This is a genomic window from Streptomyces sp. NPDC024632 (genome assembly GCF_055559175.1).
Genome location: NZ_JBVHLD010000004.1, coordinates 7,999 through 53,059 on the forward strand (window position 1 = coordinate 7,999; position 45,061 = coordinate 53,059).

General features: G+C 71.6%; 42 protein-coding genes. 23 read left to right on the forward strand and 19 right to left on the reverse strand.

The genetic code is table 11. From position 1 onward, the window contains the following. Positions 1-135: 135 nt before the first annotated feature. Together ACZ37P_RS09765 and ACZ37P_RS09770 are read right to left on the reverse strand one after the other, a co-directional pair. On the reverse strand, positions 136-339 hold the full coding sequence (locus ACZ37P_RS09765; protein ID WP_311297653.1) for a cold-shock protein: 204 nt from the start codon (positions 337-339) through the stop codon (positions 136-138). Between the two features lie 382 nt (positions 340-721). Further along, a complete protein-coding gene (locus ACZ37P_RS09770; protein WP_355342716.1) occupies positions 722-1,162 on the reverse strand; it encodes a hypothetical protein in 441 nt (146 codons plus the stop codon). 852 nt (positions 1,163-2,014) lie between these two features. Here ACZ37P_RS09770 and ACZ37P_RS09775 point away from each other — a divergent pair. From ACZ37P_RS09775 to ACZ37P_RS09790, 4 genes are all read left to right on the forward strand, one after another. Further along, positions 2,015-2,455 carry a hypothetical protein gene (locus ACZ37P_RS09775; protein ID WP_467345885.1) on the forward strand — a complete coding sequence of 147 codons (441 nt, stop codon included), beginning with the start codon at positions 2,015-2,017 and terminating at the stop codon, positions 2,453-2,455. Positions 2,456-2,697: 242 nt separating this feature from the next. Further along, a complete protein-coding gene (locus tag ACZ37P_RS09780) occupies positions 2,698-3,378 on the forward strand; it encodes a hypothetical protein (RefSeq protein WP_467345886.1) in 681 nt (226 codons plus the stop codon). A 24-nt stretch (positions 3,379-3,402) separates the two neighbouring features. Next, the gene (locus ACZ37P_RS09785; protein ID WP_467345888.1) at positions 3,403-3,540 is read left to right on the forward strand and encodes a hypothetical protein; all 138 of its coding nucleotides are present in this window, start codon (positions 3,403-3,405) and stop codon (positions 3,538-3,540) included. Positions 3,541-3,587: 47 nt separating this feature from the next. Then, positions 3,588-3,887 (forward strand): hypothetical protein, encoded by a 300-nt coding sequence (locus ACZ37P_RS09790; RefSeq protein WP_391046191.1) that lies wholly within the window; start codon positions 3,588-3,590, stop codon positions 3,885-3,887. A gap of 15 nt (positions 3,888-3,902) precedes the next feature. On the opposite strand, the gene ACZ37P_RS09795 is transcribed toward ACZ37P_RS09790, so the two are convergent. After that, positions 3,903-4,846, reverse strand: a protein-coding gene (locus ACZ37P_RS09795) for an IS5 family transposase (RefSeq protein ID WP_467345891.1) whose coding sequence is annotated in 2 segments (ribosomal slippage) — positions 3,903-4,588 and positions 4,588-4,846 — 945 coding nt in all. Because the reading frame shifts where the segments join, the coding sequence is not laid out codon by codon here. Positions 4,847-5,740: 894 nt separating this feature from the next. On the opposite strand from ACZ37P_RS09795, the gene ACZ37P_RS09800 reads away from it, so the two are divergent. Continuing rightward, positions 5,741-6,352, forward strand: a complete 612-nt coding sequence (locus ACZ37P_RS09800; protein ID WP_467345893.1) for a hypothetical protein — start codon at positions 5,741-5,743, stop codon at positions 6,350-6,352. Positions 6,353-6,547: 195 nt separating this feature from the next. Here the strand turns inward: ACZ37P_RS09800 and ACZ37P_RS09805 are convergent, their stop codons facing one another. Further along, on the reverse strand, positions 6,548-7,375 hold the full coding sequence (locus ACZ37P_RS09805) for a class I SAM-dependent methyltransferase (protein WP_467345894.1): 828 nt from the start codon (positions 7,373-7,375) through the stop codon (positions 6,548-6,550). Positions 7,376-7,664: 289 nt separating this feature from the next. On the opposite strand from ACZ37P_RS09805, the gene ACZ37P_RS09810 reads away from it, so the two are divergent. Continuing rightward, a complete protein-coding gene (locus ACZ37P_RS09810) occupies positions 7,665-9,191 on the forward strand; it encodes a multicopper oxidase family protein (RefSeq protein ID WP_467345895.1) in 1,527 nt (508 codons plus the stop codon). 1,042 nt (positions 9,192-10,233) lie between these two features. On the opposite strand, the gene ACZ37P_RS09815 is transcribed toward ACZ37P_RS09810, so the two are convergent. The 3 genes from ACZ37P_RS09815 to ACZ37P_RS09825 all read right to left on the reverse strand — a co-directional run bounded on the left by ACZ37P_RS09815 (position 10,234) and on the right by ACZ37P_RS09825 (position 12,865). Then, entirely contained in the window at positions 10,234-10,563 is a 330-nt protein-coding gene (locus ACZ37P_RS09815; RefSeq protein WP_391162957.1) for a hypothetical protein, read from the reverse strand. Positions 10,564-11,546: 983 nt separating this feature from the next. Beyond that, positions 11,547-11,714 carry a hypothetical protein gene (locus tag ACZ37P_RS09820; protein ID WP_391162959.1) on the reverse strand — a complete coding sequence of 56 codons (168 nt, stop codon included), beginning with the start codon at positions 11,712-11,714 and terminating at the stop codon, positions 11,547-11,549. Positions 11,715-12,598: 884 nt separating this feature from the next. Further along, entirely contained in the window at positions 12,599-12,865 is a 267-nt protein-coding gene (locus ACZ37P_RS09825) for a hypothetical protein (RefSeq protein ID WP_402711541.1), read from the reverse strand. A gap of 255 nt (positions 12,866-13,120) precedes the next feature. On the opposite strand from ACZ37P_RS09825, the gene ACZ37P_RS09830 reads away from it, so the two are divergent. From ACZ37P_RS09830 to ACZ37P_RS09855, 6 genes are all read left to right on the forward strand, one after another. Further along, complete coding sequence (locus ACZ37P_RS09830) at positions 13,121-13,975, forward strand: STAS domain-containing protein (RefSeq protein WP_355342695.1); 855 nt, start codon at positions 13,121-13,123, stop codon at positions 13,973-13,975. Next, complete coding sequence (locus tag ACZ37P_RS09835; protein WP_355342692.1) at positions 13,972-14,376, forward strand: STAS domain-containing protein; 405 nt, start codon at positions 13,972-13,974, stop codon at positions 14,374-14,376. The genes ACZ37P_RS09830 and ACZ37P_RS09835 overlap by 4 nt, the downstream gene beginning before the upstream one ends. Beyond that, the gene (locus tag ACZ37P_RS09840) at positions 14,373-14,786 is read left to right on the forward strand and encodes an anti-sigma regulatory factor (protein ID WP_355342689.1); all 414 of its coding nucleotides are present in this window, start codon (positions 14,373-14,375) and stop codon (positions 14,784-14,786) included. Before ACZ37P_RS09835 ends, ACZ37P_RS09840 begins: the two co-directional genes overlap by 4 nt. Beyond that, the gene (locus ACZ37P_RS09845; protein ID WP_467345898.1) at positions 14,783-16,123 is read left to right on the forward strand and encodes an ATP-binding protein; all 1,341 of its coding nucleotides are present in this window, start codon (positions 14,783-14,785) and stop codon (positions 16,121-16,123) included. The genes ACZ37P_RS09840 and ACZ37P_RS09845 overlap by 4 nt, the downstream gene beginning before the upstream one ends. Positions 16,124-16,131: 8 nt before the next feature. Further along, positions 16,132-17,511, forward strand: coding sequence for a PP2C family protein-serine/threonine phosphatase (locus ACZ37P_RS09850; RefSeq protein WP_355342683.1), 1,380 nt, complete (start codon positions 16,132-16,134; stop codon positions 17,509-17,511). A gap of 324 nt (positions 17,512-17,835) precedes the next feature. Further along, a complete protein-coding gene (locus tag ACZ37P_RS09855) occupies positions 17,836-19,797 on the forward strand; it encodes a hypothetical protein (RefSeq protein ID WP_467345900.1) in 1,962 nt (653 codons plus the stop codon). A gap of 254 nt (positions 19,798-20,051) precedes the next feature. On the opposite strand, the gene ACZ37P_RS09860 is transcribed toward ACZ37P_RS09855, so the two are convergent. Genes ACZ37P_RS09860 through ACZ37P_RS09895 form a run of 8 tightly spaced genes read right to left on the reverse strand, consistent with a single transcriptional unit; the run spans position 20,052 to position 29,421 of the window. Further along, positions 20,052-21,116 (reverse strand): hypothetical protein, encoded by a 1,065-nt coding sequence (locus ACZ37P_RS09860; protein WP_467345902.1) that lies wholly within the window; start codon positions 21,114-21,116, stop codon positions 20,052-20,054. Further along, positions 21,113-22,339: a ring-opening amidohydrolase gene (locus tag ACZ37P_RS09865; protein WP_467345904.1), complete on the reverse strand. Its 1,227-nt coding sequence runs from the start codon at positions 22,337-22,339 to the stop codon at positions 21,113-21,115. Before ACZ37P_RS09865 ends, ACZ37P_RS09860 begins: the two co-directional genes overlap by 4 nt. Further along, positions 22,336-23,775, reverse strand: a complete 1,440-nt coding sequence (locus tag ACZ37P_RS09870) for an amidase (RefSeq protein ID WP_467345906.1) — start codon at positions 23,773-23,775, stop codon at positions 22,336-22,338. Before ACZ37P_RS09870 ends, ACZ37P_RS09865 begins: the two co-directional genes overlap by 4 nt. Then, positions 23,772-25,424, reverse strand: a complete 1,653-nt coding sequence (locus ACZ37P_RS09875) for an ABC transporter substrate-binding protein (RefSeq protein WP_391046169.1) — start codon at positions 25,422-25,424, stop codon at positions 23,772-23,774. The genes ACZ37P_RS09870 and ACZ37P_RS09875 overlap by 4 nt, the downstream gene beginning before the upstream one ends. Further along, positions 25,414-26,502, reverse strand: a complete 1,089-nt coding sequence (locus tag ACZ37P_RS09880; protein WP_391046167.1) for an oligopeptide/dipeptide ABC transporter ATP-binding protein — start codon at positions 26,500-26,502, stop codon at positions 25,414-25,416. Before ACZ37P_RS09880 ends, ACZ37P_RS09875 begins: the two co-directional genes overlap by 11 nt. Then, positions 26,499-27,395, reverse strand: coding sequence for an ABC transporter ATP-binding protein (locus tag ACZ37P_RS09885; RefSeq protein WP_467345907.1), 897 nt, complete (start codon positions 27,393-27,395; stop codon positions 26,499-26,501). The genes ACZ37P_RS09880 and ACZ37P_RS09885 overlap by 4 nt, the downstream gene beginning before the upstream one ends. Continuing rightward, positions 27,392-28,327, reverse strand: a complete 936-nt coding sequence (locus tag ACZ37P_RS09890) for an ABC transporter permease (protein ID WP_355342659.1) — start codon at positions 28,325-28,327, stop codon at positions 27,392-27,394. Before ACZ37P_RS09890 ends, ACZ37P_RS09885 begins: the two co-directional genes overlap by 4 nt. Further along, positions 28,324-29,421, reverse strand: coding sequence for an ABC transporter permease (locus ACZ37P_RS09895; RefSeq protein ID WP_355342656.1), 1,098 nt, complete (start codon positions 29,419-29,421; stop codon positions 28,324-28,326). The genes ACZ37P_RS09890 and ACZ37P_RS09895 overlap by 4 nt, the downstream gene beginning before the upstream one ends. 355 nt (positions 29,422-29,776) lie before the next feature. On the opposite strand from ACZ37P_RS09895, the gene ACZ37P_RS09900 reads away from it, so the two are divergent. The 5 genes from ACZ37P_RS09900 (at position 29,777) to ACZ37P_RS09920 (ending at position 35,216) form a co-directional block, all read left to right on the forward strand. Further along, the gene (locus tag ACZ37P_RS09900; protein ID WP_391162971.1) at positions 29,777-30,742 is read left to right on the forward strand and encodes an IclR family transcriptional regulator; all 966 of its coding nucleotides are present in this window, start codon (positions 29,777-29,779) and stop codon (positions 30,740-30,742) included. Beyond that, the gene (locus ACZ37P_RS09905) at positions 30,739-32,019 is read left to right on the forward strand and encodes a hypothetical protein (RefSeq protein WP_467345911.1); all 1,281 of its coding nucleotides are present in this window, start codon (positions 30,739-30,741) and stop codon (positions 32,017-32,019) included. The genes ACZ37P_RS09900 and ACZ37P_RS09905 overlap by 4 nt, the downstream gene beginning before the upstream one ends. Further along, positions 32,016-33,311, forward strand: coding sequence for a Zn-dependent hydrolase (locus ACZ37P_RS09910; RefSeq protein ID WP_391046157.1), 1,296 nt, complete (start codon positions 32,016-32,018; stop codon positions 33,309-33,311). The genes ACZ37P_RS09905 and ACZ37P_RS09910 overlap by 4 nt, the downstream gene beginning before the upstream one ends. A gap of 29 nt (positions 33,312-33,340) precedes the next feature. Then, a complete protein-coding gene (locus ACZ37P_RS09915) occupies positions 33,341-34,654 on the forward strand; it encodes a dihydroorotase (RefSeq protein ID WP_467346208.1) in 1,314 nt (437 codons plus the stop codon). Positions 34,655-34,844: 190 nt separating this feature from the next. Beyond that, positions 34,845-35,216 carry a hypothetical protein gene (locus tag ACZ37P_RS09920; protein WP_391046153.1) on the forward strand — a complete coding sequence of 124 codons (372 nt, stop codon included), beginning with the start codon at positions 34,845-34,847 and terminating at the stop codon, positions 35,214-35,216. A 199-nt stretch (positions 35,217-35,415) separates the two neighbouring features. Here ACZ37P_RS09920 and ACZ37P_RS09925 read toward each other — a convergent pair whose 3' ends face one another. Together ACZ37P_RS09925 and ACZ37P_RS09930 are read right to left on the reverse strand one after the other, a co-directional pair. Further along, positions 35,416-36,495: a glycoside hydrolase family 25 protein gene (locus ACZ37P_RS09925; RefSeq protein ID WP_391162977.1), complete on the reverse strand. Its 1,080-nt coding sequence runs from the start codon at positions 36,493-36,495 to the stop codon at positions 35,416-35,418. A gap of 516 nt (positions 36,496-37,011) precedes the next feature. Beyond that, positions 37,012-37,752, reverse strand: coding sequence for a class I SAM-dependent methyltransferase (locus tag ACZ37P_RS09930; RefSeq protein ID WP_467345913.1), 741 nt, complete (start codon positions 37,750-37,752; stop codon positions 37,012-37,014). Positions 37,753-37,883: 131 nt separating this feature from the next. Between ACZ37P_RS09930 and ACZ37P_RS09935 the strand changes: the two genes are divergently transcribed. The 5 genes from ACZ37P_RS09935 to ACZ37P_RS09955 all read left to right on the forward strand — a co-directional run bounded on the left by ACZ37P_RS09935 (position 37,884) and on the right by ACZ37P_RS09955 (position 41,497). Further along, positions 37,884-39,014 carry a sensor histidine kinase gene (locus ACZ37P_RS09935; RefSeq protein WP_467345915.1) on the forward strand — a complete coding sequence of 377 codons (1,131 nt, stop codon included), beginning with the start codon at positions 37,884-37,886 and terminating at the stop codon, positions 39,012-39,014. Further along, positions 39,011-39,661 (forward strand): response regulator, encoded by a 651-nt coding sequence (locus ACZ37P_RS09940; protein ID WP_391046147.1) that lies wholly within the window; start codon positions 39,011-39,013, stop codon positions 39,659-39,661. Before ACZ37P_RS09935 ends, ACZ37P_RS09940 begins: the two co-directional genes overlap by 4 nt. A gap of 260 nt (positions 39,662-39,921) precedes the next feature. Continuing rightward, a complete protein-coding gene (locus tag ACZ37P_RS09945; RefSeq protein WP_391046146.1) occupies positions 39,922-40,488 on the forward strand; it encodes a type 1 glutamine amidotransferase domain-containing protein in 567 nt (188 codons plus the stop codon). A gap of 128 nt (positions 40,489-40,616) precedes the next feature. Beyond that, positions 40,617-41,174 (forward strand): DNA starvation/stationary phase protection protein Dps, encoded by a 558-nt coding sequence (gene dps / locus ACZ37P_RS09950; RefSeq protein WP_355342623.1) that lies wholly within the window; start codon positions 40,617-40,619, stop codon positions 41,172-41,174. A 44-nt stretch (positions 41,175-41,218) separates the two neighbouring features. Further along, positions 41,219-41,497 (forward strand): DUF6479 family protein, encoded by a 279-nt coding sequence (locus tag ACZ37P_RS09955; protein ID WP_355342620.1) that lies wholly within the window; start codon positions 41,219-41,221, stop codon positions 41,495-41,497. A 124-nt stretch (positions 41,498-41,621) separates the two neighbouring features. Here ACZ37P_RS09955 and tal read toward each other — a convergent pair whose 3' ends face one another. Both tal and ACZ37P_RS09965 read right to left on the reverse strand, forming a co-directional pair. Further along, on the reverse strand, positions 41,622-43,244 hold the full coding sequence (gene tal / locus ACZ37P_RS09960) for a transaldolase (RefSeq protein WP_467345917.1): 1,623 nt from the start codon (positions 43,242-43,244) through the stop codon (positions 41,622-41,624). 371 nt (positions 43,245-43,615) lie between these two features. Next, positions 43,616-44,290: an HSP18 transcriptional regulator gene (locus ACZ37P_RS09965; RefSeq protein ID WP_467345919.1), complete on the reverse strand. Its 675-nt coding sequence runs from the start codon at positions 44,288-44,290 to the stop codon at positions 43,616-43,618. Positions 44,291-44,431: 141 nt separating this feature from the next. Between ACZ37P_RS09965 and ACZ37P_RS09970 the strand changes: the two genes are divergently transcribed. Beyond that, positions 44,432-44,863, forward strand: a complete 432-nt coding sequence (locus ACZ37P_RS09970; RefSeq protein ID WP_355342611.1) for an Hsp20/alpha crystallin family protein — start codon at positions 44,432-44,434, stop codon at positions 44,861-44,863. Positions 44,864-45,061 lie beyond the last annotated feature (198 nt).

A 45,061-nucleotide genomic window follows, 5' to 3' on the forward strand; every position in this document is an offset into this window, starting at 1 on the left:
GGCCGCCCCAGCCGGACTGGTCGGAGCCGTCACCGGCGTAGGAGGCCGCCGCGGGGGGGGGGGGGGCCGGCCCCCCCCCCCCCCCCCCCCCCCCCCCCCCCCCCCCCCCCCCCGGCCTACTGCTACGCGTGAGCGTCAGGCGGGAACGATGTTCTCGGCCTGCGGGCCCTTCTGGCCCTGCGTGACGTCGAACGAAACCTTCTGGCCCTCCTGCAGCTCGCGGAAGCCGGAAGCGGAGATGTTCGAGTAGTGAGCGAACACGTCAGCGCCGCCACCGTCCTGCTCGATGAAGCCGAAACCCTTTTCCGCGTTGAACCACTTCACGGTGCCAGTAGCCATGTCATATCTCCTTCGGGGCAGTGCCCGGAGCCCGCACTGTGCGGCCTCCGCGTCGCCGCGAGGTTGCCCCATCCGGAATGCACCGGAAATACAAAAGTGCTTCCACCGCTTACAGCGGTGAAGGCACTTGAAGTCTTTGGGAACCACAACTGCAACTGGGGAAACCATAGCATGCCACCAGCGGTAATGCTGGATCTCCGATTACTGGCCGCTAAAGGCACGAAATGCTGCGGTCGGTCTGCTGGTATTTCTGTGCCGGCGGTGTCAGATATTCCACCTGGGCTTTGACAGGGTCGGCGGACAGGATGCCGGGGGAGGCGGTCACCGACCGGCCCCTCGCGCGCAGGCGGGCGACGCGTGCGGGGGCTGGCGAACTGCCCGGTCAGCGGCGGCCGGTGGCCAGGATGACGAGGAACTGGCCGCCGCCCGGCTCGATTTCGGCGGTCACCGGCAGTCCGGGAACCAGTCGGGAGAACCGGTCCACCAGCCAATCCGCGGCCTCCTGGGCGTCCCGCCGGGTCGGACAACGGCCCACCATCTCGCGGCCCCCCTTGCGCTCCAGTCTTCCGGCAACGGTAATCAGCGGCGCGGGTTCGACCACGTACAGGCGGTCCGGCCAAGCGATGACCACCTCGACCGCGCCCTTGCGGGTGTTGCAGCCGCGGTGCGCCAGTCGCTCGGCGACCTTGGCCTTCCGGTCGGCGGTCCGGCTGTCCACGCTGGGCCCCCGCGGGTCGTTCACCGACATCTCGGGGTCGACCGGTTCGTCGCACACCCAGCACCGCCAGCCGTCGCGCTCGGCCACATCATCAAGGAGGCTCACCCGGGTAAGCTACCGCGCCCAGCCGGTACCCCGCGCACCTGGGCCGCGGCGGGCGAGGGTCCAGCCGCCAGCCGGGCAAGGCGACTCTCCGTAGCCAGGAGACCGACGAAAACCCACCTGTAATCTCCAATCAGCCGCGATGTCAGGCTGCCAATAAACGACCGCGTTCATAGCCGGTCACACGGAGAATGTGAACGCAACAGGCATTGAGCCGTACGCGCGTATCGCCAGTTCATCCCGGTCGGTCTGGAATTCCCGGGCGCTGCCGGAGGCGTCGTGACGGTCGGCGCGCCCCCTCCGTTTCCTCCGCCTGTCATCCCTCCTCCACCACGTCCCCGAGCCGCCATCCCGAGACCGCCCCTGACCACCCGTCAGCCGGAACATCCGCAGGCCACACCCCGTGCCCGTGCTCCGCTGGGGGGCAGGGCAGGTGCATCGCCTGACTCGCCGCAGGTTCGGGCGCTCGAACCGTTACCACATCCGAGCCGGTACCACCTCGCGGCATCCGGGGGCGTGGGATCTTCCGTTGCTGATCTTCCGTTCACGCTCGCTCTGCGCGACGAAGAGGCCATCCGTCGGGAACTGGAAGCTTTCCCAGCCGCCGTAAGTCCGCGAGTTCTGTGGCGGTGTCCGGATTCGTGGTCACCTGTTTGACCGGTCCGGCAGGCGTGGGCACGGGAGGAGCCGCCTACTGGGGATGGGTGCGTGGTGCCGGGCCCGTTTTACGAGCCGGCTTCCGGGACCCGCGGAGATCTGTTCGCACGAAGGGATGTTCCTGTGCCAAGTCAACTCACGCGTGGCAAGCGGCTTGCACTGTGCGCTGCCGTAGGAGCGGTTGTGGCGGCGGGGGGTGTGGCTGCTCTGGGCTACGGTACGGCCGCAGCGGTTCCGCAGGCAGCGGCGCGGCACACCGCATCGCCGAACCCCTGCACAGCCCAGGACCATCTGCTCACCATCGCCGTTACCACGGATGCCAAGAACGTCGCTGTCGGCGACCGCCTGTGGGACAGCCATGCCCGCTTCGTCAGGAGCACTCATCAGTCCTTCCTGGTCGCCTATGGCCTTGCGAAGGGTCCGGAGCGGGCCGACCCGCTGGACCCGGCCTCGGCGCTGACGGGTCGGACGGTGTACGTCCTCAACGAGTGCTACCGGACCAGCGCCGACATCAGCAGGCACTGGAAGATCACCTCCACGCGGTGGCCCGAGTTCCAGGCAGTCCTCAACTGGATGCACACCCCGGGCACGCAGGTGGTGACCCTGCACGACGGGCAGGTCAGAAACTCCCTCTGGTAGTCCGCAGCCCGACGGCAGTCGGGCGTGCAGGGCTGGTCGGCGCGGCGCCTGACTCTAGCTGTCGGCAGTCGACGGCCGGTTCGTCCACGTCAGCGATGCTGGGGCCTTCGGGCGGCGCCCGCTCCGGCGTCTCGCGGCCTTCGGCCGTGGCGGCGCGCAGCCCTGGGGGGCGGTATTCCTGAGGCTGCGGATTCTCGGCGACGGGGCCTCCGGGCAGGGTGAATGGGCCGTTTCCGTTGGTCGTGTCCCACGAAGATCAGGACGGCGGTCCAGTGGACCGGCGGTCGCCAGTTCTCGTATCGGGCGCATGCCAGTGGGGCGACCGGACCGGCGTCCACCACGTCCTCAGCCGCGCCGAGGAGCTCGCCGAACGGCACGATGTTCCCGACACCATGACGCCGTGCGTCTCGCTGTCCCCCTACGGCCTGACCCGTACCCGCGCCAGCGCCGCGACCGCCCACCTGGCCCTCGGCGACAGCTCGCAAGCCCTTTTCCGCGCCGGGCAATTCGCCGAGGTTCCGGCAGACCCGTGGAGCCGCGCACTCGTCAGCCTCGACGCCGCCACTGCCTACCTGGCCGTACGGGACGTAGAACGCGCGATGGAACTGTGGGCCGCCGCCATCCGGCAGCCCGCCGGACCGCCGATCCCGTCCGTCGTCACACGCGCCCACGAACTCGCAGCCCGCGCCACCGCCCGCTGGGCAGAACTGCCCTCGGTCCAGGACGACACCGAGATCCTCAGAGCCTGGTCCGCGACCCCTGCTGTCGCCGGCTTCGCAACACCTGCCACCATGATCGCAAAGCCGGTCGAGGGAGGGACATCGGCACGTGTGGACCGGCCCGGACAAGCGGCCGTTTCCCGCCGACCCGCCGACCCGCCGCCCGACCTCGACAGTACGGCATCGGTGACCGCACACGACTAGGCCGCGTTCACCGATGTGGAGGTCATGACCAACCACTGGGACGGGCCGGGCTGGACCGAAGCGACACGCGCCTACTACTGGCTCGTGCACTTCACCGATGCCCCGGACCTAGGAGCTGTCCGGCCGATCATTGATGGCGTGCGTGCGGCTGCTGCTGCATGAGATCGAAGTCGATTGCTGGGCGCCTGTTGCTGCGCGACCATCGTCGGATGAGTATGGATGAAGGTCGAAAGCTGACGCGGGTCGTGCAGACGTGTTCTGGCTGCCCATCGCAGTGGGATGCCTGGACGGCGGACGGCCACTACCTGTATCTCCGATACCGGCATGGCGAGGGCAGCGTCGAGTGGCACCCCGGCCCTGACTTTGATGACAGTCCGGAGTCTTGGAACGAGGGTCGCTCGGGGCTCCTGACCGAATGGGACGACGGCACCGGCAGCGGCGTCATCAGCCTTGAGGACTTCATGACGGCAGCCGGCCTAGTACTTGCGCCGGCAGCTTTGGTGGGTTGATGTCATGACACGCGGTCAGGTGCGGAGCCTGATGACAAGGGCGGCTGGCGTGACGGTGCCGAGGAAGACGTAGCCGCGCTTGTGGTAGCGGGTCGCGACAGCGCGGAAGTTCTTCAGCTTGTTGATGGCCCTCTCGACAGTGTTGCGGCTCTTGTACCGCTCCTTGTCGAAGCCGGGTGGCTGTCCGCCTCGCGATCCCCTGCACAGGCTGGCAGCCTGGCTGTCGGTCTTCTCCGGGATCGTGTGCCGGATGCCGCGCCGCCGCAGGTACTGACGGCAAGGACCGCTGCTGTAGGCCTTGTCGGCTGCGGCGCTGTCGGGCTTCTTGCGGTGTGGGCCCGACCCGAGCCGCGGAACCCGGATCTTCTCCAGCACTGGAATGAACGGGGTGCAGTCGGCCCGCTGCCCCGGCGTGACGATCAGGGACAACGGACGGCAGAAGCCGTCCGCGCTCAAGTGGATTTTGCTGGTGAAGCCGCCGCACGAGCGCCCCAAGCTCTCGCCTCCCGCACCACCTCCGCCGGGCGGCCGACGAGGCTCTGCCACGGAGTTTCGTCCTGGTGTTCCAGGGCCCCCGTCCCCCTTTGAGTCGGCAAGACCCGGCGGCGGGTCGGTGCGGGCGCCGGCCGCGTGCTGGTGCGCGCGCACGATGGTGGAGTCCACCGAGACGGCCCAGTCGATCTCGCCCACCGCGTCAGCTGCGGCTGGACCTGCCGCATCAGGCGTTCCCAGGTACCGTCGGCCGACCACAGCCGATGGCAGTCGTAGACGGTCTTCCACGGCTCGAACCGCTCCGGCAGATCGCGCCAGTGCACCCCGGTCCGCACCCGGTACAAAACCCCGTCGATCACTTGCCGGTGATCACGCCACCGCCAGCACCGACCGTTGCTCACCGGCAAGAACGGCCGCAGCCGTTCCCCCTCGGCATCCGACAGATCGCCGCGTTCTCCCCGCCCCATAGCGGGAACAACGAGCAGATCAGGAGACGGTCACATGATCGGCCGGACAGCTCCTAGCAGACCAGGCAGAGCGCAGCCGGACCGTCCTCACCGGTCTGGGGCTTCGACGCCATCGACCGTACCGGCTCTCGGCCGCATCGGACTGGCCCACGACGTCACCGAACACCAACTCGCCCGTCTCGTTGACCTGGCCGGACACCACCTGCCGTCGGCGGCTACCGTGCACGCCATCCCCATGACAGGCTCCCGCGGCGCCGTCCGATACAGCCTCGCACCTTGGACCCCCGTCCGTCGGCTCCACTCCCACCTCGACACGTCGACTCGCGCCGCGGGGCTGCCCGGCCTACACCCCACCCCGGCGCTGCGCCCCGACATCGGCATCGCCTACTCCAACCGAGTACAGCCCGCCGCTGCATGGAGTTCCACGCGGGCACGGCGGGCACGGACAGTGCCTACTACGTCCAGCCCCTTGGTGCTGGACCGAGTCTCGCGACCACCCTGAACAACGCATTGCGTGCTGGGCGTTGGAACACGGCGGCGACGTTCGACTGTCAGATGCCGCCGGGTGGGGCAGGCCGGAAAGAGGACGTCTTGTGAGGTGCGGGCCCAGGTTGCCGGGGAGCAACCAAAGTCCACACGCGGTGCGCGGTAGTGAGCGATGGAGGACTTCGCGATCTGGTGATCAAGGAGTCGCAGGTTCACATCCTGTCGTCCCGACGGTGCACGAAGGGCCCGCCGACCAGGTCAGCGCAACTTCACCCTGGACCAAGATCGTCTCAACCGGCGGTGAGCCCGCGCGGCCCGGGGCTGCCGGTGAACTACCAGCGCAATAAGGTGAGTTGAGCCTCCGGGCAGTACCCTGTGGTGCTTTGCGGCGACCACAGGGAGATCACGATGCACTACCGGAATCCCCGTTTCGAGCACTGGCCGGTCTACGAGGACATCACCGACACCTACTACCGGCACGGCCGCTTCTTCTACGGCGAGGACCGGGACGGCCACCTGCGGGTGGGGCGCGTCGTGGCCTTCTACCGGTACCTGCATCCCATCAACACCTCTGCCGTAGAGCCGGTCGTGCGCTTCGTCGGCACCGACGGGGTGGAGGGCGAGCCCGAGTACGTCTCGCTGGGTGAGGTGACCGAGCGCTGGTGGATCGGCCGGACCGCCGAGGACGTCGAACAGGCGTGGCGGGCGGCATCCACGACCGGGGAGTGGCCGCAGCCGCAGACCGGCGGGCCGGGACAGCACCCCGCGGCACCCTTCTACGTTGATCCGGCGCACTACCTGCTGTACTACGCGGCCCGTGACGACGACCGGTCCTACCTCGGCCGGGTCGTCGGGTGGGATCCGCCGCTGGATCCCAATGAGCTTCCCACGCCGATCGTGCGCCTCTACCAGCCGGACGGCAGCCTGGACGAGGAGGGCCAGTACGAGGGGCTGAACCTGCCGGTCGGCGGTTACGTCGCAGGGACGCTGGATGCAGCCCGGGACTACCTCGAAAAGTAGCGCTAACGGGTGCCCCATGCCCTGCCGCGCGAGGGGAGGCGCGGCGGGGCGCTGTCGAGCCGCTGTTCGCGGGAAACGCCTGGGCCCGCTGCCATTCGGGGGAGCGTGCCCAGTCGTGGCGATGCGGAATCTCCACGCCCACGGCCGAGTCCACGGCCGAGTCCACGGCCGATCCGCGCGCACGGCGCGGGTGGCTCACTCGGCGCGCTGGCCGACACGAAGGACGCTCAGATAGCGGCGTGCTGCTCGGTCGCCCATCCGCGTGCGGACGCGCTCGGCTACCGCGTCGAGCAGGGGCTCACGGATGTCGCGGTCGAGCCTCCGGTACAGCGACAACGAGCGGAGGTGATCGGCAAAGCCGTCTCCGTCGAACCATTGCACGGTCGGGTACCAGCGCACGATCGGTGGGCCGAACAGTCCTCCGGGATCGTCGACCAGGCCCCAGCCCTGGTCGGTGGCGCGCACGTCGTCCTCCAGGGGAGGACGACGCCAGTCGGGGTTCCCGGGGCAGAGCTGCTCGTGGAGATCGGCGGTCTCGGCGTAGAGCTCCTGCTCTCCCGGCCGGCGGACGACGACGTGGCCGAGCACCGCCATCCAGCCTCCGGGACGGAGCACGTCGTGCGCCCGTTGCCAGCCGATCGACGGGTCGACCCAGTGCCACGACGACGCGGCCACGAGAGCGTCGAAGCGTCGGCCGCGGTCGTCCCACTCCTCGAACGTCGACGTCTCGACTTCGACGTTGCCGAAGGACGCGATCCGTTGGCGAGCGAGCGCGGCCATGTCCGCGCCCGGCTCGACGGCGGTCACTGAGCCGCCGAGTGCTGCCAGCGAGCGCGTCGCCTGACCGGTGCCGCAGCCCACTTCCAGCACCGACGACCTGTCGTCCGTGCCGGTGACGGCGACAAGGTCCGCGAACAGTTCGTCGGGGTAGCCCGGCCGGACCCGGTCGTAGAGCTCCGGCACCTCGTTGAACACCCGGCCGAGGTCGCGCGGATTCGGGCGCATCTCCGGAGTATCGGTCATGGGCGTACAAGCTATGAGGTTCGTCCACGGGGACGCCACTGGTTTAACGGCGGCTCCTCGACAGCAGCCGTGTCGGTCCTCTCTGTCTGCCCTGCGCGACGGCCCCGCAGCGGTCGCGGCGGTGTGGGACAGGTGGAAGGCCGGGGCGAGGTGCGGCGGGTCGGCGCCGACGGCCAGAGCTTCCCGGAGTGACGCGGCGCATCAAGGGTCAGGCGTGTCGTGCTTGTAGGCATTTGCGCATTTCGCGATGCTTGACGCGACATTGGTCGGCATCGTGTGGAGGCGTTTCATGGGTTCATCACGTGGTGTCAGCCGGCGTGCGCTGCTGGCGTCGGCCCCGGCGCTGGCGACGGGGGCGCTGCTCGCGCCCCGGGCCGCAGCCGCGCCCGCGCCGTTCCCGCAGCCGCCGGTCATCCGCTCCAAGGGCGGCGTCCTGTCGACCTCTCTGCGGGTCGCGTTCACCCGCGGCGTGCTGCCCGGCGTCGGCAACGTCAACCTCCGGCTCTACAACGGGCATGTGAACGGGCCGACACTTCGGCTGCGCCCGGGCGACGTCCTCGACCTGGAGCACGTCAACGACCTGCCGCCCAACCCCGACCAGACCTCCCACGCCGACCACAACGTCCCGCACAAGTTCAACTCGATCAATGTTCACACTCATGGCCTGCACGTCTCGCCGACGGGGAACGCGGACAACGTCTTCCGCGAGTTCACCCCCTACGACCCGCGCAACGGCCTGAACACGCGCAGCTACCGCAGCCGGATCGAGATTCCCGCGGATCACGAGGGCGGCACGTTCTGGTACCACCCCCACGTACACGGAGCAGCCGCCGTCCAGTTGTCCAGCGGGCTGATGGGCGCCCTGATCGTCGAGGGGGCCATCGACCAGGTCCCACAGGTGGCCGCCGCGAGCGACCTGGTGATGTGCGTCGGCGAACTGAAGCTCGCCCGGGGCCAGGTACCCGACCTGCACGCCGAGGACGATCTCAGCTCGGTTCCCTCGACCTTCGTGGTGAACGGGAACTACCGGCCGCAGGTGCGGCTGCGCGTGGGCGAGGTACAGCGCTGGCGCCTGGTCAACGCCTCCGCGTTCACCGTCCTGCCGATCGAGGTGGAGGGGCACACCCTGCACCAGATCGCCATGGACGGCATCGCCTTCACCCGGCCCGTGGAGCGCGAGCGCGTCACCCTGGCGATGGGCAACCGCGCGGACGTCATGATCCGCGCACAGCGCCCGGGCAACTACCGGATCATGGCCGGGGACACCCTGCTGGCCACCATGACCGTGCAGTCGGGACCCGGCGTACGGATGGATCTGCCCACCGAGCTGCCCGGCCCCGCGCCGTTCATCGACCCGGCCGAGGTGACCCGGCGCCGGGCCCTGACCTTCCACAGCGACATGGACGCCTTCCCCAGACAGGCGTTCACCCACGCCTTCCGCATCACCGGTGACGGCGCGACCCCCGCCACCCGCGACGCGGCTGACCCGTCGGATCCGACCTACGGGCGATTCGACCCCTCCTACGTCAACCACACGCTGCGGCTCGGCGACACCGAGGAATGGACGCTCACCAACGACTCCGCCAGCCACGCCAATCACCCCTTCCACCTGCACACCAACCACTTCCTGGTCACCGCCGTCGACGGCCGCGCACTCGACACACCCGTCTGGCAGGACACCGTCGCCATCAACAAGTCCGGCTCGGTGACCCTCCGCGTCCGCTTCAAGGACTTTCCCGGCCGGGCCCTGGTGCACTGCCATCACCTCCAGCACGAAGACCGCGGCATGATGCAACTCATCGAATACGTCTCCTGACCAGGGCGGGGACCAAGTCTGCTTCTCGACGCCCGGCCGGCCCTCCTCGGTCGTCCCTGCCCCGGAGACCGGCCGTCGAGCCGCTCTTCACCGCAGGCCAGCGGACCGAGGGCGATCCGGAGACCCTGACCGTGCTGGACGCCGCCTACGCCGCCCGTCGGTGCCCGCCACCAGCTGGTCGGGGCAGCGGGCAGCGGCGAGGACCGCGTCGTGCTGCCGTCCAGGGAGCTGGGGCAGACCCCCGGGACGCGGGATCCTCCACGGGCGGGCGGTGCTCGCTCTTCCACTGTTCGTACGCCTGCCTGCCCGCGTCAGTCATCTGATGGGAGCCGCTACCGGGTTGGCGTCCGGTGATCTGGTTGTCGGCCTGGAGCCAGGGCCAGGGCGGCGGGGTGTCCGGTGACGGTGCCGTTGTCATGGGCGGCGACGACCGGCGGAGTCGCAGTGGTTGGTGGTGCACGGCGTCGGGCGCGTATGCGGGTGAGGGGGCGAGGGCGCGGCGGCGGGTACCGATTTAGTGACCAACTGCGCGCCCTGACCGAGGCGATGACCGGCGCTGAGGACGACGACACCGCAGCCGCCCTGACCGACCAGGCTGTCCAGGGCATCCTGTCGGCCCTGGCCGGGTGCCTCCAGGCAGCCCACCGGCAGGCGCTCGCCCCCCAGTGCCCGACCAGGATCCGCGACTGCCTGCCCGGCAGGCAGTCGACGGTTCGTCGGGCACCGGCTACAACCCCGACGTTGGCGGCGGCGTGAACTACGCCAACGCCAGCCCCGCAGGGAGATGATGCCGCCCGCCCGAACGTGCGCCTCCGGGGCCGGACCCCCGTGTCCGGCCCCGTGTTTCTGCCGGGCGGCGCCTTCCTCAACTGACGGCGTCAACCTCTGCCCGGCTATTCACCGACGTTGTGAGGACTTCCGGACCACGGCACATCAGCCCTATCCCGCAGACACCGCTTGGACCTTCCGCAGCCTCGACATCCCGCATGAAGGCAGCGTTCCCCTCTCCTTGCGCCGAGAGACCAACGGCGATCGCGGCGGCTCACGATGAGGGTGCGCCCGCCTGTTCAGGAGCGGGCCAGAAGTCGACGGTCCATTCCTCGGTGACGTCGGCGGGTGGACGGGTGGGCATGTCGCCGGTGTGGGACTTGCTGGGGTTTCCGCGTCGGTATGCCTTGATCTCGTACGGTCCGGTGGGTACCGGGATGCTGTCACCGGTGCTCCCTCCGAGGAGGTGCCTGACGGAGATGGTTCCGGTCGGGAATTGGACGGTGAAGGTGGGGGATTCGTCCCAGGTGCCTTCCGGCGGCTGTGGCGGAGAGTCCCAGTGGCGGAGCCGGACGAGGGGGTAGAAGTCGTTTCCGTCGGACATGAGGATGATGCCGTGGCGTCCGGCCTGGGCCCGGTCAGTCCCGTTCGCGGAGGGTGCGTCGCTGCCCGGTTGCGGGCACTCCGCGTCCGATACGACGACTGACCGGTACTGGACGAGAGGCCGTGTGTCGACGCTGGCTCGGGGTGTGTTCGTCATGAGTGGCGGTTGTCCTCGGCGGTGTTCCGGCGTATGCGCGGGCGGCCGGGCCGGCGCCGGGCTCCTGCGCCTTCGGTGTGGTCGTGGACGGTCAGCTCATCGAGGCCATTGCGTTCGAGCCGCCGTCCCCATGACGGTTGACGGCCCGTCAACGCGATGGCCAGAGGCATCGTATCCGCCGGGGGAGAAGAGGGGCTGGCCGTCGAGGGATCAGCGGCCGGTCCGAGGCCGTCCATCCACCGCCGCCGTAGACGGTTCGGGTCCCGATCGCGCCTGCGGTGTGGCCCTTGTTCGTGAGGTCGCCGACGCTGACGAGGGGGCGGTACGGCAGGGCGGGGTCGGGGACGGCCAGCAGATGCTTCGGGGTGACCCGGGGCACCGATCGTTCCGCAGCCCCTGCCCGGATAGACGTACACCTGATCGCTGGCTACCGCGAATAATGGGCGCTGGAACACGTTAGATCCGCCAGTATTCTTCACCCGGTCGTGCGCGGCCCGCCCGCGGCTGTCTCGGGCCCTGGCTGCGACGGGCGCCGCGCCGTGCTGGCCACGCAGCCACCACTCAGCACGCAGGGGTGGGCCGTCCGCCCACGGCCGACCTGCAGAACCGATCCGCTGGCCGGTGCGGCCGGGCGTCTGCGGCCTCGGCGCCGAGCGCCAGCAGGAACGGCAGATCCCGCCCCGCACTGACCGCCTTGCCAGTCGGCACCTTTCTGCTCCTTACGGATGCCCAGTGCGCCATGGCGGCGGCTTGACGAGATTCTCCCTAGTGAGATCGCACCTCTCACCGCCGAATACGTCCTGTCTCGCGCTGCCAGCCCAGCAGATTCATTCACGCCGCAGGCCGCGTAGGATGAGATAGGCCAGCGTTCCGGCGGCAGCGAGCGTAACGATTCCCATGCAGATGAATGCCGCTCCGCCTGCGCCCTTCTCGTTACTCCCCTGGATGATAAGAAATGCGGCGGCGATGAACGTGATGATGATGAAGATCACCATTCTCCGCGCCATATTCGGACCTGATTCACCCATTCCAAACCTCTCCTGTGCGGTGTATATCGAACGGTCTACCATGGATTAATCTGACGGCATCAGGTGAACCGAGTTCGAGTGTCGCGGTTAGCTCGCAGGGTGCAGTTACCGCCGACGAAACGATGGGGGGTTCTGGGCGGCGGCCCATCTGGTAGTTGTGGTCGTATCGTTCCCATGCCAGTTTCCGGTACCGACTTCAGGACGGGGGGCGGCCGCGTACGAGCACGGAGCGCGCTAGTGTTCACGTTTCCTGGCAGAGGTCGCCGAAGACATTCCGATGACCACGATCATGACACCGAGCGTGCAAAGGAGCTGCTCCCAACGCGCCCAGGGCGTCGTCCAAACGAGAATCATGGACATGGTGATCACTAGCGCAAGCACAAACCAGATAGCGAATCCGACGACACGGTTTCTGCTGATCGGAACTCTCCTCTCCGTGCTGCTCGGTGTTTCCTGCCGGTAGGAAGCACCGAGCAGGTGATGCCTTAGAAAGCGGGCAAGAACGGAGCGAGTAGGCCCCGGCGGCGCTGGCCTCCAGGTAGCCCTCGGGATTGAGTCCGAGGGAAGCGGCTGTTCCGCCACTACAGCTCCTGTCCACGGGCCAGCAGTGACCGAACCGGCCAGGACGGTGGTGGGGTCGTGGTCGATGTAGGCGGTGCAGGCGTGGAGTTGACCTGTTCGATGACGGGCTGGCCGTTGCCGTTGGGGCGGCCGTTGTCCCGGTGGCGGTGGTGCGGGTGCCGCGTATGCCGTAGCCGTACGTGGTCCCACCCCCCCCGAAGTCGCCACTGACGTCAGCCGGTTGCCCGGGTCGTATGCGTAGGTCGTCGCTTTCCCCGAGAGGTTGTCCCTTAGACCACTGGAGCAGGCTGCGGGTCGTCGGGGGTGGCGCTGGTGCTGTTGCCCGGGTCGGTGGAGGTGGCGACGGTGCCGTCGGTGTTGTAAGTGTCCTTGGCATTGGCGGCGGTGTTCTCGTCGCGCCCGCCGGTGCCGGTGTAGTGATAGGTGCTGGCGTTGGACCGGGAGTCGGTCGAGGAGGACGGCAGGTACTTGCTGGCGGAGGCGGTGTTGCCGTAGAGCGCAGACTGCGAGGCGCCGGTCGGCGAGGTCGTCTTCATCAGCGAGGGGAGTCGGCGACGCCGCCTCGTGCTCGGGGGGCGGGGCGTTTCGACTTCGGCGCCGTCGACCAGAAGGGTTTGACCCGGTTGGTGGGCTTGGCGTCTCTCGTGATCGTCGGTGGTACGGAGGGCGGAAGGGGCGTCGCTTCGCGGAGGAGCGGAGCGGCGGCGCCTCGGGGATCACCCGGCTGCCTCTCACCCGTATGGCTTAGAGTTCCGCGAGGATCGCTTGATCCCGTTGAGAGAGGATTCCCTGTGGCTGGCAAAGACATCGCTAAGCGCTTGATCGGTCTGCTGTCCGTCCGGGGTGAGGATCTGGCCGCCGAGTGGGCCGACAAGGTGACCGGTTCGCTCGGCGGACGAGTGAGCCGTTCCGAGGTCGAGCGGGAGCTCCGGGAGATCTACGCCGCGCTGCTGGCCGCGCTCGGCAGCGGGAGCGTGGACGGGCACGACGAGGCGTTCGGCGAGGTACGTGCGCTGCTGACCGAACTGTCGCGGAACCGGGCCATGCAGGGCTTCGCTCCCACCGAGACCGCCGTGAGCGTGTTCGCGCTCAGGGAGGTCCTGGCGCCGGCGCTGGAGGGCGAGGACAGCGACCCGCAGGCGTACCTGCAGTTCGCCGCGCTGCTGGACACGCTCGGGCTGTTCACCATCGAGGTCTACACCCGTACCCGCGAAGGGCTGATCGCGGCGCAGGCGGAGCAGTTGCTGGAGCTGTCCACCCCGGTCGTGAAGCTGTGGGACGGCGTGGTCGGCGTCCCCCTGGTCGGAACCCTGGACTCGGCGCGCACCATGGTGGTCATGGAGAAGATGCTCCAGGCACTGATCGACACCGGGTCGGAACAGGCGATCATCGACATCACCGGTGTGCCCGCCGTGGACACCGAGGTCGCCCAGCATCTGCTGAAGACCGTCGTGGCGGCCCGGCTCATGGGCGCCGAGTGCACGATCTCCGGCATCCGCCCGCAGATCGCCCAGACCATCGTGGCGCTGGGCATCGACTTCGGTGACATCGTCACCAAGGCCACGCTGGCTGACGCCCTGCGGCACGCGCTGCGCCGTTCCGGAGTCACGGTCTCCCGTACGGCACCGCAGGCCGGTGGCCGATGAGCGAGCAGGTACCCGTCCTGCGGATCGGGCAGGTACTTCTGGTCTCGATCCAGACCGACCTCGACGACCAGGCCGTGATGCGACTCCAGGACGACCTCGCCGCCGCGGTGGTGGACACCGGCGCGCACGGGGCGATCATCGACATCACCGCCGTGGAGATCGTCGACTCGTTCGTCGGCCGCATGCTGGCCACCATCGCCAACCTCGCCCGGCTGCTGGACGCCCAGACCGTCGTGGTGGGCATGCGCCCCGCCGTCGCGATCACCCTGGTCGAACTCGGCCTCTCGCTCGGCAACGTACGGACCGCGCTCACCTTGGACAAGGGCCTGCGCATGCTCGAACACGACCGCGTCGGGCACGGCTTCGAAAGCACCGTGCCGGACGCAGCGGCTGACGCATGAACGGCGCCTCCCGTACCCCGGAGGTACTGGAGATCACCGCCACCACCCAGGTCGTACAGGCCCGCCAGTTGGTGCGCGCGCTGGCACAGGAATGCCGGTTCTCCCTGGTGGAGCAGACCAAGCTGATCACCGCGGCCAGTGAACTGGCCCGCAACACCCTCATCCACGGCGGCGGGGGCACCATGACCGCACTGCTGGTGGAGCAGCACGGACGGCGCGGCGTGCGGCTCGTCTTCACCGACGACGGACCGGGCATCGCGGACATCGACCTGGCGATGACCGACGGCTGGACCTCGGACAGCGGAATGGGCCTGGGACTGCCCGGTTCCAAGCGGCTGGTCGACGACTTCGTACTGGAGACGACGCCCGGCGAAGGCACCACCGTCACCATCACCAAGTGGGTCCGATGACGACCCCCGGTTCCCCCGGGCTGGCCGACTGCGAGGACGTGGCCTGGTTCCGCGACCGGCTCGACGCCGCGCGTGGCGCGGCGGCGGCGCTCGGCCGCCGGATCGGCCTGGGCGATCAGCGCACCGCCGAGTTGGTCCTGGCCGTCTCGGAACTGGCGGCCAACATCACCAAGCACGCCGTCGACGGCTCCCTGCTGCTGCGGGTGCTGCGCAGCCACGCCGAGTCCGCGGGGAACGTGGTGGCAGGTGTGGAGGTGATCGCTGTCGACAGCGGTCCCGGCATGGCCGACGTCTCCGCCGCCCTGCGGGACGGGATGTCGACCGCGGGCACGCTGGGCATCGGCCTGGGCGCCGTACAGCGTCTCGCCGACACCTTCGACATCCACTCCCAACCGGGCGTCGGCACCGTCCAGTTGGCCCGCTTCTGGCCGCGCTCCGCGGCGCCCGCCACGGCCGGGGAACCCGCCGTCGGAGGCATCACCCGCCCGATCAGCGGCGAACAGTCCTGCGGCGACGCGTGGGCCGCGCGTATGGACGCGCGGACAACGGCGCCGCGCGGCCAAGCGCCGGCAGCCCCTGACCAGGCCGCCGGCGCACCGCCCAGTTGGTCGGACCTGACCAGCCCCCGTCCCACCGCGGTCAGCGCCGCGGACGCCGGCCTCCGGGCCGGTCCGTGGCCGGGTTCGGGCGGCCGACCGGCGTCGGCACACGGAGGCGACCGTCCGGCGTCGGCACACGGAGGCGGCCGTCCTGCGCCCGTGCACGGGGGCGGCCGTCCCGCGTCGGTGCGCGGAAGCGGACGTCCCGCGCCCGTGCGGGGCGCCGTGCCAGGGCCCGGCGAGGGCCTGCTCGTCATGTCCTGCGACGGACTGGGCCACGGCCCGCTGGCCGCGCTGGCCGCACAGGCGGCCGTCCAGGCGTTCCGCACCGGATCCGGTCATACGCCCGAGCAGGTGATGGAAGAAGTGCACCGCGCGCTACGCGGCACCCGCGGCGCCGCCGTGGCCATCGCCCGTCTCGAGCCCGACGGGCGGGTGCTGTTCTGCGGCGTCGGAAACATCACCGCGGTCCTGCTCACCCGGACCACCCGCACCACGTTGCTGTCCCACCCCGGCATCGTCGGCCACCAGACGCACCAACTGCGCACCCATGAATACCGCATGCCCGCACAGGGGGCGCTGGTGATGCACTCCGACGGGCTCAGCGAACGCTGGAAAGGCGCCGATCTGGCCGGGATGCTGCACCATCCGCCCGCGGTGATCGCCACGGGGCTGCTGCGCCTGGCCGCGACCCGCCGTGACGACGCCAGCGCAGTGATCGCCAAAGCGGCCCAGTGAGCCCGCCCGTGTCCGACCGCCTCAGCCCGACCCCGCTGCTGGTCACCCCCATCAGGACCGAGCGGGACGTGTTCGCGCTGCGCCGCCACGCCAAGACCATCACCGAGGCGGTCGGCCTGGACAGCCGCGACCAGGTACGTCTGGCCACCGCGGTGAGCGAACTGGGCCGGGACCTGCTCCGCCCCGCGGTGAGCGAACCGGGCCGGGACCTGCTCCGCCCGGCGCCGATGACCGCGGTCTTCAGCATGCGGCAGGAACCGCCCGTTCTCCTCACCGTGTTGCAGTGGGGCGACGACCGCGCCCCCAGCCGCGAGTCGCTGACGGCCGTCACCCGGCTGCTGCCCCAGACGCGTTACGAGACCGCCCCCGCCGCTCCCGCGCGGCCCCCGTCGGGCCCCGGCCGCGTCGAGATCGCCTGCCCGATCCCCGAACTCGCCGCCCGCGACCTGAGGATTGAGCAGGTCCGCTCGCTCCTCGCGTCCGCGAGCCCGGCCAGCGCGATCGACGACCTCCAGGCCCAGACCCGCGACCTGATCGCCTCACTCCAGGAAGCGCACGCCCAGCGCGACGAACTCGAACGGCTCAACGACGAACTGACCGAGACCAACGCCGGCGTCATGGCCATGTACGCGGAACTCTCCGTCGAGCACAAAGACGTCGTCGAGCGCTACAGCCAGGAACACGAGCTCGCCCTGGCTCTGCAGAGTACGTTCCTGCCCGCCACCCTCCCACAGGTCCCCGGCGCCGAACTCGCCGTGCGCTACCTGCCCTCCGCCACCACGGCCGAGATCGGCGGTGACTTCTACGAAGCCGTCGACACCTCCCGAGGGCTCCTCCTGGCAGTCGGTGACGTGGTCGGCCATTCCCTGCAAGCCGCCATGGTCATGGGCGAACTCCGCCACGCTCTACGCGCCTACGCCGCCCAGGACCACCCCCCGCACGTACTGCTGGAGCAGCTCGACCGCCTCCTGGGTCTTCATCGGCCCGGATGGACCGCCACCGTCTGCATCGCGCTGGTCGAGCCCGGCAACGCCTGCCTGCGTATCGCCAACGCGGGCCATCTCCCGCCGCTGCTCCTCCACCCCGACGGCACCTATCGCTACCTGACCGAACACGGCCCGCTGCTGGGCCTGGGCCTGCCCCATCCCCCCGCCACCGCGCACCCCGTCGAACCCGGCAGCCGACTCCTCATGATCACCGACGGGCTCATCGAGACCCGCGACAGCATCCTGGACAAACGCCTCGAACTCCTCGCCGCCACCGCCGCGGCCGGCCCCCAAGAACCCGACGCCCTGTGCTCGGAACTCCTCGACACCTTCGGCGCCGAGCCCGACGACGACATCATCGTCTTCACCACCCGCCTCACCCCGCCCCCAGCGGAGGGGTGAGTGTCGCCGTCGGCCGTGGTCCTGCCCGGGGCCGGGCCGGGCCGGGCCGCCGGGTGAGACCCGCCGCACCCCCGGCGATCGACGGTGTCGACGGCCCGTGCCGCCGACTTCGGCGATGACGTGGGGCGCCGTACAGGGTTGCCAGCACCCGGCATCGTGGTCCGTTGCTCCGTCCTGTCATCATGACCACGGCGCGGGAGTGGGGGCGTCGTGGTCCGCATGAGGGCATCCGCGCCATGTGCCTTCCACCGGTCCTGTGCCGCCTCGCTCCGATGTGCGCGAGCATGCCGGGCGCAAGAGCGCTCGCCTGAGACAGGAGCCGTAATGGCACTGAAGATACGCACACCGAAGACTGCCGCCGTGGCGCTCGCCGTCACCGTGGCCGCGGTCTCGTTGGGCACCGCCCTTCCCTCGGCCGCCGCCGGGTACACCGCTTCGGCGGGACCGTGGAGCGCGGCCGTCGCCCTGACCGGAGCGGACGGCCAGCAGACTCTCATCGATGTCCAGGTGGCCGGTGACGGCGCCGCGTTCGCGCTGTGGCGGGACAAGGCCGCCGGGGCCACCGGTTGGGACTTCCGGACCGCCGTACGGCCTGCCGGAACCACGACATGGAGTGCGCCGCACACCCTGGCGACCGGGCGTGCCGAGAATTCCGCGGCCGTCCTTGCCGTGAGCGCCGACGGACGGGCCGTGGTGTCCTGGCTGGACGGCAGTGGCGCGGACGGTTCGCTGGTCGCCCTGGCCGCGGGCTGGAACCCGGCCACGGCGGCCTGGTCCGCCCCGGCCACCCTCGCAGCCTGGGACGGCCTGGACATGTCCACGCCTCGCCTGGCCGCGGCGGCCGACGGCACCTTCACCGCCGTCTGGGACCAGGGCGACGGGTACCGTAACTACGATGTGAGAACCGCCGCCCTCGCCCCCGGCGACCAGGCGTGGTCCGCGCCCCGGACGCTGGCTTCCACCACGACCGGATCCCTCTGGAGCATCGACCTCGCGGTGGCCCCCGGCGGCGCCGCCACCGCGGTCTGGGATGAACTCAACCGTTTCACCGGCGAGCACACGGTCTCCACCGCCACCCGCACCTCGGCCCGGTCCAGTTGGAGCGGTGCCTCCGTGCTGCCCGGCACCGACGCCACGTCAAGCGACGTACAGGTGGCGATGGACGCCAAGAACGCCTCCACCGTGCTGTGGCGCAACGGCGCCAACGACCTCAAATCCGCCACCCGCACCGCTCCTTCGGGTAGTTGGAGCGCAGCTCAGACCGCCGTTTCCGCCATCAACTACAGCGACGGAAGCGAACCGTTGGCCGCGCCCAACGGTGACGTCACCTACGTGTGGACGGGCTGGAGCCCCACCGCCGGTGTCCCCATTGTGCAGACCGTGACCCGTACCGCGAGCACCGGGACCTGGTCGGCGCCGAAGACGCTGTCCACCGGCTACGTGAACTGGCGGGTGGACGCCTCCATCGGCGCTGACGGAACCGTGCAGGTCGTGTGGCCGCAGGTGCCGAGCATCGACAACGGCAACGACCACTACCTCGAGTGGGCGGTGCGCGCCGACGGCACCTGGAGCCAGGCCACCGCTTTGAACAGCACACCTGTCGTCGACGTCCCCAACACCGACGCCCTCGCAGGCGAGGTGGCTGCCGGACCGGACGGCCGGGCCACGGTGCTGTGGCGCAAGGCCGAGTACGTCGGCAGCGGCGGCTACACCTCCCAGGTGTGGTCCGAGGCGCAGACCCTGTTGATGGTCAAGCCACAGATCACCACCAACGCCGCGGTGAGCGGAACGGCCCGAACCGGCTCCACCCTCACCTGCTCCGCCGCCTGGAACGGCACCAACGCCAAGGCCGCCTTGGCCTGGCTGCGCGACGGCGCGGTCATCTCCGGTGCCACCGCCAAGACCCACGTCCTCACCTCTGCCGACTACGCCCACAAGGTGTCCTGCCGGGTCACGGTCAGCAACGGCGCGGGCTCCGTCGCTTCCACCTCGCCCGCGCGGAAGATCGAGGTCGGCCCCGCGCTGAAGACCACCACCGCGCCGTCGATCTCCGGCTCCGTCAAGGTCGGTCACAAGCTGACGGCTGCCCGCGGCACCTGGTCGCCGTCCGCCACTTCCTACACGTACCAGTGGAAGCGCAACGGCAAGACCATCAAGGGCGCGACCAAGTCCACCTACGCCCCGGTGAAGGCCGACCGCGGCCGGAAGATCACGGTCACGATCACGGCCCACCGCAGCGGCTGGACCAATGGCGCGGCCACCACAAAGCCCGTCACCGTGCGCTGACCCGACGCGGGCCGGTACCACCGGCCCGCGTCCGCCGGTCCGGAGCCCGGTCGACTCAGAGGTGGTGGGCCAGCCCCGAGTCGGCATGTCCAGGTGGGCGAACGCCGCGCGCGTCAGCGCCGGAGGCCGGGCGACGCCACGGCGGCGACCGGGACCGAAGGGTCGTTCTCCGCGCCCGGTCGCCTGCCTCGCTGACCCGCGGGGACGGTGTTCCGTGAGGCGCACCGCCCGCTGACGGGATCAGCGGGGGCGGTTCAGCCGATGCCGAGGCGGCGCATTGTCAGGCAGGCCAGGGCCACGTCGCAGGCGGCGACGCCCTGGACGATGCCGAGGACCCGCTCGTCGGGGTGCGTGCGGCCGGGGAGGGAGCCGGCGGCGACGGCGGGGAGGGAGCCGGTGAGCCGGGCGTCAAGGGTCCGCGGGGGCAGGCCCGCCGCGAGCCAGGAGGCGATCGAGCCGATCTCCCGGGCGTAGCCGAGATCGTCGACGAAGAAGCGGTCGGCCGTCCCGGTCCCATGCCCGGTGGCCTCCGGGGCGAGCACGGCTCCCGCGACGCCTCCGCACCCGGCTGCCTCGGCGGCATCGGGGGCGGGGGCCCGGGTGCCGTACGGCGTCGGCCCAGTCACGATCTCGGCCGCGATCTCCGCGCCGCCGCCGAGGCCGAGCAGCGTGACGCCGGGCCCGAAGTGCCGCGGGTGGACGACGGGTTGGCGGGCCGAGGTGAGGGCGACGACGATGTCCGAGCCCGGTGCGGCGGCGTCCAGGCCGTCGTACGGGGTGAGGGTGGCGCCCGGTGCGACGGGCTGCCGGGCGACGAAGTCGGCGGCGGAGCCGGCCGCGCGCGCCACCACCCGGATCTCCTCCAGCGCGAACGCCTCGGCGAACGCGGCCGGGACGAAGGCGGCGATCTGTCCGGCGCCGACCAGCGTCAGCACCTTGCTGTCGGGCCGGGCCAGCAGCCGCGCGGCGACGGCGGCGGAGGCCGCCGTCCGCAGCCGGTGCAGCCAGGTCTCCTCGACGGCGACCAACGGGCGGCCGGACTCGGTCTCCAGCACCAGGCACCAACTGTTGCGCCCGGCGGTGTGGGTCGGGGTGACCCGCACCCCGGCGACCCCGTACCGGTCGAGCAGCGCGCCCTTGAGGCCGAAGCCCCGCGTGCCGCCGCTCACGCCGAGCCGGGTGATGGTGGGGGCGGACAGGGAGAGCCGGTCGGCGCCGAAGTCGGCGTAGGTGGCCTCGACCACCTCCAGCGCGTCGGCGACGGTGATCACCGACCGTACGTCGGCGTCACCCACCATGGGCAGGGTCGGCAGGCTCATACGGCGCCACCCGCCGGGGAGGCCGCGACGGAAGCCGGTACGCCGCGCGGCGGCACGTCGGTGGCCGGCGCGCCGGAGACGGGCGGTCCGACGATCGCGACGCAAAGGCCGCCCCCGTCCGGTGCCTGGTGGACGGAGTTGGCGGAGATGAACATCCGCCCGGTGCCGAGCACCGCTCCCGCCACCCCGCTCATGATCGCCCGGACGTGCTTGTCCGGGTCCAACTGGCTGGTCAGCACGGTGGTCCGGGCGCCACGCAGAGTGCCGTCCCGCCGGTTGCCCGCCTTGATCAGCAGAGCCGCGACCTGTCCCGGCTCCCGTACCGTCCCGTCGGCGGTCAACTCCGTGCCCGCCGCGGCCAGGACGCGGCGGATGCCGGGCGCGTCCAGGACGTCGGCGAGCAGTCCGGAGACGATCCGGAGGTCGCCGCCCGCGCCGGGGCGGTTGCCGAACACCAGGACCTCGACACACGCGGCCTCCGAACTGGAGAAGACCATGGTGCGGCGCGAGTGCAGGGTCAGGTCACGGCCGAAGGCGGCCGGGACGACGTCGGCCCGCTCCACCTCGCCGAGCGCGAGCGCCGCGCCGAGGGCGCCGACCGCCTTGGCCTCGGCGGAGGTGACCCGCATGGGCTCGTCGTGTGCGGTCAGCGGCGTCTTGACGACGGCCAGCGCGACGTCGGCGGGGTCGAGACCCGCGTCCGCGACGGCCTCCGCGACGGCCTGCTCGGCCAGCGCGACGTGTTCGGCCGAGCCGATCTCGGAACCGCGGATCCGGCGGCTGCGCCCTATGCCCACGCAGAGCGTGCCCGCTGGGCCGGGCGCCCCGCGAGGAGCCGGGGCCGCCTCCCCGCCGGTGGACTCCGCGTCGTCCGTGACGGCAGCGATACCGGCGGTGTCCGTCACGGCAACGGCCTCTGCGTCGTCCGCGTCGTCCAGCTCGACGACGAGATAGCCGAACGGCGTCATCGCCCCCTCGGCGCCCGTGGAGTGCAGGAACACCGAGCGTTCCAGCAGGTCCCCGCCGCCGTGCGCGAGCACGGCCTCCCGGGCCCGCCAGGACGCGAGTTCGCGTGAGAAGTCGTTGGTCTCGGCGCTGCCCTCGGTCTTCACCAGCAGAGCGAGCCGCCGTATCCGTGCCGGGTCGTGGGCGCTGAGCACCGCCACCAGCCCGTCGGTGTCACCGGGCCCCGCGGTGTCGAAGGAGTCGATCCTGACTGTCATGCTCGGGCGCCTTTCGGAAGGGGGGCGGCGACAGCCGGCCAGCGGTCGGCCCAGCCGTACGCGGCCTCGTAGTCGGATGCGAGGTCCAGCAGCGCCCGGTCCGCGCCGTACGGGCCGACGAGCTGGAAACCGATCGGCAGGCCGGCCGGGGACGGCGGTCCCGGCAGGCTCAGAGCGGGCACACCGGTGGCGTTGGCGATGCCGGTGAACACCCGCTGGTAGGGCGGGGCGAGCTGGTCGGCGGCCCAGGGCATCGCCCCGGCGACCGGGGTGAGCAGCAGGTCGGTGCCGGTGAAGAAGTCGGCGAGCTGCGCGAACAGGTCACGGAAGGCGTCGAGCGCGTCCACGTAGTCCGCGGCGCTCAACGAGCGGCCGTGCTCGACCATCGGCGGGTAGATGTCGCCGACCGCCGCGCGCCAGTCCGGGTGACGGCGCATCAGCCAGGCCAGGCCGGTGGTGCCGATGGTCCGCCAGTGGGTGTCGAACCGGCCGAAGTCGAAGGGCACTTCGCCGGACTCCACCCGGTGGCCGAGCGCGCTGAGCCGGTCGGCCGCGGCCGTCAGCGACGCGGTGATCTCCGGTTCGACCGGATAGTCGCCGAACCGCCCCACCATCCTGATCCGCAGCGACCGGCCGCGGAAGGCGGGGCCGTCCGGCACACCGAGCGAACGGCGGTCCCGCGCGTCGGGCCCGGCCACCGCCCCGAGCAGCGCGGACAGGTCCGCCACCGTACGGGCGGCAGGTGCGATCACCTCCAGGTCGTGCAGCACGGTCGGCAGGCCGTCGAGCCGGGCGACCCGGCCCAGCGTCGGCTTGAGCGCGACCAGCCCGCAGTACCCGGCCGGCCAGCGGATCGAGCCGCCGCCGTCGGTGCCCAGCGCCACCGGCCCGACGCCCGCGGCCACCGCCGCCGCGCCGCCACCGGTGGACGCGCCGGTGGTGAGCGCGGGATTCCACGGGTTGCGGGTGGTGCCGTGCAGCAGGGTGCTGACATTGCCGAGACCGAGGGTGAACTCCGAGACATTGCTCTTGCCGAGGATCACCCAGCCGCCGGCCCGCAGCCGTCCGACGCACAGTTCGTCGCGCTCCGGGGTGCGGTCGGCGTAGAGCCGGCTGCCCCAGGCGCAGGGCATCGCGGCCACCGGGATGTTGTCCTTGACCGTGAGCGGCACGCCGTCGTACGCGCTCAACGGGGTTCCCGCGCGCCACCGTTCACCGCTGGCGGCGGCGGACCGCCGGGCGGCGTCGAAGGCGCGGTGGGCGAAGACGTTCAGACGCCGGTCGACCTGCTCGGCGTGCTCGACCACCGCTTCCAGCACTTCGGCGGGCGTGGCCGAGCCTTCGGCGTAGGAGGCGGCGAGTTGCCGCGCCGAGCGGCGCCACAACGGCTCGGAGCCGGACTCCCCGGTCGACGGCCCGGCCTGCCCGGCCGTCACTTCTTGGGCTCCAGCGTCCAGTAGAGGGTGACGGGCTCCGGGGTGAAGGTCAGGCCGGAGACCCCTGAGGCGCTGACCAGGGTGCGGCCGGTGACCACCAGCGGCAGGAACGCGGCGTCCTGCGCGGCGAGTTGCTGGATCTTCTCGTACGCCTGGTCACGCGCCGGGCTCGGCGCCGCCATGGCGAACTCGCCCTGGAGCCGGTCGATCTCCGGGATGCTGGTGCGGGAGAAGTTCACGACCCCGCCGGTCACGGTCCACAGCTTCACCGGGGTCTTGGCGTCCTCCACGTACGTCGACAGCGTGGTGAGCACCATGCCGTCGTCGGCGCTGCCGCCGGTCTTGGCGGTGGCGCGGCCGATGATCGAGGTGATCAGCGCGGCCGAGGTCTGCGGTTGCAGGGTGACGTCGACGCCGATCGGCTTGAGCGCGCTCTTGATGAGCTGGGCGGCGGTCGCGAAGTCGGTGTTCTCGCTGGGGTAGCGGAGCTTGGTGGAGACCGACGGGTTCCCGGCCTGCGCCATCAGGCTCTTGGCCTTCGCGGCGTCGCCGTAGTCCTTCCACGCGGCGCTGTAGCCGGGGGCGCCGGCGGAGACGTAGGAGTCGGCACGCTCGGCCTGGCCGTAGTAGACGTTCTTCACCAGCGCGTCGTACGGGAGTGCCTCGGCGACGGCTCGCCGCACCAGCGGGTCCTTGAACGGGCCCGCGTCGGAGGCGAGTTGGAGGTAGAGGTAGCTGGAGGTGTTGGCGTGCTGGACGTTGAAGCCGGCCGACTTCAGCGAGGTCGCGTCCCGGGGGCTCAGGCCGTACTGGGCGATGTTGACGCTGCCGCCGCGCAACAGGCCCGCCACATTGCCGTCGTTGACGACGCGCAGTGTCACGGCGGAGAACTTCGGCGCGTTCAGGGCCGCGCCGGGCACCGCCGCGAGGTTCAGCGACTGGCCGGTCTGCCGGCTCTTGACGTAGTACGGGCCGCTGCCCGCCACGTGGCTCTTCAGCCACTCGGCGGCGATCGGGTCGGACGGGCCCGCGTTCTTGAGGGCGGCGGCGGAGTCGATGACGCCGTACCAACAGGTGCGCAGCGTGGCGATGTTGACCTCGCTGGCCTTGATCGGTTTGCCCGCGCTGTCCTGGTAGCGAATGGCGACGTGGGTGGCGTCGGGGGCGGTGATCTGCGCGGCGTCGAAGACACCGCTGTTGTTCAACTCGACGGCGCCGTTGAGCTTCAGCGCCCGCTGGAGCGACCAGACGGCGTCCTTGGCGGTGACCGGGTTGCCGCTGGGGTAGAACTTCAGGCCGTCGCGGAGGGTGAAGGTGACGGTGTCCCCGGCGATGGTCCAGGAGGAGGCGAGGGCGGGTGCGGCGGCGAGGCCGTTGGAGGCGGAGTGGCCGCCCTGGGCCGTGGTCTTGTAGCCCACCAGGTTCTGGTAGACGTTCATCGCCAGCTCTTTGTCCTGGTCGGTGTTGACGTTGCCCGGGTCCATGGTGGAGATGTCGCTCGGCCAGGCGGCGACCAGCGCCGCGGGCGGTTTGGCGGCGCTCTGTCCGGTGGTGCCTGCCGAGGACGAACAGGCCGTCAGCACGGCGGCGACCGCGACCGCGGCCGTACCGGCCAACAGCCGGGCGCGCTGCGGAGATCTACTGGTCATCTGAGTCTTGCCTCTCTCTTCGCGCGGCCGAGAGGTCGGCGCTGACCTGTCGGTGGGTGATGGGGCAGGCGGCGTCGTGCGTGCCGCCGAAGGACAGTTGCGGGGGCCTTCCGGCCGTGCAGGACTCCTCCGCCAGCGGGCAGCGGGGGGCCAGCGCGCAGCCGGCGGACAGGTCGAAGGGGCCGGGGTTCTCGCCGCTGAGCCGGATGGCGCGGGTGTGGCCGCCGTACGCGGCGACCGGGGCGGCGTCCAGCAGCGCGCGGGTGTAGGGGTGAGCGGGACGGCGCAGCACCTCCTCGGTGGTGCCGGACTCCACGACCCGGCCCACGTACATCACCTGCACGCGGTGCGCGATCCGGCGTACGGCCTGGAGGTCGTGCGAGATCAGCAGGTAGGCGATGCCGGTCTCGCGCTGGAGGCGGGCCAGCAGGTCCAGCACGACGCCCCGGGTGGAGGCGTCGAGCGAGGCGGTGGGCTCGTCGAGGATGACGGCCCTGGGCTGGACGGCCAGCGCGCGGGCGATGCCGATCCGCTGCCGCTGGCCGCCGGAGAGCGCGGCCGGCCGCCGGTCCAGGAGGTCCTCGGACAGCTCAACTGAGGCCAGCAGCTCACGGATTCGGGCCTCGCGCCGCGGCGCGGGCATTCGCAGGTGCAGCCGTAGCGGCTCGTCCAGGATCGAGCGGATCTTCTGCCGGGGGTCGAGGGAGGAGCGGGGGTCCTGGAAGACCATCTGCACGTCCCGGTACACCTCGCGCCGGTCGCGGAAGGACGACAGCGGGCGCCCGGCGACGGTCACCCGGCCCGCGGCCGGTTCGACCAACCGCAGGATCGACCGGGCCAGCGTGGACTTGCCCGAGCCGCTCTCCCCGACGACGGCCAGCGTCTCGCCCGGCCGCAGCACCAGGTCCACGCCGTCCACGGCGCGCAGGGTGTGCCGCAGGCCCCGGCTGCGGACGGTGAACTCCGTCCGGAGGCCGTCCACTTGGAGGACCGGTTCGGACCCGGCCGGGGCGGACGCGCCGACGGCGGCCGAGTCGGCGGCGGAGGCGGAAGAAGCGGGTACGGCGGACGAGGTCATGACGGCCTCCCGGAGTCGTCGTCAACGCGGTTGGCGGCCAGCAGGAGTTGGGAGTAGTCGGCCTGCGGAGCCCGGAAGAAGTCCTCGGCGGCGGCCTGTTCGATCACCGTGCCGCCCCGCATCACCACCACCCGGTCGCAGGTCTCGCCGACGACGCCCAGGTCGTGGGTGACCAGGCACACGGTGAGCCCGTCCTGCCGGGCCAGCTCCACGACAAGTTCCATCACGTCGGCCTGGGTGGTGACGTCCAGCCCGGTGGTCGGCTCGTCCAGCAGCATCATCCGGGGGCGGCACAGCAGTGCCATCGCGATCATCGCCCGCTGCGCCATGCCGCCGGAGAACTGGTGCGGGTACTGCGCCATCCGCCGCACGGGATCGGGGATCCGGACGCGTGCCAGCGTCTCGGCCACCAGTGCGCGGCCCGCGCGTTTGCCGAGGCCGTGGTGGAGCCGGGCCACGTCGGTGAGCTGGCGGCCGACGGTGAGCACCGGGTTGAGCGAGGAGCGGGCGTCCTGGAAGACCATCGCGATCTGGCCGCCGCGCAGTTCGCGGTAACCGGCCTCGTCCAGGCCCAGCAGTTCCTTCCCGTCGAAGCGGATGGAGCCCTCGACGGCCAGCCGGGGCGGGCACAGTCCCATCACGGTGAGCGCGGTCAGCGACTTCCCGCTGCCGGTCTCGCCGACGATCGCGGTGATCTGCCCGCGCGGCAGCTCGAAGCTCACATCGCGCAGCACCTGGACGGCGCGCGCCCGGTCGCCGTGCCCGGAGCGGAAGGCGCCGGACAGGCCGGCCACGGTGAGCAGCGGGACGCCGGGGTCGGCGCCGGACGCGTTCCCGGCTCCGTCGGCCAGGGGCGCGGACGGCTGTACGGCCGCGCCGGAGGTGGCGCTCATCGGTCGTCCTCCCGTTCCAGCAGGCCGTCGCCGAGCAGGTAGAAGGCGGCGGCGAGCAGCAGAATGCAGACGCCGGGGAACAGCGAGATCCAGTACGCGTCCGGGGAGTCCTTGCCGCCCGCGATCATCGAGCCCCACTCCGGGCTGCCGGGTTCGATCCCGACGCCGACGAAGCCGAGACTGGAGACCACGATCGCCACCCAGGCGGCGTTGACCGCCGCGTAGGACACCAGCGGGGTGAGGCCGTTGGGCACCAGGTGCCGGGCCAGGACACGCCGTCCGCTGTTGCCCGCCAGCACGGCGGCCTCGGCGAACTCCCACGACTTGCGGCCCTTGACCTCCGCGCGCAGCAGCCGCAGATAGCCGGGCAGTCCGACGAAGGCGACCACGACGATCACATTGGCCAGGCCCGAGCCGAGCGTGGTGACCAGCAGCAACGCCAGCAGCAGCGCGGGGAAGGACTGGAGGATCTCGGTGACCCGCATGATCACCGCGTCCGCCCAGCCGCCCCAGTACCCGGCGACCGCGCCGAGCAGGCTGCCGATCACGAAGGCGATGGCGACCGCCACCAGGGTCAGCCACAGGTCGGTCCAGGTGGCGGCGAGCGTCTTGGAGAAGACGTCGGACCCCGCCTGGTCGGTGCCGAACCAGTGCTTCCCGCCCGGGGACTGGTACGGCAGCCCCACGCCGGGCTGCTCGGGGTCGTACGGCGTCCAGATCCTGCCGACCGCGGCGGCCACCAGCAGCACGGCCATCAGGCCGAGGCCCAGGCGTACGGTCAGCGAGTCGGCGCCGCCGGCGCCGGGCAGCAGGCGGGTCAGCCGACGGCCGGACGGGCGCCGGTCCTGGTCCGGGCCGCCGGGCCCCGCGGGCGGGCCCGCTGAGGGGGCGGCGGTCAGGTCGGCGGAGGGCACGGGGGCCGGGGCGGTCATGAGCGGATCCTCGGGTCGGCCAGCGAGTAGGCGAGATCGACCAGTGCGTACAGGGCGACGTATACGACGGCCGCGTAGAGCACGAAGCCCTGGAGCGCGGGGAAGTCGGACTGCTGGACGGCGGTCAGCGCGTACTGGCCGATGCCCGGCCAGCCGAAGACCCCCTCGACCAGCACCGCGCCGGTGAAGGCGAAGGCGACGCCGCCGGCGATCATGGTGATCACCGGGAGCAGCGCGTTGCGGAGCGCGTAGCTGCGGTAGATACGGGACCGGCTGAAACCGTAGGCGTGCGCGGTCCTGACGTACTCGCTGCGCAGCGCCTCGACCATGCCGGACCTGGCCACCCTGGTGATGGGGGCGAAGATGCCGCAGACCAGGACGACGCAGGGCAGCACCAGTTGGAGCAGGGCCTGCCGGACGGTGTCCCACTGCCCGGCCAGCAGCCCGTCGATGACGTAGCTGCCGGTGACGCCGGGCGGCGGCGCCAGGCCCGCGGGCAGTCGGCCGATGGGGCCCGGCAGGATGCCGAACCGGACGAAGAACAGCGACAACAGCACCAGGCCGAGCCAGAACTGCGGCATCGCGAGCGCCGCCACGGTGACCACCCGGATCGCGTGGTCGGCGGCCTTGCCCCGGCGGACCGCGCTGATCACGCCGAGCGCGGTGCCGAGCAGGACGCCGATGATCAGGGCGGGTACGGCCAACTCCAGCGTGGCGGGGAGCCTGCTGGTCAGGTCGGCGCTGACGGCGCGGCCGGTGCCGAAGGACGTACCGAGGTCGCCGTGCAGCAGATCGCGCAGGTAGATGAGGTACTGGCGAGGGATGCTGTGGTCCAGGCCGAGGGAGGACCGCACCTGGGCCCGGACCTCCTCGCTCGCCCCGGGCGGTACCAGCAGGCCCGTCGGGTCCGGCGCCACGACGCGGGCCACGACGAACGTGAAGGTGACCACGCCCCAGACGACCAGCACCGCGCCGCCCAGTTTGCGGGCGACCAGCAGCAGGGCGCCTCGTGGCAGCAGGCCACGGGACGGGGACCGGTTCGGCGGCCTGGCGGCGGCCGGAGGTACGGCCACCTCGATGTCGGAGACGGTCATCAACCCCCCTTCCCTTATTTCCGTGAGACGGAAACGAATATTCCGCACTGCGGATTCGACAGTATTGGAAGGCCCCGGTCCGGCTGTCAAGGGTTTCGTGCCCGATGACCTTGCGAATCGGCATTCCCGCTGCGCAGTCTGAGGAAGTGTCATTGACAGGGGGCCGGTGAGGCTCCGATACTCCAGTGGTGCGGAGCCGATATGTTGATTCCGTGTTACGGAATAACTCTCGCCGACACCTCAGCGGTAACGGCGGGGAAATCCAAGGGATCCAGCGGCGACCAGCGGGACGGACGCGACCTGCGCGACGATGCGATCCAGGCGATCTGCGGGATCAACGGGATGGGGACACCTCATGAAGAAGACCGGCGCCCAGCGACCACGGTCTGACAAGTCCGGTGCGGAGACGGCGGGTTCGGACAAGCCGGGTCCGGAGCGGTCGGGCGCAGACAAGCCGATGCACGTGGTGGTGCGGGCCCTGTCGGTGCTCACCCACCTGTCCGCGTACCGCCAGGGCCTCACCCTCCAGCAGCTCCACCAGCAACTGGAGATCCCCGTCGGCAGCATGCACCGGGTGATGAGCACCCTGGAGCACACCGGCTTCGTCAGCCGGTCGCCCACCACCAAGCGGTACGTGCTCGGCCCCAACGCGCTCGAACTCGGCCATGTCGAGGACTACGAGCCGTTCGTGATCCAGCCGCCCTCTGCGCTGGTGGAGGCCGAACGCCGGTGCGGGGAGAGCGTGGTGCTCACCCAGTTGATCGACGGCCGGGTGGTGGCGGTGTCCATCGCGGGCACCAAGCGCCCGCTGCGGCTGTTCGTCAGGCTCGGCCAGGAGGTGCCGCTGCACGCCGCCGCCTCGGCCCGCGCGATCCTCGCCTACCAGGACCCGGCCTTCGTCGAGACGCTGCTGTCGTCCTACCCCCGCGCGTCCTTCACCTCCGGCACCGTCCGGGAGATCAACCGGCTCATCGACCACCTCGCCGTGGTCCGCCAGCGGGGCTTCGACGTGTGCGACAACGAACTCGACGAGGGCGTCTGGGCGGTCTCCGCGCCGGTCCGCAGCGGTCCGTCCGGACGGGTCAGCTCGGCCGTCACCGTCTGCGCGGCCTGGTCGCGGGTCGCCGATCCGGCCGACCGTGCGGTCAAGGCACGGATCGTGCTGGACGCGGCGCAGGCGCTGTCGCGCGAGCAGGGGTACGAGCGGCCCTTCGCGCCGGACCCGACCCAGGAGCAGCTCGTCGCACTGATGCAGGCCGACAGCACGTCGCCGGACGTCTTCGTCCCGCGGCCCTCCTTCGCGGGAGGGGACCGGCCATGACGGCGGAAGCGGGAGCCGGGGCGGTCTCCGCGGCGCCGGTGGTCGCGGCGGCCGGGGCGGAGGCGGTCGCATCGCGCGGCGTGGCGGAAAGCCGGTCGCGGGTCGGAGCCCGGGTGCTTCCCGGTCTCGACCGGGCCCCGGGAGTGCTGGCGGACGAGCTGGCCGGGGACCTGGCCGCGGCCGGGTACGCCGCAGGTGACGCCGCCGCCGGTGACGCTGTCGGCGACCGGGGGAGTGGCTCGGGCTGGCTGGACCGGCCCGCGCTGCTGCGCCGGCTCGCCGCCGCCCTGGCCGCCGAAGTCCCCGCCACCGCCGACCGGTTGGTGGCGGCGGGGCCCGGCGCCCAGGCTCTGGGCGCGGCAGTGTCGCTGGAGACGGGACTGCCGTTCGCGGCCCTCGTCGCGGGCGCCCCGCCATTCGGCGTGATCCACCCGGGCGAGACGGTCGTCGTGATCGCCGTCGACGCCGCCTCGGCCGCCGGAGCGCTGCCGCTGCTGCGCGAGGCCGGAGCCCTGCCGCACAGCGCGGCCGTGGTGGTCGCGCCGTCCGGGGAACCGCCCGCCGGCCTCGGCCTCCACACCGCCCTCGTACGGCGGACGGCGACCGGTTACGCACCCGTCGGGTCTCTCGGCCCGCTCGAAGGGGTCACCCCCGCGGGCCCCGCAGCCCTCGCCGGACCCGCCGGCCCCGCCCCGAAACCCACCGCCCGGCAGGAGAACCGTACGACCCGACAGGAGAGCGCCATGCCCACCAGCCCCCTTCCGCATCCCCCCGCCCCGCCGACTCCGGCCGCCAAGTCCCCCGCGGAGCCCGCGGATTCGACGACGGGCGCCGGTGCCGCTCTGCTCGCCGACGACCCCGCCACCGTGGAACGGGCGGGCGCGGCGCTGGCCGAACTGGCCGCCCGCTACCACCCCGAGGCCGTCGTGAGCTGGAACGCGACCGCCGACGTACTGCTCGCCCACGTGGTCGCCCACACCCTCGGGCTGCCGCGCCGGGTCGTGGTCGAGGACCTCGGACGGCTGATCGTGGAGGACGTGCTGCCCGGCGAACGCACGGTCGTGGTCGCCCGGGGCGGCGTCGACAGCGGCGGCCCCGGAGCCGAACTCGCGCCGCTGGTAAGGGCGGTGACCGGTCACGGCGGCCGGGTCGTCGCCGTCTGCTCGCTCGCCCCGCTCCTCGGGGCGGCCCCCGACGGCGTGGACGTGGTCAGCCCCGGGAACGGCGGAGCCGACCGTGACAACGGCCGCACCGGCCACGACAGGGACGAAGCGTGAGCACCGGGACGGCCCAGCCGGCGACCGCCGACCTGCTCGACGGGGTCGACCTCGGGCGGATCGACGCTCATCTGGCGGGCTTCGCCGCGCTCACCGAACCGGGGCCCGGCTGCACGCGCCTGGCGTACAGCCCGCTGGAACGCCAGGCGCACGCGGTGTTCGCCGCCCACATGACGGCCCTCGGGCTGACGGTCACCACCGACCACGCGGGCAACACCGTGGCGGAACTGCCGCCCGCCGGGCCGAACACGGGCTCCGGCGACGCACGCGCGCTGGGCACCGGCTCGCATCTGGACACCGTGCCGCAGGGCGGCGGCTTCGACGGCATCGTGGGCGTCGTCGCGGCCATGGAGGTCGCCGAGATCGTGGTCCGGCAGGAGGCCGCGCACCGTCGACCGTGGCGGTTCGTGGCGTTCGCGGCCGAGGAGGGCGCGCGGTTCGGGCAGGCGTGCAACGGCAGCCGGATGGCCGCCGGGCTGACCGGCGCGGCGGATCTCGCGGGGCTCACCGACCGCGACGGGGTGACGATGGCCGACGCGATGGCCGCAGTCGGGCTGCGGCCGGACCTGGTGGACGCGTCGCGCTGGCGGCCCGAGGAGTGGTTCGCCTTCGTCGAACTCCACATCGAGCAGGGCGAGGTGCTGCGGTCGCAGGGGGTCGACCTCGGCGTGGTCGACGTGATCTCCGGCAGCACCCGGCTGCGGGTGCGGGCCGAGGGCCGCGCCACCCACTCCGGCGGCACCCCCATGCACCTGCGGCGCGACGCCCTGGTGGCCGCCGCCGAGTGCGTGGTGCTGGGCGACCGGCTCGCCCGCGACCCCCGGCACCACGGCGTACGGGTCACCGTCGGCCGGCTCCGCGTCGAGCCCGGCTCGATCACCACGGTCCCGGGGTCGGTCGAGTTCTTCGTCGACGTACGCGACGTGGACTCCGTCCGCCAGCGCGACACCGCCCGTACCCTGGCCGCCGAGTTCGCCGCGCTGGCCCGAGACCACGGGGTCGCGCTCACCACGGAGGTCATCGCCGATACCTCACCGGTCATCCTGCCGGGCTGGGTCGCCGACCACATCCGCCATGCCTGCGCCTCCCTGGGCCTCCCGTACCGCGTCCTGCCCAGCGGCGCCAGCCACGACGCGCAGCAGATCGCCCATGTCATCCCGACCGGCCTGCTCTTCGTCCCCAGCGACGACGGACTCAGCCACGTCCCCGCCGAGTTCACCCCTACGTCCCAGATCGCCTCGGGCGTCCGTACTCTCCTCGCCGCCCTCCACCGGCTCGACGGCACCTCGTGAACACGACGCCGGGGCACGGGACATGGCGGGTGGAGCGGGTCGGCGTCGCCGGGCGGACGGGGGTCTTCGACCTGACTGTCGAGGACGGGGTGATCCGGTCCGTGGACGCGGTGGCCGGGGAGCCGACAGGCGGGACGGTGCTGCCCGGGCTGGTCGATCTGCACACGCATCTGCGGGAGCCGGGCGGAGAGGAGGCGGAGACGCTGGCGTCCGGGGCCGCCGCGGCGGCGGCCGGAGGGTTCACCGACGTCTTCGCGATGGCGAACACCTCACCGGTGACGGACACCGTCGCGCGAGTACGGGAGGTACGGCGGCGGGCCCGGGGGCTCGGCGTACGCGTCCACCCGGTGGCGGCGGCGACGGCCGGGCTGGCCGGAGAGGCGATCGTGGACGTGGCGGCGTTGGCGGCGGCCGGGGTGACGGTCTTCTCCGACGACGGCAAGTGCGTGAACGACGACAATCTGGTCCTGGAACTGCTGACGGCGATGGCCCGGTACGGCACCGCGTTCGCCCAGCACGCGCAGAGCGCCGCCATCGTCCGCGACGGAGTCGTCAACGCGCCGGTCGCCGCCGGTCTCGGCGTGCCCGGCTGGCCGGGCGCGGGGGAGGAGACGGTGATCGGCCGGGACCTGGCGCTCGCCGCCGCCACCGGTGGACGGCTGCACATCTGTCATGTCTCCACGGCGGGTTCCGTCGCGCTGGTACGGGCCGCCAAACGCGAGGGCCTGTCAGTGACCGCCGAGGTGACGCCCCATCACCTGATGCTCACCGACACCCAAGCCGCCGAGCGGGGACCGGCGTTGAAGGTCAACCCGCCGCTGCGGTCGGCCACCGACGTGGCCGCGGTGCGCGCGGCGCTGCGCGACGGCACGATCGACGTCGTCGCCACCGACCACGCTCCGCACCCGGCTCGAACGAAGACCTGTTCCTGGCTCAGCGCCGCCTTCGGCCTGACCTCGTTGGAGACGGCGCTGCCGGTGGTGGCCGAGGTGTTCGCGGACCCGGCCACCGGGGCGGTGGACTGGACCGCGGTGGCGCGTGTGATGTCCACGGCCCCGGCCGCGATCGGCCGGATCGCCCACCTCGCGGGCCGCCCGGTCGCGGTCGGCGAACCGGCGACCTTCTGTGTCGTCCGGCCGCAGGCATGGCGGGCCGAGCCCGCCACCTGGCTGAGCCGGTCGGCCAACTCCCCTTTCCACGGTCGGGACTTCGCACACAGAGTCACCCTGACCGTCCTGGAAGGCCGCCCCACCCACGGCAGCCTCACCCCCGACCCCGTCACGCCCATGAGCCCGCCGCAACGCAGCAGCCCGCTCGCGGAGCCTCCTTCGTCTCCGCGGTGACCCGGATCCGGCCACTCCCGCGACATCAGCGCCTGGAGGACTCGGCCCACTGGCAGCGGCGTTGCCTCGCCGGGGACGGCGTTGTGCGGATGCCGTATTACGGTGCCCGTAGGTTCCACGAAGGGGCCCGTGTCGTGAGCGACCGGGCGGATGGAAGCGACGTAGCCGGAGCGGCGGAGATGGGGAGCGGATGACTCTGAAGGCGGGCCAGCGGGTGGTGCTGGCAGCGGACACCAGACTGACCGATTCGGCGGAGGTGTCGGGGGTCGTGATCGGGTTCCTGTCTTTGGCCGCGGGCACAGGCGGGGCCGTCGAGCAGGTGGTCGCCCACCGGGACGAGAGCGACGAGGTGCGCGAGTACGAGCGGCTCAAGTCGCTGCTCGACGCCTTCGGAGGCGAGATGCCGACGGAGAGCAGGAGGCAGCTCGAAGAGAAGGTCGGCTCTCTGGAACCCGCGTGGACCGCCTTCCAGGAACAGCCGCCTCTCGTGAGCGTGCGGGTCCGCTTCGACAACGGGTTCATCCTCGACGGGGCCCACGAGGCTCTCTTCGTCCCCGCCTGATGCGTCACCGATCCGGGTCATGCGCAGACCGGCACGGGCGGGACTCGGAGGGCGGGTTCCGCGACCGGCTCTGGCGTTCTTCGCTGACGCGCGGTCGGAGATCACCGTTCCCCGCCCGACATACCGGCCGCCCCAGTGGCGCTGGCCGGTACGTCGGGTCTTGAGGGGTCCGGGGGAGCCCCCCCCCCCGCGCGAGGGGTCAGTCCCAGGCGTTCTGGTTGAGGAAACGGGCCACGCCGCGCCAGGAGTTGGGGCCCATCACGCCGTCGATCGGGCCGGTGTAGCCCCACTGCGCGGCGAGCCGCTGCCAGGCGGCGTACGTGTTGACGCCGGGCACCCCGTCGACGGGACCGGCGTAGCCGAAGTGCGCCTTCAGGTACCGCTGGAGGGCCGCGTAGGTGTTGACGCCGGGCACGCCGTCGACCGGGCCGGTGTAACCCGAGGTGAGGGACAGCCACTTCTGCGCGCGGCTCCAGAACACCGGTCCCGGGATGCCGTCCTGCTCCGTCGTGGTCTTCGGCAGACCTCCGCCTCCGCCGCCCCCTCCTCCGCCCCCGCTGCCCGGAGCGACCAGATCGAACGCCGAGCCGCGAGCGAGATTGTGGTCCACGTTCCGGATGCCGCCGATGGAGCCCACGGAGGTGTACTGGTGGACCGCCCAGTCCGGGTACGCGCCGCCCAGCTCCGGTTCGCCTTGCCGCGTACCGTTGTTGGAGCCGTACGCGGCCACCCACAGCTTGGCCCCGGTGGCGATCGTCTGGCCCCAACTGCCGCCGCGCAGATTCGCGGCGCCGATGTAGAACCAGGGCACGCACGTACCGACCCTGGCCTGCACCTGCCGGAACCAGGCGGCGACCTGGCCGTCGTTCCACAACCCGGTGGAGTCGTCCAGCACTTCGTCGTCCAGGGCCAGTACGTCGCCCTGCCGGTAGTCGTGCAGGTGGTCGACGAAGTAGTTCGCCGCGTCCGTCGGCGCCTGGAAGTCGCCGGACAGCCAGTAGTGGCCGACCCGCAGTCCGGCAGCTCGCGCGCTGTCCACTTGGGCCGTGTAGTACGGGCTGACGTACGGTCCCTCGCTGAGCTGGCTGCCGCCGGTCTTGGCGATGGCGAACTGTTGGCCCTGGTTGCGGGCGAGCGCGAGGTCGATGCCGCCTTGGGTGGTCGCGACGTCGATTCCGTACGAATCGGCCGCGGCGGACGCGCTTCGTGCGCCCAGACCCAGACCTGCCGGGGCGAGCGTGCCTACGGCGAGGGCGCGTATCAGCGTTCTCCTGCGCATGTTTCCTCCGTGACGGTGGGGACGAGAGGGGCTGTCGAACTTTCGTTCCCTACCCACGATTGGGTCCGCGCAGTTCCTCGCGCCCCTGCGAAGACGGGGCTCGGGCAGAGTTCTGGATTTCCGAACTAGCGCGGGAGCGAGGCGAGTTGGCGATTCCTACGGTCACGGTGGAGGGCGAGGGCGAGGGCGGGGGCGGGGCGGAGCGGGCCGTGGAGCCCTCGAGTCCACGAAGGGCCGCAGGACGCGGTCGTAGTTCGCCAGCGCGGTCGGCAGGTCGTGCTGGAGGAGCAGGCGGACGCGGGGGCGCCGGACGTTGTCCCCGTCGTCACTCACGAGGAGGCGTTCGAGGCGGGCCTCGCGCTCATCCTCGGGTGCCTCGATCAACCGGCGGGAGACCCCTGTACGTTCGAGGGCCCCTTGCGGGGCCGGCTCCGGTCGCTTCCGCGGGCGGAACGGGCGTTGGCGGTCGCGGGATATGACGCGACGGTCCGGCGACGCGTCAACTGGGCTCTCCGGTCAGGGAGTTGGCCGAGACGTCACGGCGGCGACGGGCGACGCCGCCGCCGGGGCGGATACGTCGGCCGGTCGGCGCAGCCGCCAGACCTTCGCCGGGGGCAGGTTGCCCCACACGGTCCGGCAGCCGGTGGCGTACTGGTCCTGGTATCCCGCGAGGACCTCTTCGACGGCGCGGTGGCGGCGGGCTTCGCGGCGGGTGGCGGTCAGGGCGCGGGCGTAGCGGGTGCCGCGGTAGGCGAAGTACGTGAGCGTGCCGCCGGGCCGGAGCAGTTCGATGTACCGGTCCATGATCGTCGTGACGTGCGCCGGGGTGAAGTTGGTGAACGGCAGGCCTGAGACGATCACGTCGTAGCGCCGGTCGGTGTCGAGCTGTTCGACGAAGGCGTGATGGACGCGAATCCGTTCGCTCCCGTCCGCCGGAAGCGGATGGGAGCTGACGAGGCGTCGCAGTTGGGAGGCGAAGCGGGAGTTGGCCTCGACGATGTCCAGGCTGCTGCCCGGGGAGAGGCGGGGGAGGAGCGTGCGGGTGACGGAGCCGGTGCCCGCGCCCGCCTCCAGGACGTTCAGGGGCCGCGCTCCGTATTCGCCCGCGGGATCAGTGAGCAGACGGGCCAGAGCCTTGCTGCTGGGAGCGATGGCGCCGGTGGTGCGCAGATCGCGGGCCGCTTCGAGCAGGAACATCCAGCTCTCCGCTTTGCGCCGCGCGGGGGCACGGTGGTGTGAGGTGGTCCAGTCGTCCATGTCCGAGACGCTAGAGACGCCTTCAGCCGCGCATATCCTCCCTTGTGCGGCCGTCCTCCCCTACCAAAGGTGGAGGTCGGCGTAGCCGAACGTCGGACGACAGGCGTCCGGGCGCGTGCCACGCTCTGCGGGTGAACGGGGAACAGGGGCAGGGATGGGCGGTCTACGGCCGCTACGGCTTGGTGGCGTTGCTGGCTCTCGCGGCTTTCCGGAACGAGGCGTTGAGCGCTGAAGGCCGGTACGCGCCTGCCGGCGGTGCGGCGGCCGTGGTGTGCGGGCTGGCGCTGCTGCGCCGGGCGCCCTGGTGGCTCGCTCCGGTGGTGACCACAGCGGCGGCGGGGGTGTGGGGATGGCCGCTGCTGCCGCTGCTCCTGCTCGCCCTGTTCGACCTCGCCGCGCACCGGCACGTCGTGGCGGCTGTGACCTGTTCGGCTGTGGCGCTCTCGGTGAGCGCCGTGCTCCACCCGGCGGTTTCCCTGTGGCGCCCGCAGCAGTACGGCTCCACGGTGCTGGCGGTGGTGGGAGGGCTGTGGATGGGCAGTCGGCGACGCCTGGTGAAGGCGCTGAACACACAGGTGGAGCATCTGCGGACCGAGCGGGAACTGCGCGAGCAGGCCGTACGCATGGCCGAGCGTTCCGCCATCGCCGCCGAGATGCACGACGTACTCGCCCACCAGCTCAGCCTGATCGCCCTGCACACCGGCGTGCTCGCTGCCAGGAAGGACGTCCTGCCCGCCGCACTCGTCCACCGCCTCACCCTGTTGCGCACCGCCTCCACCCATGCCCTGACCGACCTGCGTGACGTGCTGGGCGCCTTGCGCACCACCGACGTCCCCCACGGTGCCGAACGGCCGGCGCCGGTCCTGCGTGATGTCGAGGAGATGATCGGGCAGGCGCGGACGGCCGAGCAGCACATCGACACCGTCATCGAGGGCAGGCCGGAACAGGCCCCGTCGGCCCACAGGCTGGCGGTCTTCCGCCTGGTCCAGGAAGCCCTGACCAACGCCCGCAAACACGCTGCCGACGCCCCCGTCCGCGTCCGTATCGACTACGGGCCGCCCGCCACCGTCGTCGAGGTCACCAACACTCCCGGCGGGCGCGGCGAGGCGACGGCGCCCTCGGGGTTCGGCCTTGTCGGGCTGCGCGAGAGGGTCGAAGCACTCGGCGGACACCTGAATGCCGGGCCCGGCGGCAGCGGGTCCTGGCGGCTGGCCGCCCGGATACCGCACCGCGCCGCCGCGCCGAACGGTCCCCGTGCATGATCCGCGTCATGGTCGTCGACGACGACGCACTCGTCCGCCTCGGACTGACCGACCTCCTCGACGGCGACGAGGCCATCGAGGTCGTCGCCCAGGCCGCTGACGGGCTCCACGCCATCGAGCAGGCCACCGCCCACCGCATCGACATCGCCCTGGTCGACATCCGGATGCCCCGCATGGACGGCATCGTCGCCACCAAGCGGTTGCGCGCCTTGCCCCACCCGCCCAAGGTCATCTCGCTGACCACCTTCGACCTCGACGAGTACGTCTACAACGCGCTGGCCGCGGGTGCCGACGGCTTCCTGCTCAAGGACACCGACCCCGCCGAGATCCTGCGCGCCGTCCACCTCGTCGCCGCCGGCTCCGCCTTGCTCCATCCCGCCGCCGCTCGCCGTCTCATCGACTGCTACCACCGCACCAACCGGCCTCGGGCCGCCCAGGCCCGGACGCGGATCGACCCTCTGACCCCGCGGGAGAAGGACGTGCTGGCCCTGCTCGCCGAGGGGGACACCAACGCCGACATCGCGAACGCGCTCGGCATGCGGGAGAGCACCGTCAAATCCCACGTCAGCCGCATCCTGACCACCTTGCGCGTGACCAACCGCGTGCAGGCCGCACTCCTGGCCCGCGACGCCGGCCTCGCGCCGTGAGCCGTGAGCCGTGAGGTCCAGCGCGGCCGTCCGGGGGAGGGGCCGCCGCGTCCCGCGCACCGGGCGTCGTTCTCCCTCCGCCCTCGGCCGCGTGCCCGCGAGGGGAGTCCCGGAGGACGTCCGACCACCCGGATCGCCGCAATATCGCGCCATTCGGGCAAATCGGTGAGCATTTCGAGGCATTAAAGCTGGTGAAGGGGTAGCCGCACATCGAGCCCGGGGGGCCACCAGCACAAGAAGCGCGTAAGGAAGGAACCGCCATGGCGGTCAGCAATCTCAAGGACCGGAGCGTTCTGGCGATCGTGACGAACTACGGCGTCGAGCAGGACGAACTCGTCGTCCCCGTGGAACACCTGCGGGCGGCGGGCGCAAGAGTCGACGTCGCGGCCGTGTCCGACGAGCCGATCCGGACGCTCGTCGGCGACAAGGACCCCGGCAAAACCGTGCAGCCGACGCTGACCCTGGAAAAGGCGGACGTCACGGCGTACGACCTGCTGCTCGTACCCGGCGGCACGCTGAACGCCGACAGCCTCCGGCAGGACGAAACGGCCGTGCGGGCCGTACGGGCCTTCGCGTCGGCCAAGCGCCCCGTCGCGGCGATCTGCCACGGCCCGTGGCTCGCGGTCGAGGCCGATCTCGTCCGCGGAAAGACGCTCACCTCCTACGCGTCCCTGCGCACCGACATCCGCAACGCCGGCGGCGCGTGGGTGGACAAGCCCGTGGTGAGCGACACCGCCGACGGCTGGACGCTGATCACCTCGCGCACGCCCGACGACTTGGACGACTTCCTCCGCGAGGTCGACGCAGCCCTCGTCCCGGCGCCCTGAGCCCGTCAAGCCCTGGGGCGACCCGCCCCCGCCGACCGCGCGGGGACCGCTCACCAAGCCCGGCTCGTGCCTGACACGTGCCCGAGCCGAAATTCACGACCTTCTCGACCGACGAAAGCGAGACAGCCATGCCCACGCGCAAGCTTCCGAAGTACACCGTCCCCGGCCTGACCACCAAGCAGGGCGGCGAGCTCATCGGGATTCTCCAGATGCGGCTGCACGCCCTCAACGACCTCCATCTGACGCTGAAGCACGTGCACTGGAACGTCGTCGGGCCGCACTTCATCGCCGTCCACGAGATGCTCGACCCGCAGGTCGAGCAGGTCCGCGCGATGGCCGATGACGTCGCCGAGCGCATCGCCGCGCTCGGTGGTGTCGCCCTGGGCACCCCGGGCGCCCTGGTCAGTGAGCGGACCTGGAACGACTACAGCATCGGCCGCCAGGACGCCATCGCCCACCTCGGCGCCCTCAACCTGGTCTACAACGGCGTCGTCGAGGACGTCCGCAAGGCGATCGAGGTGGCCGGCGAGATCGACCCGGCCACCGAGGACCTGCTGATCGGACAGCTCCGCGACCTGGAGCAGTTCCAGTGGTTCGTCCGGGCGCACCTGGAGACCACCGGCGGCACCCTCGTCACCGACGGCGCCGCCACCGAGAAGGGCGCGGCCGGCAAGGCCAAGGGCTGACCGCTCGTCACCGCCGGACAGCCCCAGAGCAGGAGACAACCCTCATGACATCCACCCACTACCTGGCAAGCTCCGGGGTTTCCGGCAGCCTGCTCATCCTCCTGGCCGCGATCGTGGTGGCCGCGGTCCTCCTGGGCGGCTTCTGGTACGGCAGCCGCCGTATGCGCTCCCGCCGGACCGCCGCCCCGGCCGTACGTCCCGATCCCGCCGCGCCGAACGGGCAGCCGGATCCCGCCGCCTCGGCCGACGCCCAGCGCGGCCGGACGTGGCAGACCATCGACGACGACCCCGAGCAAGGCGCCCCTCACCGTCAGACGCGGTGACGGGCGGCCTTCCCGGCCCGTACCCGCGCCCGCCGTCCCGGACGTCGGGACGTAGAACGCCGAACCCCGCATCCGCCTCACGGCAGGTGCGGGGTTCGGCGTTCTCGGCGATGACGGCCGGGGACTACGGGAGGGCGCGGGCGGCCGCGGCCAGACGCAACTCCTCGAGTACGGCGCTCTGGTGCTCGGCGCGCTCCAGCAAGGTGTCCAGGTGCTCGGGGTACAGCCGGGTCTCGGTCTCGGCCAGAGTGCGCAGGGTGCGCCAGCAGGCCGCCTTGCCCGCAACACCCAGGCACATGGATTCCAGCTCCAGCAGGTCGCTGAGCGGGGATCGCGTGAAGAGGTGTCCGTTGGGCTTGAGGCGGCCGACCTTCTCCGCCACCCATCCGATGGCGACCTTCGAGCGGTCGGGGGACACGTCCAGATCGGTCATGATCTGGATCAGCGAGTCACGGTCCTGTTCGATCTGGCGGGCCAGCTCCGCCAGTTCCGGGCCGCCGTCGCGGTCCTTCTGGGTCTGCGCCGCCCGGCGGAAGAGCTCCAGCCCGCCGGTCGCGCCGGACAGGTGGTCGTTGAGATAGATCGCCAGCAGACCGGCTCCGCCGGAGGCGGACGCGGCGGCGGCGGTGGCGCCGCGCATCTCGTTGTCCACGGAGGCGCCCAGTTCGGTCCAGCTGTCCTCGAACTTGGTCAGCCCTTCGCGCTCCAGGGTGTCGGTGACATCCGCGAAGTCCACGCCGACCCGCGCCAGCGCCTCGAAGTGGGCGGTCGCCGCGGTGTACTCCTCGCCGGTCGGCGGGTGGGCCGGAAGGGCGCCGTGGTCGGCGAACGCTTCAAGGGTCGTGCCGGGCATGGTGTTGACGGTGCCCGCGATGACGAGTTCGCCGACGTACATCGTGTCGGGGTAATCCGGGTTCTTGACCCCGGTGGACGCCCACAGGGGGCGCTGCGGGCGGGCTCCGGCGGCGGCGAGCGCCTGCCAGCGCGGCGCGGCGGTCATCTCTTCGTAGGCCCGGTACGCCAGCCGGGCGTTGGCGACGGCGGCGGCGCCCCTGAGGTCGCGCGCCTCGGGGGTGCCGAGCGCGTCGAGCCGGGCGTCCACCTCGGTGTCCACGCGCGAGACGAAGAACGAGGCGACCGAGTCGATGGCCGCCAGATCGAGACCCGCCTCACGGGCCTGTTCGAGGCCGCTCTGGTAGGCGTCCATCACCGCGCGGTAGCGGTCGAGGGAGAAGATCAGCGTGACGTTGACGCTGATGCCCCGGGCGACGGCGGCGGTGATCGCGGCGAGACCCTCGCGGGTGGCCGGGATCTTCACCAGGAGATTCGGCCGGTCCACGGCCTCCCACAGCTTGCGTGCCTGCTCGATCGTGGCGTCGGTGTCCCGCGCCAGCCGGGGATCCACCTCGATCGAGACCCGCCCGTCGGTACCACCGGTGCGCTCGTGCACCGGGGCGAAGAGGTCGCAGCCGGTCCGGACGTCATCGGTGGTCAGGGCGAAGACGGCCTCGTCCACGCTCGCGCCCTCGGCGCCCAGGCGCCGCAGTTGCTCGCTGTAGCGGTCCCCCTTGGACAGCGCGGAGGCGAAGATCGTGGGGTTCGTCGTGACCCCCACCACGTGCCGGTCCGCGATCAGCCGCTTCAGCTCACCACCGGCGAGCAGCTCGCGGGACAGGTCGTCCAGCCAGACCGAGACTCCGGCCGCGGAGAGTTCGGCGAGCGGATCGGATGCGACGGGAACAGACATTGCGGGACCTCCATAGGGGCGCTGCGCCGAACGACGCGCGGTGTACGCGGTGCGCGTACCGGCCCGACGCCCGGGGACGCGGGGTTCGTACGTGTACGAGGGGCAGGCAGAGCGCCGTGCGCCGGGCGTACGGAGCGCCCAGCGGATCAGCGCGTGCCGTGCCGGGGAACGGCCGGCTGAAGCTCGACGGATTCCTCGGCCTACGGCATGACTGGGCACCTCAGAAGAGACCGGCCCCCGTTATGCGGCTGCCCAGCCAGCGAATTCAAAACCTCGAACGCCGCCGGGTCCGCGCGCTGCCCGATCGGAGCACGTCCGGCGGCCGGCCGGGCCGGAACGCGGCGGGCGGGACCACCTGACCGGAGGTGTGACTACGGGGTGTGCGGCGGTCGCCCCGCGGGGTTGCGGAGCTGGTGGGTGTGTTCGGTGACGGTGTGGACGCGGTCGGCGAGGTCGGGGTGGCCCGCTTGGAGGTGGGCGTGAGTGGCGGTGAGCGGGGTGATGAGCGCGGCGGCGTCGTCGGCGGCCAGGGCGGTGTCGAGGTGGCCGAGGGCGGTGTCGGCGGCGGTCGGCAGGTCGGTGAGCTGAGTGATCTGGCCGGCGAGTCTGCGCAGGTCGGCGGCGTTGGTGCGGGCCCAGGCATCGACGGTTCTGTCGGCGGCGCGGCGGTTGCGGGTGGCGTTGACCCTTTCCTCGCCGGTGGAGCCGGCCGGGCCGGGGCGCAGGCGCAGGTAGCGGCGCTCGGCGGCCTGGCGGCTGGAGACGCCGAGGGGCGCGGCGAGGTCGGCCCAGCTGGCACCGGCCGCCCGCGCGGTCTCGATCAGGCCGGTTTCCCAGCCGGCGAGTTGTTCGCGGATCTCGCGCAGGAGCAGGAGCGAGGCGAGTACGTGCCGGGGGTCGGCCGCAGGGACCGACGGCTGGTCGGGTGCCGGGCCGCGGGCGTCGCGGACGGCCGCGTCGATGGTTTCCAGTGCCGCCGCGGCGGCGGGGAAGGTGGCCGCGGCGGGCGCTGGCGACGGTGTCGGGGCGGGCTGGTCGGCTGTCATGGCGCCTCCTCCGGGCTGTCACCCAGGGGTGTCACCCTCAGGGTGACATCAATGTTTGTCATCGGATGGATGACATGCTACAACAGAGGGCAGGTGAACGACACCGGCGCCAAGCGCCCGACTTCCTGGAGGTGTTCCGCGATGCTGATGCGTACCGACCCTTTCCGTGAACTGGACCGACTCACCGAGCAGCTCCTGCGCCCCGGCACCTGGTCGAGGCCCGCCGCGATGCCGATGGACGCCTACCGCGACGGCGAGCAGTACGTGGTGTCCTTCGACATCCCCGGGGTCTCGCCGGACGCGATCGACATCGACGTCGAGCGCAACATGCTGACGGTGAAGGCCGAGCGCAGGCCCGCCCCGCACGACGAGGGCGTGCAGATGGATCTGTCCGAGCGGCCGCTGGGGGTCTTCTCCCGCCAGATCGTGCTGGCCGACTCCCTGGACACCGAGCAGATCCAGGCCGACTACGAGGCCGGGGTGCTGACGCTGCGCATCCCGATCGCCGAGCGGGCCAAGCCCCGCAAGATCTCCGTCGGCGCGGGCGACAACCGCCGGCAGATCGCCGGCTGACCCCCCGCCGCCCGCGGTACCGCGCGGCGAAGGACGCGAACCCGTCGGCACCCTCCTTCGCCGCCGACCGACATCTCCTCCACCCCACCCGGCGGGGGGGCCCGCCCCCCGGGGACGGACGGCGGCGCAAAAAGAAAGGCCAACGCAAAAGCCGGACCAACCAGGCCTAACACAACCCGGCGTAGTCTTAGCTTCCCT

Coding starts and splice junctions, on each gene's coding strand:
- ACZ37P_RS09810 (WP_467345895.1), top strand. CDS start 7,665: ATGGGTTCATCACGTGGTGTCAGCCGGCGTGCGCTGCTGGCGTCGGCC.
- ACZ37P_RS09845 (WP_467345898.1), top strand. CDS start 14,783: ATGACGACCCCCGGTTCCCCCGGGCTGGCCGACTGCGAGGACGTGGCC.
- ACZ37P_RS09865 (WP_467345904.1), bottom strand. CDS start 22,339: ATGACAGTCAGGATCGACTCCTTCGACACCGCGGGGCCCGGTGACACC.
- ACZ37P_RS09815 (WP_391162957.1), bottom strand. CDS start 10,563: ATGTCCGACGGAAACGACTTCTACCCCCTCGTCCGGCTCCGCCACTGG.
- ACZ37P_RS09790 (WP_391046191.1), top strand. CDS start 3,588: ATGAGTATGGATGAAGGTCGAAAGCTGACGCGGGTCGTGCAGACGTGT.
- ACZ37P_RS09930 (WP_467345913.1), bottom strand. CDS start 37,752: ATGGACGACTGGACCACCTCACACCACCGTGCCCCCGCGCGGCGCAAA.
- ACZ37P_RS09970 (WP_355342611.1), top strand. CDS start 44,432: ATGCTGATGCGTACCGACCCTTTCCGTGAACTGGACCGACTCACCGAG.
- ACZ37P_RS09840 (WP_355342689.1), top strand. CDS start 14,373: ATGAACGGCGCCTCCCGTACCCCGGAGGTACTGGAGATCACCGCCACC.
- ACZ37P_RS09820 (WP_391162959.1), bottom strand. CDS start 11,714: ATGGTGATCTTCATCATCATCACGTTCATCGCCGCCGCATTTCTTATC.
- ACZ37P_RS09890 (WP_355342659.1), bottom strand. CDS start 28,327: ATGACCGCCCCGGCCCCCGTGCCCTCCGCCGACCTGACCGCCGCCCCC.
- ACZ37P_RS09955 (WP_355342620.1), top strand. CDS start 41,219: ATGACATCCACCCACTACCTGGCAAGCTCCGGGGTTTCCGGCAGCCTG.
- ACZ37P_RS09965 (WP_467345919.1), bottom strand. CDS start 44,290: ATGACAGCCGACCAGCCCGCCCCGACACCGTCGCCAGCGCCCGCCGCG.
- ACZ37P_RS09940 (WP_391046147.1), top strand. CDS start 39,011: ATGATCCGCGTCATGGTCGTCGACGACGACGCACTCGTCCGCCTCGGA.
- ACZ37P_RS09945 (WP_391046146.1), top strand. CDS start 39,922: ATGGCGGTCAGCAATCTCAAGGACCGGAGCGTTCTGGCGATCGTGACG.
- ACZ37P_RS09875 (WP_391046169.1), bottom strand. CDS start 25,424: ATGACCAGTAGATCTCCGCAGCGCGCCCGGCTGTTGGCCGGTACGGCC.
- ACZ37P_RS09895 (WP_355342656.1), bottom strand. CDS start 29,421: ATGACCGTCTCCGACATCGAGGTGGCCGTACCTCCGGCCGCCGCCAGG.
- ACZ37P_RS09920 (WP_391046153.1), top strand. CDS start 34,845: ATGACTCTGAAGGCGGGCCAGCGGGTGGTGCTGGCAGCGGACACCAGA.
- ACZ37P_RS09835 (WP_355342692.1), top strand. CDS start 13,972: ATGAGCGAGCAGGTACCCGTCCTGCGGATCGGGCAGGTACTTCTGGTC.
- ACZ37P_RS09885 (WP_467345907.1), bottom strand. CDS start 27,395: ATGAGCGCCACCTCCGGCGCGGCCGTACAGCCGTCCGCGCCCCTGGCC.
- ACZ37P_RS09805 (WP_467345894.1), bottom strand. CDS start 7,375: ATGACCGATACTCCGGAGATGCGCCCGAATCCGCGCGACCTCGGCCGG.
- ACZ37P_RS09765 (WP_311297653.1), bottom strand. CDS start 339: ATGGCTACTGGCACCGTGAAGTGGTTCAACGCGGAAAAGGGTTTCGGC.
- ACZ37P_RS09855 (WP_467345900.1), top strand. CDS start 17,836: ATGGCACTGAAGATACGCACACCGAAGACTGCCGCCGTGGCGCTCGCC.
- ACZ37P_RS09900 (WP_391162971.1), top strand. CDS start 29,777: ATGAAGAAGACCGGCGCCCAGCGACCACGGTCTGACAAGTCCGGTGCG.
- ACZ37P_RS09800 (WP_467345893.1), top strand. CDS start 5,741: ATGCACTACCGGAATCCCCGTTTCGAGCACTGGCCGGTCTACGAGGAC.
- ACZ37P_RS09785 (WP_467345888.1), top strand. CDS start 3,403: ATGACCAACCACTGGGACGGGCCGGGCTGGACCGAAGCGACACGCGCC.
- dps (WP_355342623.1), top strand. CDS start 40,617: ATGCCCACGCGCAAGCTTCCGAAGTACACCGTCCCCGGCCTGACCACC.
- ACZ37P_RS09925 (WP_391162977.1), bottom strand. CDS start 36,495: ATGCGCAGGAGAACGCTGATACGCGCCCTCGCCGTAGGCACGCTCGCC.
- ACZ37P_RS09825 (WP_402711541.1), bottom strand. CDS start 12,865: ATGAAGACGACCTCGCCGACCGGCGCCTCGCAGTCTGCGCTCTACGGC.
- tal (WP_467345917.1), bottom strand. CDS start 43,244: ATGTCTGTTCCCGTCGCATCCGATCCGCTCGCCGAACTCTCCGCGGCC.
- ACZ37P_RS09905 (WP_467345911.1), top strand. CDS start 30,739: ATGACGGCGGAAGCGGGAGCCGGGGCGGTCTCCGCGGCGCCGGTGGTC.
- ACZ37P_RS09880 (WP_391046167.1), bottom strand. CDS start 26,502: ATGACCTCGTCCGCCGTACCCGCTTCTTCCGCCTCCGCCGCCGACTCG.
- ACZ37P_RS09860 (WP_467345902.1), bottom strand. CDS start 21,116: ATGAGCCTGCCGACCCTGCCCATGGTGGGTGACGCCGACGTACGGTCG.